The sequence below is a fragment of the Collinsella sp. AM40-7AC genome, from assembly GCF_003468125.1.
In the GTDB taxonomy this organism is placed as follows: domain Bacteria; phylum Actinomycetota; class Coriobacteriia; order Coriobacteriales; family Coriobacteriaceae; genus Collinsella; species Collinsella aerofaciens_O.
The window spans coordinates 173014-228447 of the sequence record NZ_QSGK01000001.1; the positions used below are offsets into that span (position 1 = coordinate 173014).

A 55434-nucleotide genomic window follows, 5' to 3' on the forward strand; every position below is an offset into this window, starting at 1 on the left:
GCAGCTCCGCAGCATCGACAGCTGCGGCAATACCAGAAGCCGTACCGGGCTGCGCCTTGATCATAACCAGATTATCGGTGCGCAGCACGCCGGTAACCAACTCGGAAACCATGCGCTGCAGATGCAGGTCCTCGGCAAGGACATAGATGCCCTCGGGGAGCTTACGCAGTCCCATGTCCGCGATATCGCGCGAAACGGTCGCCTGCGTGCAATCGAAACCCATGGCGCGAAGCTCGTCTACCAAAACGCGCTGCGTACGTACGTCCTTATTGCGAACAATATCTCTGATGGCATCCTGGCGCCCATTGCGTTTTTTGGCCATACAAAACCTCACTCCAAAAGATGGCGGAGACAATCACTTAGTGATTGAATAGTTTAGCGCTATTTGAGGGTTTTAGTGAATAAGAACGCATTTCGAAACAATTCTATGCAAGTTTGTTTCGTAATGAGCCGTTTAGGCGGTTTTTGCGCCCGTCCGGTTAAGAAAAGCTGCCAGATGCGTACACATCACGCAGCGCGCGGGCTTAGCGCTGGCGATCGGCCCAAACAACAGGCCCAGTCCCCGATGGTTGTCCTTGAGCGCGGCGACCATCTGACGGGTTCGAGGCGCCTCGAGCATATCACGCATGCGGGCGGAACGCTCGATTGACGACACTCCATGCGGGCTCAGACACAAATTCTCGATGCAGGCGACCAGTCCGGCAAAGTAGAACTTTTGGCTTGCCAGCTTGAGCCGACCACCGCTATCTGCTTCCGAGAGTGAGTCCGCAAGCTCGTCGAGCGCCCGGGTGTCATCGGATACCTTGGCATACATGGTGGGATCAAAGGCATCTGTAAGCTTAGGCGCCGCCGCGTGGAAACAAGCGTCGCCGCATCCGGAGACGCGCTGTGCCTGCGAGAGCGCGCACGCCATAAACCCAACCGTGCGAAACGTCTTATCGCACAAAAGACATGCCTCAAACAGTGGACGGCTGTACATCACGCCAGAGACTTGAGCAACCAAGCCGCCTAAAATCAACTGAGGCAGCCCGGCCACCATCGAAGACTTGTCTTCAATGACAATAGAGGCAGCATCCAAGACACGCGAATGGCGCTCTCGATGTGCATCATAGCGGTCGAGCGACACCGTGGGGAACACTATGTCTGCCGCAGTATCGCACGCGATATCGACCATCTTGGAAAGGGACTGCGGAGCAAACCACTCATCGGCGTTCATGGCGATGATTTGAGAGCCGCGCGAGGCATCAAAACCGGCACGAAGACAAGCGCCGCGCTTCGCGTCCTCGACGTCAATCAAATCAATATGGATGTCCCTGTCGGCAGCAACTTGAAGCGAATGGCGCACACCGGGCGCAGCATCGCGGCAGACAACGACAATCTGCAAATCATAGAGGTCTTGGTTCTGGATACTCTCGAGCGCACGCATCGCATAGCTGGGCGAACCTTCTACCACAAGGATCACCGAAAGTCGCGGATGCGAACAACGTCGAACCAAGTTTTCCATCCTCTCGATAGCACCAAATCAAACTGTCGTTCATGGTACACCCGAGCTATAAAAGCAACGAGCCGCCTAACATGTTGCACGCCAAGAACAGATGTTGCACACGCGCAGCTCACACATAGTATGTGCAAGGCACAGACGCGCCGAGCACTCCCCTAGTCGAGAACGACAAGCTCGTCGGGGCCGTAATCCACACCCATAAACGTAAGGCCGCAGGCAGGCGCCGTGGGACCCGCAGCGGTTCGGTCACGGGCGTCAATAACCTCGCGCATCCACTGGGGATCGCGACGATGCATGCCAATCTCCACGAGCGTTCCTACAATGGTACGCACCATCGAGTGCAAAAACGCATTGCCCTCGATAGTGAAGGTCAGGATATCCTCGCCAAAAGCGACCTCGTGGCCAAACTCCGCACGCATCACGCAGCGGTGCGTGGGCTTGCCCACAGCAGAGGCAACCTTGCAAAAGCTCTTAAAGTCCTGCTCGCCCAAAAGCGCAGGGCAGGCGGCCGCCATCGCATCGACGTCGAGGGGATAGCGATGCCACCACACCGCACCGCGCGAGAGCACGGGGCGCGCATCGCGATCGGCAATACGGTACGTATACGTACGGGACCGCGCGTCAAAGCGGGCAGAAAAGCCCCTACGGGCCTTGTAGACCTCGTTTATGGCGATATCTTTGGGCAGGAGGGCATCCATAGCCCTCAGCCACCTACGGCGCGTCAGAGCAAGCTCAGCGTCCGTTACGGGTACGCTAATGTACTGGGCCACCGCATGCACGCCGGCATCGGTACGACCCGCACACGTCAGATCGATCGGGCGGCGCAGCAGCGTCTCGATAGCGCGGCGCAACTCGCCCGCAACGGTCGTCTGGCCCGGCTGCTCGGCAAATCCGCTATAGGACGAGCCATCATAGGCAACACAGAATACAAGCGTGGCATCGAGCTCAGGAATCGAATTGAAATCAGACGGCGCGGTCATGGGCGCTCCCAACAAACAAGCAACGGTATCGCGACAAAAAAAGAGGGGTACGCGAACGTACCCCTCGAATATAGCCTATGCAGACGGATTGTCTACTCAGCGGTCTCCTCAGCAGGAGCCTCCTCGACGGCCTCGACCTTCTTGGGAGCAGCGGCCTTCTTGGGGGCCGGAGCAGCCTTCTTGGCCTTAGGCGTGCAAGGCTCGGTGACGAGCTCCATGATAACGATGGGAGCGTTGTCGCCCTTGCGGTTGCCGAGCTTCATGATGCGGGTGTAACCGCCGTTGCGGTCCTGCCACATGCCCTGGGCAGCCTTGTCGAAGATCTCAGCAACGAGCTGCTTATCGCCGAGCTTGGCGATAGCCAGACGACGAGAGTGCAGGTCGCCTTTCTTGGCCCAAGTGATGATCGGGTCGACGACCGAACGCAGCGCCTTAGCGCGGGTCTCGGTGGTCTTGATGCGGTCGTTCTCGAAGAGGGCCTTAGCAAGGCTCTTCTTCATGGCCTTGGTGTGGCTCGCATCGGTGCCGAGCTTCAGGCCCTTCTTAACGTTGTGACGCATGGTCTAGTTTCTCCTCAAATATGCGAAGCATTAAGCCTTCAGGCTCAGGCCCATGGACTCAAGCTTGTCCTTCACTTCCTCGATCGACTTAACACCGAAGTTACGGATGTTGAGCAGATCGTTCTCCGAGAACTCAACGAGCTGACGGACCGAGTGAATGCTGGCGCGCTTAAGGCAGTTGTAGGAACGGACAGAAAGGTCCAGATCCTCGATCTGCTTGTCCAGCTCGGCGTTGTCGTTGGTGACCTCGGGAGCGAAGATCGAAGCCTCCTCCTCGACCTCGGGGGTCTCGGCAAGGTTCATAAAGGCAGCCATATGCTGGTTGATGATATTGGCAGCCTGGACCACGGCGTCGCGCGGAGCGATGGAGCCGTTGGTCTCGATCTCGAGGACAAGGCGGTCGTAGTCGGTGTGCTGACCGACACGGCAAGCCTCAACGAGCTTGGCGCAACGGGACACCGGCGAGTACAGCGAGTCGACGTGGATCACACCGATGGGATCGTTGTCGCGCTTGTTAGCCTCGCCAGAGACATAGCCGCGGCCATAGCCGATGCGCATGCTCATGGTGAGATGGCCGCCCTCGGTGAGCGTAGCGATGTGCTGCTCGGGGTTGACCAGCTCAAACTCGGACGGAATAAAGAAGTCCGCACCGGTGACCTCGCAGGGGCCGTCAACCGAGATGGTGGCGGTCGCCTCGTCGGTCGTGCCGAGAGCCCTGAAGACAAGACCCTTGACATTCAGGACGATGTCGGTGACATCCTCGACCATGTTAGGGATGGTCATGAACTCGTGCTGTGCACCATCGATCTGAATAGCCTCGACGGCGGCACCCTCGAGCGAGGACAGAAGTACGCGACGAAGGGAGTTACCCAGCGTATCGCCGTAGCCACGCTCGAGCGGCTCGACGGAGACACGAGCAGACGTCTCGTTGATCTCTTCGACCTGAACCTGAGGCCTAATGAATTCTGACATGTATTACCTCCAGCCTCAGCAGCCCGGATGGACTACTTAGAGTAGAGCTCGACGATGAGCTGCTCGTTGATATCACCGCTGATCTGCTCACGCGTCGGCAGAGCGAGCACGTTACCAGACAGCTTCTCGATATCGACCTCGAGCCAGCCAGGGACCTCAAAGCGCTCGGAGGAAATCAGAGCCTCCTTGATGGGGAGGAGGTCACGGAACTTCTCGCCGACAGCGACGACGTCGCCGGCCTTGACGCGGTAGGACGGGATGTCCACGCGCTTGCCGTTCACGGTGAAGTGACCGTGACGGACGGACTGACGAGCCTCTTTGCGGGTGCGGGCGAAGCCAAGACGGAAGACGACGTTGTCGAGGCGAGACTCAAGGATGATCATGAGGTTCTCACCGGTGACGCCGTTCATCTTGCGGGCCTTGTTGAAGTAGCCGTGGAACTGCTTCTCCAGAACGCCATAGATGAACTTGACCTTCTGCTTCTCTCGCAGCTGCATGCCGTACTCAGATTCCTTGCGACGGCGCTTGGGCTGACGGATAGATTCCTTCTTGCTGCTGTAACCGAGCTCAGCGGGATCGATCCCGAGCTGACGGCAGCGCTTAAGAACAGGAGTCCTGTCGATTGCCATATTGATACGATCCTTTCAGTTACACGCGGCGACGCTTCTTGGGGCGGCAGCCGTTGTGCGGGATGGGGGTCTTGTCCTGGATGCTCGAGACCTCGAGGCCAGCAGCCTGGAGGGAGCGGATGGCGGTCTCACGACCGGAGCCGGGGCCCTTGACGAAGACGGAAACCTTCTTCATACCGTGCTCCATGGCCTGCTTGGCAGCAGCCTCGGCAGCCATCTGGGCAGCGAACGGCGTGGACTTACGGGAGCCCTTGAAGCCCACCTGGCCAGCCGACTTCCAGGAAATGACGTTGCCCTGGGGATCGGTGATCGAAACGATCGTGTTGTTGAACGTAGAACGAATGTGAGCCTGGCCCACGGAAATGTTCTTACGGTCCGCGCGCTTCAGACGGGCAGCGCGAACGTTCTTCTTAGCAGTAGCCATCTATCTAGCGCTCCTTATTTCTTCTTCTTAGCACCGATCTGACGCTTCGGGCCCTTGCGGGTACGAGCGTTAGTGTGGGTGCGCTGGCCGCGGACCGGGAGGCCCTTGCGGTGACGAAGGCCGCGGTTGCAGCCGATGTCCATAAGGCGCTTGACGTTCTGGTTGCGCTCACGGCGGAGGTCACCCTCAACCATGATCTGGTTCTTATCGATATAATCGCGGATGGCGTTAACCTCATCCTCGGTGAGGTCCTTAACGCGCGTATCCACGTTAACGTTGCACTCGACGCAGATCTTCGTCGCAGTGGTGCGGCCGATGCCGTAAATGTAGGTCAGACCGATCTCAACGCGCTTCTCACGCGGGAGGTCGACACCATTAATACGGGCCAACGTAGTCTCCTCTCTTAACCCTGACGCTGCTTATGACGGGGGTTCTCGCAAATGACGAGGACCTTGCCATGGCGCCTAATGATTTTGCACTTATCGCACATCTTCTTGACCGAAGGACGTACCTTCATCGTTCTTCCTTTCGGTAGCGCTCAAACTACTTCCCTACTATCTACTCGCCCAGCCGCAGGCGTTTAAAACTATGGCTGGTCTTCACACACAATCCGACCGTAGGTTGAGCTAAGCCTGCAGCCGGAAATGGAGTGCGTGTATGCGTGCCGCTATTTGTAGCGATAGGTGATGCGGCCGCGGGTCAGGTCGTACGGGGAAAGCTCCACGACAACCCTGTCACCGGGGAGAATACGGATGTAATTCATTCGGATCTTGCCAGAAATGTTGCACAGAACCGAATGACCGTTCTCGAGCTCGACCTTAAACATGGCGTTGGGCAGCGGTTCCTTTACCGTACCCTCGAGCTCAATTGCGTCTTCCTTCTTCACAAGCAATCATCTTTCTCTAGAAAACGACAGCGATTGAGTATTTTACAATACGCATGCACGTATCGTAGTATCTTCGTAATGGCTCCACAACTAAGCGGAACTTGTTACATTTGAGAAATGTAAAACAAAGCCGTTCCCTGATGCCCAAGATCGCCTTGAAATGAGAAGGCATAGACCTTGGGGTCATGCCTTCGAAATTGAAAGGCGAGGTTGGGCATCAGGGGGCGGCGACTTTTACATTTCACCGCCTTGCAAGGAACACCAAGCACCCTGGGCATCCGTGGTGAGAATCACCGGACCGTCATTGGTAATGGCGACGGTGTTCTCGTAGTGTGCGGCGGGCAGGTGGTCGTTGGTCGTAACAATCCAACCGTCGGAGCCCGTGCTCACATGGTTGGAACCCATCGTAACCATCGGCTCGATGGCAATGACCATGCCGGCCTGGAGGCGAACGCCCCTCCCCTTCTTTCCATAGTTAGGAACGTTGGGGTCCTCGTGCATCACGCGGCCAATGCCATGGCCCACATAGTCACGAAGCACGCCGTAACCGTGAGACTCGGCGAGGGACTGAACGGCGTAACCAACATCCCCGATATGGTTACCGGGAACAGCCTGCTCGATGGCAGCCTTAAGGCAATCGCGCGTGACCTCGCACAGGGCCTTGGCCTCGGGCGTGGGTGTGCCGACAAAAAACGTCCAAGCGTTATCGCCAACCCAACCGTCGACAACGGCTCCCGTATCGATGGAGATGATATCGCCATCGCGCAGGATCATGTCGGGGTTGGGAATACCGTGGACCACGGCATCGTTAATCGATGCGCAAATGGTACCGGGGAACCCGCCGTAACCCTTAAAGGCCGGGGTGCCGCCATGCATACGGATAATCTGCTCCGCGAGCTGATCGAGCTCAAAGGTCGAAACACCAGGGCGCACCATGGCTCCAACGTGGCGGAGCGCCATCTTAGATAGCGCTCCTGCCTTCTTCATCTGCTCGATTTGCGTTGCAGACTTAATCTTGATCATAGACCAAGAGCCTCTTTGACATCCCCGTACACGGTCTCGCGAGCCTGGTCACCGTTGACCGACTTGAGCAGACCCTGGCCACGATAGTAGTCGACGAGCGGGCTCGTGGACTTCTCGTAGACGTCGAGACGGTTCTTGATGGTCTCGGGCTTGTCGTCGTCGCGCTGATACATCTCGCCGGCGCACTTGGGGCAGGTAGCATCGGCAGCGGTGCCGGTGTAACCGCAGGCGCGGCAGGTGCGACGCGAAGACAGACGATCGATGATGACCTCGGGGGCCACGTCGACCAGAAGGGCGCAGTCGATCTCGCGACCCATGGCGGAGAGCTCGGAATCGAGCGTCACAGCCTGGGCGGTGTTGCGCGGGAAGCCGTCGAGGATGAAGCCCTGCTGGGCGTCATCGGCAGCAAGGCGCTCCTTGACAAGGTCGATCACGAGCTGGTCGGGAACGAGCTCGCCAGCGTCCATGTACTTCTTAGCCTGAATACCAAGCTCGGTGCCACCCTTGACGGCAGCACGCAGCAGGTCGCCCGTGGAAATGTGAGCGACGCCAAACTCGGCGACGAGCTCCTGTGCGACGGTGCCCTTACCGGCACCCGGAGCTCCGAGCAATACGAGGTTCATGAGCAATCCTCCTCTAGCCTATTTAAAGAATCCATCGTAATCATACATCTTGATCTGGCCTTCGAGCTTATCGACCGTGTCGAGCACGACGCCGACCATGATGAGGATGGACGTGCCGCCAAATGCCTGGATCAGATGGTTACCCGTGAAGGAGAAGATGATCGAAGGCACGATGGCGATGAGCGCCAAAAAGACAGCGCTGGGAAGCGTGATCTTGTTGAGCGCGTTCTTGATGTAGGCCGCGGTAGCCCTACCCGGACGGACGCCCGGAATAAAGCCGCCCTGCTTCTTAAGGTTGTCGGCCGTGTCATCGGGGTTGAACACCATGGAGGTGTAGAAGTACGCGAAGAACACGATGAGGACAACATTAAGCACCCAGTTGAGCCAACCGGTCGAAAGCGCAGAGGCAACTGCCTGAATCCAGCCGATGCCGGGGAAGAACACGGCAATCTGAGCCGGGAAGTACAGCAGCGCCGAAGCGAAGATGATCGGCACGACACCCGCGGTATTGACCTTGATGGGCAGGTAGGTGGTCTGGCCACCCATCATGCGACGGCCCACGACGCGCTTAGCGTAGGAGACCGGGATGCGGCGCTGGCCGCGCTCAAGAAAAACAATCAGCGGGATAACCAGCAGGATGATGGCGCAGATGATCACCATGGTGATGATGCCACCGGCATTACCCTCGGTGCTGGAGAAGATCGCCTGCGGCAGGCCGGCCATGATGTTCGCAAAGATGATCAGGGACATGCCATTGCCGATACCGCGCTGGGTGATGAGCTCACCAATCCACATGATCAGCATAGCGCCCGCAGTGAGCGTGCCGACGATCATGAGGTCGAAGATGATCTCGGGAGCGCCGGCGCCATTAAAGCTGATGCCGAAGCTCTTAAAGAGGAAGAGGTAACCCACGGAGTTGAGGATTGCCAGAGCCAGGGTGAGGTAACGCGAATACTGCGTAATCTTGGTCTGACCGACCTCGCCCTCGCGGGCAAGCTCATGCAGGGAAGGCACAACGGCCTGGAGCATCTGGAGGATGATTGAGCTGGTGATGTAAGGCATGATGCCCAGCGAAAACACCGACACATAGCTCAACGCGCCGCCAGAGAAAAGATTCAGGAGGGCCATAGCACCTGCGGCGACCGAATTGTTATCGGTCGAGAAAAGGCCCAGCATCCCCTGGAAGGGAATGCCGGGCACAGGAACGTGCGCACCAATGCGGTACACGACGAGCATAGCTATGGTAAAAAGAATCTTTTCGCGCAATTCTTTGATGCGGAAAGCATTCTTAAGACCATTTAGCACGGCAGCTCGACCTTTCCGCCGGCGGCCTCGATCTTGGCCTGCGCAGAAGCGCTTACCTTGTCGACCTTGACCGTGAACTTCTTGGTGAGCTCACCATTGCCGAGCACCTTGACGGGCTCGAACTCGCTCTTGGTGATGCGAGCGGCCTTAAGAGCGGCACCGTCGATCACAGCGCCATCCTCGAACTTACGCTCGAGACGCTCAACGTTAACAGCGGTGTACTCGATACGACGGGGGTTGCGGAAGCCCGGAAGCTTGGGCAGGCGCATAGCCAGCGGAGTCTGGCCACCCTCGAAGCCGGCACCCTTGGTGCCGCCAGAGCGGGAACCCTGGCCCTTCTGGCCGCGGCCAGAAGTGGTGCCGTGACCCGAAGAATTGCCACGGCCGACGCGCTTGCGGTTCTTGGTGGAACCGGGCGCGGGAGTAAGATCGTGAAGCTGCATTTGCTACTCCTCTACAATCTCGACAAGGTGCTTGACCTTGAAGATCATGCCGCGGACGGACTCGTTGTCAGCAATCTCGCGAACCTCGCGGATCCTGTGGAGACCGAGGGCACGGACAGTACGGACCTGGTCCTGCTTGCAACCGTTGGTGCTGCGGACCTGCTTGATCTTGATGGTGTCAGCCATGCTTAGTTCTCCTTACCGACGAACATCTCGGAGACCGTCAGGCCACGGCGAGCCGCGACGTCCTCAGGGCTGGAGAGCTCCTTGAGGCCCTCGACGGCAGCCTTGATGATGTTGAGGCCGTTGTCGGTACCGAGGGACTTGGACAGGACGTTCTTGATGCCAGCAAGCTCGAAGAGGGGACGCACAGCGCCGCCGGCGATAACGCCGGTACCCTCGACAGCGGGCTTGATGATGATGCGGCCGGCACCAAAGTGGCCGAGAACCTCGTGCGGGATGGTGCCCTGCTCGGTCACCGGCACGTGGAACATGTTCTTCTTGGCATCGAGAGACGCCTTGGAGATGGCCAGGGGCACCTCAGCGGACTTGCCCATGCCAACGCCGACGTTGCCCTTGCCGTCGCCAACGACGACGAGAGCGACGAGGCTCATGCGACGACCACCCTTGACGGTCTTCGACACGCGGTTGATGTAAACGACGCGCTCCTCGAACTCGGAGGCCTCGCGCTGCTGCTTCTGATTACGAGCCATGTGCTACATACCTCCTAGAACTCGAGACCGGCGGCACGAGCACCGTCGGCGAGGGCCTTGACGCGGCCATGGTAGATACGGCCACCGCGATCGAAGGCGACCTTGGTGATGCCGGCCTCGATGGCGCGCTTGCCAACGAGCTGACCGACCTTCTCCGCAGCCTCCTTGTTCGAGGTGTGGGTGCCCTTGAACTCGGCCTCGAGGGTCGAGGCAGAGACGAGCGTCAGGCTAGAGCCCTTGCTGTCGTCGATGATCTGGGCATAGATGTTGGCGTTAGTACGGGTCACGCGAAGACGCGGACGCTCGGAGGTACCCGAGACCTTGCCGCGAACACGACGCTGACGACGCTTGAGGCCTTCCAGCTTCGCCTTATGCTTGTTCATACGTAAACTCCTAAAAAGGTTGATCTTGCCAGCACCTGACGGGGTGCTGGTCTTATGCGAGTGAGTCGGTTACGACTACTTGGCGGCCTTACCCAGCTTGCGGCGGATGTGCTCGCCAACGTAGTGGATACCCTTGCCCTTGTAAGGCTCGGGAGGACGATGGCCGCGGATCTCAGCGGCGATCTGACCGACCTGCTGCTTGTTGATACCCTTGACGTTCACGTGGGTGTTGTCGGGAACCTCGAAGGTGATGCCCTCGGGAGCCTCGACGATCACGGGGTGCGAGAAGCCCAGGGAGAACTCGAGGTTCTTGCCCTTCTGCTGCACGCGGTAACCGACGCCGGCGAGCTCGAGCTTCTTCTCGAAGCCCTCGGAAACGCCGACAACCATGTTGTGGATGAGGGCGCGGGTGAGGCCGTGGCGGGCACGGGTCTCACGCTCGTCGTCGGGACGGGAAACGGTGAGGACGTTGTCCTCGACGTTGATAGCGAGCTTCTCAAAGACATCGAGCTCGAGCTGGCCCTTGGGGCCCTTGACGACAACGTTGTTGCCGTTGACTGCCACTTCGACTCCGGCGGGAATCTGGACAGGCTTATTACCGATACGAGACACGGTGATCTCCTTTCCTTCTACCTACCGAGCGAATTACCAGACGTAAGCGATGATCTCGCCGCCGACGTTGTGCTTGCGAGCATCGCGGTCGGTCATGACGCCATGGCTGGTGGAAATAATGGCGGTACCAAGGCCGCCGCGGACGCGGGGCATGTCGGCAACGCCGGTGTACTTACGCAGGCCCGGCTTGGAAATGCGGCGGATGCCGTTGATGACCTTAGCCTTCTTGGGACCATACTTAAGCGTGATGTGCAGAGTCTTCTGGGGAACGGTGTCCTCGACATCGTAGCCCTCGATGTAGCCCTCCTCGTGCAGAACACGAGCGATCTCGACGAGCTTCTTGCTGCTCGGCATGGAGACCGTGGCCTTGTTCACAGAGTTAGCGTTACGGATGCGCGTAAGCATATCTGCGATCGGGTCTGTAAGGTTCATACAGATTCTCCTTCGTTCTTGATGAACACGTGCTCTTGGTTCTTCGCCGCCCTTAACGGCAAAGCCTTTTTAGCGCGTTTTCCCTGTTCCAAACTGATGCTTGAAACGCTGGTAGTGACTTACCAGCTGGCCTTCTTAACGCCGGGAAGCTCGCCCTTGAGTGCAAGCTCGCGGAAGCAGACACGGCACAGGCCGAACTTGCGGTACACAGAGTGCGGACGGCCGCAGCGCTGGCAGCGCGTGTACTCACGAGTAGAGAACTTCTGCTTGCGATTGCACTTGACGATCATCGATGTCTTAGCCACTTATATCCTCCTCACATAGAGTATTGTTCGCCCCAAGCGCCGCCCCCTTGTGGGAACGGCGCTTATAGGGCAGGTGAACCTATTTCTTGAACGGGAAACCGAAGGCGTCCAGAAGGGCCTTGGCCTCCTCATCGGTGTTGGCGGTGGTCACGAAAGTGATGTCCATGCCACGCTGGTGATCGACGGAGTCGAAGTCGATCTCGGGGAAGATGAGCTGCTCGGTAACGCCCATGGAGAAGTTACCACGGCCGTCGAAGCTCTTGGCGGAGATGCCGCGGAAGTCGCGGATACGGGGGATCGCGACGGAGGTCAGACGATCGAAGAACTCCCACATACGGTCGCCACGCAGGGTAACCTTGCAGCCGATCGGCATACCAGCGCGCAGGCGAAAGGTAGCGATGGACTTGCGGGCACGGGTGATCATCGGCTGCTGGCCGGTGATGGCGCGCAGGTCGCGCACGGCACCGTCGATGGCCTTGGAATCGGTAGCGGCCTCGCCGACACCCATGTTCACGACGATCTTCTCAAACTTGGGGATCATCATGACGTTCTCGTACTGGAACTTGTCCTGAAGCTGCTGCTTGACCTCGTTGTTGTACTTGGTCTTCAGACGCGGCACATACTTCTCTTCTGCCATTGTTCACTCCTTCTTGGGGTTTTAAGCACGGGGCGTGGCCACGATGGGTTGTCCTCGTGCCTCCTGGCTGCATCCGCGCCGCTCGTGGCATTTCGCGGTTTGGACTCGACGCAGCAGGAGCCGACAAAACAATCGGTACTATACGCGCATCGGGAGCGTATTTCCAGAAAAACCTCGTCTGCCTGCACAACTCCACAACTCCCCCGCACATATTGATCCCTAGGGGATCAAAATGGCAGTTGCGGTGAAATAGGGACTGTTTGACGGCTTAACCGGCTTAAACAGTCCGTATTTCACCGCATCTTATTGATGGGGATGCGACTAGCGCTTGCGGGGGACGAGCTTGGTGCGGCGCAGGTGGATCATCTCGGCAGCGATGGAGATGGCAATCTCCTCGGGATCCTCGGCCTCGATGGCAACGCCGATCGGCAGGTGCAGCCCGTCGATCTGGTCCTGCGTAAAGCCCTCCTGCTCCAGGCGGGCGCGCACAAAGGCCGTCTTGCGGCGCGAACCCAGGCAGCCCAGATAGGCGGGCTTGGCGCGCATGGCCTGAATCACCACGTCGATATCGGACTTGTGACCCGCCGTAGCAACCACCACCAAGTCGCGCGGACCGATGGGACACAGCTCGCTCAGGTTCTTGTAATCGACCAGGCGACGATCGTAGACACCGGGCATCCATTCAGGCGTCAACGTGCCGGGACGATCGTCGCAAGCCACGACGGCAAAGCCCGCCGCCGTGAGCACGCGCGCCGTCGCGGCGCCCACGTGTCCGCAGCCAAAGATGTAGGTCAGGCCCTCGGGGCAGAGCGTCTCGATGTGCGCCGGGGGAATCTCGGAGGCGGCGTTGGTGTAGGTGACCTTACTTCCCTCCTCCACCAGCGAAAGCTCGGGGCAGCCGGCAATGGTATGGCGTGATGCCTCGCCATGGTACTCAGCCACATCGCCCTCGAGCGTCTGGGTGACAAACGGCTCAAAATCGATGGTGAAGTCGCCGATGCGGCGACACGCCAGTACATCGGCAATCTCCTGGAACAACGGCGCCTGGGTCGCGTCCAGGTACAGATAGCACAGGCAGATGGCTCCGCCGCAGATCATGCCGGTATCGGAGTTCTCGCCGCCCATGGTGTAGCGAACCAGACGCGATTGACCCCCGGCCAGCAGCTCGCGGGCCTCGTCCAGCGCAAAGAGTTCGATCTTGCCGCCGCCGACGGTGCCCGCTTGGCTACCGTCGGCAAAAACGGCCATCCAGGCGCCCACGCCGCGTGGCGATGACCCTGCCGTGCCGGCCACTACCACCAGCTCGCACGTCTTACCAGCCTTCAGAGCGCCAAGCGCAGCATTCACCACATCGAGCTTTTCCATCGTCGCTTCCTATCCCCTAAAAACGTCGGTGAGCATGGCGAGCGCCTCGAGCACGCCGCCGCCGACCGATGTCGCCTTGTCCGAAATATAGTTGATATAGCTGGTGTCGCCGCGCGGGTCGACATCAGCGCACTTAAAGCCCTCGGCGACTCGAACGCCGTCTGCCAAAAGGCCGCGCAGGCAGCCATCAATCTGCGTGACCATGGGCGTATCGCCCGCGTAGCCAATCACGTCTCCGGCGCTCACGATATCACCGATCGCATGGTCGGACCGAAACACGCCGGCGGCGGGGCTGTGGATAACGCGCTCCTTGCCATAGCCGGCGATGACACCCGGCACGCCCGTATTGGGCTGGGGCGAGCCCTGGGTGATGACGCGGCCGAGGAAATGACCGCGCATGGTCTCGACCACGGCGTCGCAATCGACCGGCGCGGTAAAGCCCGGCCCCACGGCGATAACGACAGGCGCCATATCGCGCGTGGTGCCCAAGTTGCGCTTGGCCAGAATCGCGTCGACCACGGCAGCGGGTTTCAGTTCGTCGAGCATCTTGGCCTGGGGGTCCACCACCACGGCGACATCCCCCGCCTCGGTAATCGCAAGCGCCTCAGCCGGCGTCTGTGCCAAGCGAGCGCGAATGCCTTCGACCTCGAGCTCGCCCAGGCGAATGGCCTCGCAAAAACAGATTGTGCGGCGGATGCACGTGGGAACCGCGATATCGGCCATGACGACCGACACGCCGGAGCGCACCAAGCGAGCGGCGACACCCGTGGCGATATCGCCAGCGCCGCGAACATAAACGAGCATTCCCGGGGCACCTCCCTGTGCTACGGTTTGAGCAGAGCAAAAGCGGTTCGACCGCTACTCTGATGATTATTTATTATCACAGTATTATACGGCGGTGAACAGATGAAAACGGTTAGCGGCAGCCTTGCCTCGGCGCTCAAGATCGAGCCGGGCATCACCGCGATCATCGGCAGCGGTGGCAAGTCGACCCTGCTAAAGACACTCGGCCTTGAGCTTATGCGTGCCGGCGGCCGCGTGCTCCTCTGCACCACCACGCACATGTTCCCCGTCGCCGGCGTGCCGTGGGACGGGTCGAGCCGTCGCCTGGATGCCGCGCCTTGGAAGCCGGGGACCCTGCATGTTCCCGGCTGCACCTGCGAGGCCTGCGCGGGGCTTGTGCGGGGAAGTATCTGCCAAGCTGGTGTCTTGGACCCCGAGACGGGCAAGCTCTCCTCCCCTGCCGAACCGCTCGACCAGCTGGCACAGCGCTTTGACTACATCCTGACCGAGGCAGATGGCAGCAAGCGGCTCCCGCTCAAGGCGCACGCCGCCTGGGAGCCGGTGATTCCATCTGGCACGACCAACGTCGTCTGGATCGTCGGCGCCTCGGGATTCGACAAGCCCATCAGCGAGGTTGTCCACCGCCCCGAGCTCTTCTGCAAGCGGTGCGGCTGCGAGCTCACCGACGTCGCCACGCCCGAACGCGTCGCCCAGGTGCTCAATGCCGAGATGCAGGCGCTGGAACTCAACAATGCCCGCATCATGCTCAACCAAGTCGACACGCTCAGCGACCCCACGATGGCCGACCGCTTTGAGGCTGCCCTTGACCGCCCCGTCATCGCCAACAGCCTCCGATAGCCGGCCCCAGCCTCCGCAGTTGCGGTGAAATACGGACTGCTTATGGCCGCCAGGCGGCCAAACAGTCCGTATTTCACCGCAACTGCGGAGGGCGCCCTTTCTGCTAGCGGGGGACGTAGCGGCCGGGCTGAGCTCCGGTTGGCTCGCCGTCGCGTGCCGCCAGCACGCCGTTGACGTAAACGGCCTTGGCGCGACCGTGTGCCTCAAAGCCCTCGAGCGGCGTGTAGTCCACGGCCTGATGCTGCGTCGCCGCGCTAATGGTCCAGCGCGCCTTGGGATCCCACACGCACACGTCGGCATCGGCACCCTCGGCAAGACGGCCCTTGCGCGGATACATGCCAAAGACACGGGCCGGATTCTCGCTCATCAGGCGGCAGAGGTCCTCGGGACCCAGCTGGCCCTCAAAGCTCGTGGCAATCGCGACGGGACGATGCTCCACACCGGGTGCGCCGTTGGGAATCGCGCGGAAATCGTCGCGCCCACGGTCCTTTTGCCCGTGCAGGTTAAAGCTGCAGTGGTCGGTCGCAATCGTATCGATCTCGCCGGCCACAAGCGCCTCGCGCAGTGCTGCACGGTCACCCGCATGGCGCAGCGGCGGGCTCATCACATACTTGGCGCCCGCAAAGCCGTCCTCACCCTGCTCCAAGTAGCAAGTATCGTCGAGCATCAGATACTGAGGGCAGGTCTCGACATAGATATTCTTCTGCCCGCGCGCCTTGGCGGCACGGATGGCCTCGAGCCCTAGCTTGGTCGAAAGGTGCACCACGTTGACCGGTGCGTCGCCGGCCAGATGCGCCAGATACAGCAGACGGCTCACGGCCTCGGCCTCGCACACATCCGGACGGCTGAGAGCATGTCCCTCGGGCCCATGAATCCCCTGCTCGTACACGCGCTTCTGCAGCTCGTTCACGAGCGTGCCGTTCTCGCAATGCACGCACAGGATACCGCCCACGCGCTTGAGCTCCTCCAGCACCTCGAGCGTCTCGGCATCGTCCAAGCGCAGGTGGTCATAGGCAAAGTAGGTCTTGAACGACGATACGCCCGCCTCGCGCATGACCGAAAGATCGGTGCGATTGCGCTCGTTCCACTCGGCGAGTGCCATATGAAAGGCGTAGTTGGCCGTGCAGGTGCCGTCGGCGCGGCGATGCCACTCGGCCAAGGCATCGGGCATGGTCACGCCGCGATCGGCCGTCGCGTAGTCGACGATGGTCGTCGTGCCGCCGCAGGCAGCCGCACGTGTGCCGGTCTCAAAGCTATCGGCCGTCCAGTCCATGCCAGTCCAGCACTGCATGTGCGTGTGCCCATCGATAAAGCCCGGGAACACCCAGCAGCCCGCGGCATCCTCGACGGTATCGCCCTCGCCCGGCTCAATCGCCGCGGCAATCCGCACAATCTTGTCGCCCTCCATGGCAAGATCGGCGCGGCGAAGCCCCTGGGGCGTCACGAGCGCGCCGTTTTTGATGATGATCATGTTGCTCCTTATTGATTAATACAGTTGGCCACGCGATCAAAATACGAGCAGGCCGCGATATGCTCCGTTATGCGCCGCTGCCCCTCGGCGGTATCGACATCCCACAGTTCATAGGCACGCGCTTCGACCAGTGCAACGTCGACGCGGCCTTTGAGAATCGAGCCCCCGCCGTCCTTGCCCTCAAGACACATAAGCGCATCGAACAGTTCCGCCGGAAAGAGCACCGGGCTCGAAGGCTCACCGTTGCACGCAAGACGCACCGGATGCTTGCGGCCACGCTCGTCAAATGTACGAACCATAGCCTCAAAAGAATCCGAACTCACGAGCGGCTGGTCGCCCGGCAAAAAGAGGCAACCTTTCCAGTTGCGTTCGACTCCCCATGAAAGGCCCGCACGGACGCTTTCGCTGCGCAGCTCGCCATCATGCAGCACGCACGGGCAATGCTTGTCCTCGCAAATCTGAGCGACCTCGGGCCAACGCGTCGAAACCACGACGTCAAAGCCCCGGGGAACCGAATCGATGGTCCGAGCAATCAGCGGCTCGCCATAGATATCGGCAAGCATCTTGTTGGAGCCAAACCGCTTGCCCTCGCCCGAAGCCATAATGACGCATCCAAGTTTCATGGTGATACCTCCCCTGAAACCATCGTACCCATAACTCGCGCCGCGGGCATCCACATCGAAAGCGCTTATCCCGCACGCCCGCGATGCAAAAAGGGGGCACCCCGCCGGTTGGCAGAGTGCCCCCTTTACATGGCTTACCTCAACCCGGCTTTAGGCCTGGAACCAACGGGCAGTGTTGCGCTCGTCGAGGGCCTTGAGGGTAGCGGCGGGATCGGCAACCTTCTGCAGGAACATCATGGCTGCGATGGCGTACGGCTTGTAGCTGGCCTCCTTGTACATGCCCACGCGGTGCATGTCGAAGACGTCGGCGTTAACCTCGCCGTGCTCGCAGGAGACACCGGAGATGTCGGCGGGCAGCGGGTGCATGAAGATGGTGTCCTGGCCGTTGGCAGTCTTCTCCATGAGTTCGGTCGTGGAGCACCAGTCCTGATGGGTGGCGTTCTGGGCGAGCAGCTCCTTCTCGAGCGCTGCGATGCCGGCGTCGTCGCCCTCGGCGTACAGGTTGGTGCGCTTCTCCATGGCGGCAAACGGAGCCCAGCTCTTGGGGATCACGATGTCGGCGCCCTCGAAGGCCTCGGCCATGGTGTTGACCTGCTTAAAGGTGGTGCCGGACTCGGCGGCATAGCCCTTGGCGCGCTCGACGACCTCGGGCATGAGGTCGTAGCCCTCGGGGTGAGCCAGGGTGACGTCCATGCCAAAGCGGGGCAGCAGGCTGATCAGCGACTGCGGGCAGGACAGCGGCTTGCCGTAAGAGGGCGAATAGGCCCAGGTGACGGCAACCTTCTTGCCCTTGAGGTTCTCAAGGCCGCCAAACTCGTTGATGAGGTAGAGCATGTCGGCAGAGGACTGCGTGGGGTGGTCGGAATCGGACTGCAGGGAAATGAGCGTGGGACGGTGATCCAGAACGCCGTCCTCGTAAGCCTGCTGCACGGACTCGGAGACCTCGGCCATGTAGGCGTCGCCCTTGCCGATGTACATGTCGTCGCGGATGCCGATGACGTCGGCCATGAAGGAGATCATGGTAGCGGTCTCGCGGACGGTCTCGCCGTGAGCGATCTGGGACTTCTTCTCGTCCAGGTCCTGCAGCTCAAGGCCGAGCAGGTTGGCGGCCTTAGAGAAGGAGAAGCGCGTACGGGTGGAGTTGTCGCGGAACAGGGAGACGGCCAGACCCGAGTCGAAGATCTTGGACGAAACGTTGTTCTCACGCAGCTCGCGCAGGGCGTCGGCAACGATGTAGAGAGCCTTGAGCTCATCGGTGGTCTTATCCCAGGTGTGCAGGAAGTCGCTGCCGTACATACCCTTAAAATCGAGGCCGTTCAGCTGCTCGACGAGCTCAGTAAACTTAGCGTCCATGTAAATATCCTTTCCAAAGATGAAACGATCGCAATGAGTAGATGCGCTCCGGCATGCGCGTGTGGCTAGAACATGCAGAGCGCTATGACGAGGACCCGCTACCGTTGAGGAAGCATGGGAGATAACGACCGCGGGGCCCAAGTCAACAGGGGGTGCCGGGGACACGAGCGGCCCCCGGCTCAACAAAATCGAGGAATGGGACTAATCGATCTTGTTGTTGGTCAGACCGGCGCGGAACACGGTGGCGTCGCCATCGGCCTGGCTCGGATCGTAGAGGTTCAGGGCAGCCACATACATGGCGGCAGCGGTGACCAGGTCGTCCTTGTAGGTGACCTCGTTGGGAGCGTGAGCCTGAGACTCGGCACCCGGGCCAAAGCCCACGCAGGGGATGCCGTAGCGGCCCTGGATGGAAACGCAGTTCGTGGAGAAGGTCCACTTGTCGCACAGCGGGCGACCGGTGCGCTTATCCATGCTGGGCTCGCAGCCGATGCGCTCGTCACCAAACATGGCCTTGTGGGCGTCGACAAGGGCCTTGACGTGCGGAGCGGTCTCCTTGTTGATCCACGTGGGGAAGTAAGCCTCGGTCTCGTAGACCTCGCCGGTCCAGGACGGACGGTCGTACATGTACATGGAGACCTTCACGTCGTCGCCGTACTTCTTGGCAGCCGGCAGGTTGCGGATCTCGTCCAGGCAGGACTCCCAGGTCTCACCGGCGGTCATGCGACGGTCGATGGAGATGGCGCAGGAATCAGCCACGGCGCAACGGCTGGGGCTGGTGTAGAAAATCTGGCTGACGGTGCAGGTGCCGCGGCCCAGGAAGCGGGCGTCCTCAAAGTGCTCGGGATTGTACTTGGGGTCGAGCATCTTGACGAGGCCCTTGATGTCGGTCGACTCGTCGCAGCCGTTGTTGTTGAGGGCGCGGACGTCGGCGATGATGTCGGCCATCTTGTAGATGGCGTTGTCGCCGCGGTCGGGAGCGGAGCCGTGGCAGGAGGTACCGTGAACGTCAACGCGGATCTCCATGCGGCCGCGGTGACCGCGATAGATGCCGCCGTCGGTGGGCTCGGTGGAAATGACGAACTCGGGCTTAATGCCGTCCTTGTTGTAGATGTACTGCCAGCACATACCGTCGCAGTCCTCTTCCTGGACGGTGCCGACGACCATGATCTTGTAGCCCTCGGGGATGAGGCCCATGTCCTTCATTATCTTGGCAGCGTAGGTAGCGGAAGCCATGCCGCCCTCCTGGTCGGAGCCGCCGCGGCCGTAGATGATCTCGTCGGTCTCGTAGCCCTCATAGGGATCGGCATCCCAGTTCTCGATGTTGCCGATGCCGACGGTGTCGATGTGGGAGTCGATGGCGATGATCTTGTCGCCCTCGCCCATAAAGCCCATGACGTTGCCCAGGCCGTCGACCTTGACCTCGTCATAGCCGAGGTTCTCCATCTCGGCCTTGATGCAAGCGACAACCTCGCCCTCCTCGCAAGACTCAGAGGGGTGGGAGATCATAGCGCGCAGAAAGCGAGTCATATCAGCACGATGAGACTCAGCCGCAGCCTTAATGGCATCAAAATCGAGTTCTTTAGTCATAACAGTCAACCTTTCTACAAGGGTTTACCTACAGGTAGATATTTCAGATAGATCACTTGTGCCAAGCAGCGTGAGGTCGAGCACCCCACAAGCAAGTAAACGTAGGGCGGCGGAGCATATGTTTGCTCCGTCGCGAGTTCCGCACGAGCCGGAGAGCACTTAATGTGCTCTCCGTGCGAGCAGGACTGTCCGAGCAGGGAGTAAACATATGCTCCGCCACCCGGACAGGTCATCCTGCTAGCAGGTCGGATACTCGCCCTCCCAGACGATGCGACGGTACTGATCCGGATCGGTGTCGCCCTCGGTGGAGAAGCAGAGCACGGAGCTCGTCTTGTCCAGGCCGATGAGTTCCTTGAGCTCGGCGTACTCGGGATCGAGCATGAGGGTCTCGACCAGGCCGGTGGTCACGGCGCCGGACTCGCCGGAGATGACGCGCGGGTCGCCCTTCTCGGGAGCGCCCAGGGTGCGCATGCCGCGAGCGGTGACCCAGTCGGGGCAGGACACGAAGGCGGTGGTGTGGTTGCGCAGGATATCCCAGCCCAGAATGTTGGGCTCGCCGCAGCACAGACCGGCCATGATGGAGGGCATGTCACCGTCCACGATGCGCGGATCGCCGTCGCCGGCGGCAGCGCCCTTGTACAGGCAGGCGGCAGGTGCGCACTCAACCACGACGAAGGTGGGAGGGTTATCGGGATACAGGTTGGTAAAGTAGCCCACCACGGCGCCGGCGAGCGAACCCACGCCAGCCTGGACAAACACGTGCGTCGGGCGGTTGATGGCCATCTCGCGCAGCTGCTCGGCAGCCTCGGAAGCCATGGTGCCGTAGCCCTCCATGATCCAAGACGGGATCTTCTCGTAGCCCTCCCAGGCGGTGTCCTGAACGATAACACCGCGCTCGCAAGCGTCGGCCTCGGCGGCGGCCATGCGCACGCACTCGTCGTAGTTGACCTCTTCGATGGTCACCGTGGCGCCCTCGGCGGCGATGTTATCGAAACGAGGCTTGGTGGAACCCTTAGGCATGTGCACGACGGCCTTCTGGCCCAGCTTGTTGGCAGCCCATGCCACGCCGCGGCCATGGTTGCCGTCGGTGGCGGTAAAGAAGGTAGCCTGGCCAAAGTCCTCAGCCAGCTGATCGGAGGTCAGGTAATCGAAGGTGCAGTCGGCAACGTCCTTGCCGGTCTCGTCGGCAATGTAGTTGGCCATGGCAAACGAGCCGCCCAGGACCTTAAAGGCGTTGAGGCCAAAGCGATAGCTCTCGTCCTTAACGCACAGGTTGGACAGGCCCAGGCGCGCGGCCTGGCCGTCCAGGCGGGCAAGCGGAGTGACGGTATATTGGGGGAACGACTGGTGGAAGGCGCGGGCCTTCTTCACGTGGTCGAGGCTCATGATTCCCAAGTGCTTGTCATCGCTCTTGGGCATCGTGTTGCCCGCCCACTGGATCTTATCGGCCATACGGTGAACTCCTTAAGTTCTCTCTTGCCGGCCCCCGCATACGCGTTCCAACCCGATCCCATTCACACGGCTGAACTTTTATGTGGATGCCAAACAAAAAGTTTGTTAGCACTGTTCTATCACACTTTTTGATTGGTAAACCTAACAAATTGTTTGTTGCCGTAATCGGTACCTTTTCGCCGCCGAACGGTCACCAATTAGCCTGTCTATGTATTTGTTTGCGAACAGGTGTGGTTTATGGCAAAGTGTGCCCAAACTAATTTTTAGGAAGGCACCCATGACCCCCGCACAGATTGAGTTTTACAAGCGTCTTGCACACGGCCTGGCGCTCCAATTTGGCCCCAACTGCGAAGTCGTCGTCCACGATCTGGAGACCGAGGACGTGGACCACTCCATCGTAGTGATCGAAAACGGCCACGTCAGCGGGCGCAAACTGGGCGACGGCCCCAGCCATATCGTGTTTGAATCCATGCACGAGGGCAGCACCGACGTACACGACCGCGAGCCGTACCTCACCAAAACCACCGATGGCAAGCTGCTCAAGTCCTCAACCATCTTTATCCGCAACGACGAGGGCAAGCCTGTCGGCATTTTGGGCATTAACTTTGACATTACGCTCATGAAGGCTTTTGAGCGCTCGCTCGATGCCTTTACCGGCACCGGCGGCACGGGCTACACCGAGCCCGAGCCCATTACCAAAAACATCGGCGACCTGCTCGAAGACCTGCTGCGCGAGTGTGAGCAATACGTAGGCAAGCCCGCAGCCCTTATGACCAAAGATGAGCGCATTCGCGCCATTGGCTACCTCGACCGTCGCGGCGCCTTCCTCATTTCCAAGTCGAGCGAGCGTGCCTGCGAGTTCTTTGGCATCTCCAAATACAGCTTCTATAGCTACCTCAATGAGGCCAAGGCGGCGGCCGGCGACAAGTAGGCACTCGCCTGGATTGCCCCTCCCCTTTTGGGCGCGAGTTCTGGAAAGCGCGAATCCAAGACCGAGCCGCTTGGGAAGTTCCATATAATCGATGTCATTAGTATTTCGAAAGGATGGAACAGAATGGCGTTGAGCAAGGCATCATGCACCGGTCGCGGATTGATTCCGGCAATTGGTGGACATGTGCACCGCATGTTCGATGAGGGTGAAGACGACCTGTTTTCGCTAAGCCTTGACGACGTGATGGATGATCGCCCGTGGATCGCCGACGAACTCATGGGCGGCGGGGCTCGCCCGTCAAGCCCCAATCCCGCACTTGCGCCCAATCCCGCATCTGCGCCGACTCCTGCGCAGTCGCCTGTTTCGACGCCCGCGCCTACGCCCGCACCCACTTCGGCGCCCACGCCCGCTCCCCGTCCCGCAAGCGACCCGTCCGAGACGGCGGCATTTCTCGCTGCAGCGACGCAGGGCAAATCGGCCGACAGCACCGTTATGTACAGCGCCCAGCAGTTGCCTGTTCCTGCGGCACGCAAGCCTCCGGTCACAAGGCTCGATGGGCCCGTTGCCCATCAGGTTGTCCACGATTCCTGGGCTGCAGCCGACCTAGATGAGACCTCTACCGGCATGCCGGCGCTCGATGTTCCAGTTAACCCGCTTTTTGCCGCCAACACGAGCGCCGCGGACTATGAGGGCGGTGCGGCATATTCCGATTATTCCGATGGCTATGTTGGCACCGGTCGCATCGAGACCGAGGATTATGGCACCGCATCGAGCGATTATCTCAACGATCCGTACGCTGCCACGCCTGCACCGGAATATGACCCGGAGGCCACGTCCGCACCGGCGTATACCAAAAGCACGGGCGAAGAGCGCTTCGCCGATTATTACGCCGAGGAAAAGGCGCTGCGTTTCTCGGAATTTCCGCAGGCAGTCAAGGTTGCCTTTATCGCCATTGTCATTGCCCTGCTCGGCGTCATTGCGTTTGAGGGATTCCGGCTGTTCTCCGGCCCCACCCAAGCGGAGTCGGAGACCCAGCAAAAAGAGAACGATGACGAGTACCTGGACATCAACACCCTCAAGGGCGACCCCAACGACGGAGACGACGAGTAGCGAGGGCTGAAGGCGGCCGCAGAATCCCGCATCCAGCACCGGCTTCTAAGTGCTGTTTTGTCATCCAGCTACACTTTTCCGGATAATTTGCCCATCGAATTAGACACTTTTTTTTCCGAAGTTTTAAGGTGCCCATTTCGACACTTTTCCGTACTTTTACACGGCTGATTTCGACACTTTTCCGAATGAAAGCCGAATAATCACTTGGGAAACCAACGCCGTTCACGCGTCATTTCGCGGATGGCGTTGGTTTCTGTCCGTACACGTTGATAGACTCCATCGTGCCTGCAAGGAGCGGGCGCATTTTATCCAGAGTCGGGATAGAGAGTTGGCTCCACGATCCCGACGCCAACCGGCCAAGAGGCACGGTGGCCCTGCCAACATCGATGAAAGGAGTCCGTATGGGCAATTTCTCTGTGCGCAACGAGCGCAACTTCCACAACCTGACAGCCAAGCCAAAACGAATGCATCTTCTGGACAAGCCGAACGGCTACACCTCGGCCATGGTCAAGCACGCATCGCCAGATCGCATCCCGCTATCTGGGCCGCGTTTTCCCAACGACCACGCCAACGGAAAGCGCGTCCTAGCCTGGACGCTCAAAACGGGATGCACTTTCCGGATGGCGGGCCTGGCGGAAAGCGTGTCCCGGAATCCAGTCTCAGAGCTGGACAGGCTTTCCGGCTAAGTCCTTCAGCGGAAACCGCATCCCGGAATAAACACTCAAACTGGGATGCGCTTTCCAAACGACCGGCCAGCGGAAAACGCATCCCATTCTGAGATATGATTCCGGGACACAGTTTCCACTCCAAACAAAAGGCCCCGACTCGCGATGGGGCCGGGGCCAAAGGCGCAGCATATGCAGTTGATGTTGAGCGCGAACAGCCCGTCAACAATGGCTGCCCGCACCCCGCCCTACCCGCGGTGACGGGCGCGGCTGTACGGCGTATCCACCATGGGCAGATCGGGGCGTAGCTTGCCGTCAAACGCGCGGTAGGCGTTCTGCACGGCGGGCGCCGTGGGGATCGTTGCGATCTCGCCGATGCCCTTGCCGCCGTATGCCACGGGCAGCAGTTCGTCCTTCTCCACGTAGATGGCGTGGATATCCGGAATCTCGGGCGCACGGAACAGCCCGAGCGTGCCGTATCTTGCCTGGGGCACGCAGTCCTTGAGCGGCCAGTCCTCGGTAAGCGCATAGCCCATACCCATGAGCACGCCGCCTTCGATCTGACCCTGGATGGAGATGGGGTTGACCACCTTGCCGGAATCGTGCGCGGCATAGACCTCGCTCACGCGGCCGTCATCGTCCAGAATGACCACATGTGTGGCAAAGCCGTAGCAGATGTGGCTCTTGGGGTTGGGAACATCCGCGCCCAGTTTGTCGGTCGGCTCCAGGTACACGTAGCCAAACTCGCATCCCTCGAGCGCCTTGATGGCGGTCGCAGGATCCTGAGGATGCATACCCTGACCGGCGACGAGCTCCTGCGTGCGCAACTGATAGGCGCGACCGTCGTCGTACTCGATCTTGACGCCGTCGCCATGCGCGCTCACGGGAGTATCGGGTGCGGGCTTACCGGCCTCGATGCCAACCATGGCATCGCGCAGCAGGAAGGCGGCGCCGCGCACGGCCTCGCCGGTCACGACCGTCTGGCGCGAGCCAGACGTGGTGCCGGAGTCGGGAGCGTTCTCGGTGGAGCACTCGCCGTTGGCAATGCAGCTCAGCGGCAGACCGCATGCCTCGGCAACGTCCTGCAAAAAGACCGTGTTGCAGCCCTGGCCGATGTCGGACGTAGCGGCGTAGACCACGGCCACGCCGTTCTCGATGCGGATCTTGCAGCGGCCGGCATCGGGCAGGCCCACGCCCACGCCGGCGTTCTTCATGGCGCAGGCGATACCGGCGTGTCCGGGATGCGCGTAATAGGCATCCTTGACCTCGAGCAGCGTCTCCTTAAGCGCCGTGGAGCAATCGGCGATCTGGCCGTTGGGCAAAACCTCGCCCGGCTCGATGGCGTTACGGTAGCGAATCTCCCACGGATCCAGGCCGACCTTCTCGGCCAGTAGGTCGATCAGACTCTCGAGTGCAAACTCGGACTGGCAAACGCCAAAGCCACGGTACGCGCCGGCAGGCGGGTTGTTAGTGTAGTAGCCAAAGCCGCGAATGTCGGTGTTCTGGTACTTGTAGGGGCCGACGGCATGCGTGCAGGCGCGCTCGAGCACCGGGCCGCACAGCGACGCGTAGGCACCGGTATCAAAGTTGATCTCGCAGTCCAGGCCGGTAAAGTTGCCCTCGGCATCGCAGCCCAGCGTAAAGGTACCGTCCATCGCATGACGCTTGGGATGGAAAGCGAGCGACTCGGCACGCGTGAGCTTGCACTTCACAGGACGCTGGAACTTATATGCGGCGAGCGCGGCCAGGTGCTGGACCGAAACGTCCTCCTTGCCGCCAAAGCCGCCACCCACGAGCATGGTCTCGACGACCACGCGCTCGGGCTCGTTGTCCCAGCCAAACATATGGGCGCACTCTTTGCGCGTATCGTAAGCGCCCTGGTCGGTCGACTGCACCTTGACGCCGTTCTTGTACGGGAAGGCCACGGCGCACTCGGGCTCCAAGAAGGCATGCTCGGTAAAGGGCGTGGTAAAGCGCTGCGTCACGGTAAACGTGCTCTCGGCCAGCGCCTTGGCGGCGTCGCCGCGCGTCACATGGCGGCTCTGGCACACGTTGTCCTTGAGCTCCACCGTGTTGCCAAAGGCAAAGAAGCTGTCGTGCAGGCGCGGGGCGTCGGCAGCCCTGGCCTCGACGATGTTGCGCACGGGCTCCAGCGGCTCGTAATCGATCCTGACGAGCTTCTTGGCCTTCTCGAGCGTCGCCTCGTCCTCGGCAACCACCAGCACAATGGCATCACCCACGCAGCGGGTGATATCGCCCTGGGCGATCATGACGTCCCAGTCCTGGATAAGGTGGCCGACCTGGTTGACCGGCACGTCCTCGGCGCGCAGGATGCCCACCACACCGGGCAGGGCCTCGGCCTTGGAAGTATCGATGGAGAGCACGCGGGCGCGCGGATACTTGGAGCGCACGGCGCTGGCGTAGGTCAGACCCGGCTGATCGAGCTCGTCGATGTCGTCGGGGTACTTGCCCTCGCCGAGAACCTTCTTGCGCACGTCGATACGGAAGGCACGCTTGCCCACACCGTAATCGTCGCCGCGCTCCAGGTCCTCGTCGATCTGCTTTTCGCCGCGGAGCACCGCAGCGGCCAGCGCAATGCCCTCGATGATCTTCTTGTAGCCGGTGCAGCGGCAGACGTTACCGCGAATGGCGTACTTGATCTGCTCCTCGGTGGGCTCGGGATCCTCGGCGATGAGCGCTGCACCCGCCATGACCATACCGGGGATGCAAAAACCGCACTGCACGGCGCCCACGGCGCCAAAGGCGTACACAAAGGCCTCGCGCACGTCCTGGGGCAGGCCCTCGACGGTCACGATGTTGCGGCCGGCGGCAAGAGCGGTGGTCAGTACGCATGCCTTGACGGCCGCGCCGTCTACATGGATGGTGCAGGTACCGCAGGCACCCTCGGAGCAGCCGTCCTTAGCGGAATGGATGTGCAGGTCGTCGCGCAAGTAGCGGAGCAGCGGCTTGTTCTGAGTCGTCGTGCGCTCGACGCCGTTAACGGTAAAAGTGAATTCCTGTGCCATGGTGATTCCCTTCTACACGCCGGCGGCGATGCCGGTGCGGTCGTGGATGGCGCCATGCGGGCAGACGACAGCGCACATGCCACACGACAGGCAGTCCGCGCCGTCGATATGGGCGCAGTTGTCCTCGATGCGGATAGCGCCGGCAGGGCACTTTTTGACGCACATGCCGCAACCGATGCAGCTCGTGTCGCAGATCTTGCGCGCAATGGCGCCCTTGTCGGTGTTGTTGCAGCGCACCAGGATGTTCTGGTAGCCGGGAACGAAGGCAATCACGCGCTGCGGGCACGCCATGCCGCACAGGCCACAGCCCGTGCACCTGGAGCGGTCCACGCGGGCGATGCCATCGACCAGCGCAATGGCACCGTGGGGGCAGGCCGCGACACAGGCGCCACAGCCAATGCAGCCTTCGCTGCAGCGGGCGTCGCCGCCTGCGGAGGCGCAACCGCTTCCGCAGGCAACGTAGGCCACGTTATGTTGAATGGATTTGGCCATAAAAGACTCGCCTATTTCTTAAGAAGGTACGAATAGTTGTCGCGCACGGCCCTGATGGTCAGGCGGACGGCCTCGGGAAGACCGGTGTTGACGGCATCGACCGAGACGGTGCGGACCGTGCCGGCGACGCGGACTTTAAAGTGGTCCTCGTCCACAGCCAGGAAGCCCTCGTTCTCGGAGTTCTCCATGTCCTGCTCGCTCCAGAACAGGGTGAGCTTGTCCTTATAGGGACGACCCTCCTGGTAGGGGCAGAACACGGCGCAGTTGCCGCACTCGTTGCACATGCCGTCGACATGTACCACCTGATGCTTGGCCAGGCCCGGCACCTTAATTGCCACGTTGGCGCGGTTGGGGCACACGTCGCAGCAGACCTCGCACACCGAGCCGCAGCCCAGGCAGCGGGTCTTGGTGCAGTTGTGCTTGTCGCGGCACAGCGACCCCTTGCGCTCGTAGCAGGTGTCCTCGCGACCGGCCTGCTCGTTGCAGTCGGCGTACTTGTTAAAGTCGACACCGGCAATGGCACGAGCGACCTCGGCGGCGTCGGCAATAGCCTCGACCACGGTGGCAGGACCGCGGCGGCAGTCACCAGCAGCCCAGACGCCCTCGACGCCGGTGGAGGTGGCGGCAAGACGGCCGCGACGGTCGTGCTCGACGCCCGCGGCATCGTACAGGCTGGCATCGATGCCCTCGCCCACGGCGCAGATCACCGTGGTGGCGGAAAGCTCGACGGTCTCGCCCGTGGCGACGGGGCTGCGACGGCCACTTGCATCCGGCTCGCCAAGTTCCATAACGTCGCAGGTCAGCACTGCGCCGTTGAGTGCCTTGGGCGCCAGCAGCTCGCAGAACTCAACGCCGTCGGCAAGAGCAAGATCGAGCTCTTCCTCGTCGGCGGGCATCTGCTTCTTGGTGCGGCGATACACCAGGCGCACGTTCTTCACGCCAGCCAGACGCTTGGCCACGCGGGCCGCGTCCATGGCGGTGTTGCCGGCGCCAATGACCACGACGTCCTCGCCCAGCTCGAGCTTCTCGCCCTTCTTGGCGGCCTCGAGGAACTCCAGCACGTCGAGCTCGGCACCCTCGCCCAGGCCCGCAGAACCGGGCATCCAGGCACCGGTGGCCACGACCACGTCGGTGAAGCCCTGGGCCTTGAGCTCGTCAATGGACTCCACGCGGGCGTTGAGCTGCACCTTGGCACCAAAGGCCAGGCAGAGCTCGGCGTCGTGGGAGATATCGTCGCTCGCGATACGGAACTCGGGGATTACGTGACGGACCACGCCGCCGAGAGAGTCGCGGGCCTCAAAGATGGTGACGGGCACGCCGGCACGCGTCAGGAAGAACGCCGTCGCCAGACCGGCCGGGCCGCCGCCGATAACGGCAACGTTGCGCTCGCCGTCGTTGGCGACGGCCTGGGCGCGCAGCTTGGGCAGCACGGCGGTCATGGCCTCGCGGGCGGCCTTGAGCTTGCTGGCGCGGATCTGGGCGCCTTCGGGCTCGTAGAACGCACGCTCGCAGGCACGGCCGCAGGGATGCGGGCAGATGGTGCCGGTAATGAACGGCAGGGCGTTGCGCTCGATGATGATGTTGAGTGCGTCCTCATAGCGGCCCTCGTCAACAGCCGCCAGGTAGGCGGGAATATCCTGCTGGATGGGGCAGCTCGTGCGGCACGGCGTGGTAAAGCAGTCGGAAAGCGGGCTCTTGCCGGCGACCTTGCGGTCGGGCAGCGGGCGCAGCGGCTTCTTGTAGAGCGGGTTGGTGAGCGAGTCGGTCTGGATCGCGGTCACTGCCTCGAGAGAGACGCCCGCGAACGGCTTGCCATCCAGGTCGGCAAACTCGCCGGCCATCTGGCTAAAGCGCTCGTAGCCACCGGGCTTGAGCACGTCGGTCGCCAGGGTGACGGGCCAAATGCCGGCGTCATACAGGGCACGGATGTTGTAGACCGTGGCGCCGCCGGAGTAGCTGATGCGCAGCTTGCCATCGAACTGCTCGGTAATGCGGCGGGCGGCCTCGATGGTCAGCGAGAACAGCGAACGGCCGGACATGTACATCTCGGTGGAAGGCAGCTCGTTCCTGGTCACGTCGACGGGGAACGTGTTGGTCAGCTTGACGCCAAACTCCAGGCCGCGCTCGGCGCACAGGGCAATCAGGCGCTCGAACATAGGCACGGCATCGGCCCACTGCAGGTCCTCGCGGAAGTGCGTGTCATCGAAGACGATGTAGTCAAAGCCCAGCTCGTTCAGGCGCTGGCGGGCAAACTCATAGCCCAGCAGCGTGGGGTTGCACTTGATGTAGGTGTTGAGGCCCTTCTCGGTGATCAGATAGGTCGCGATGCGCTCGATCTCCGCCGGCGGGCAGCCATGCAGCGTGGACTCGGTGATGGAGTTGGAGACACGTGCCGGAATGGACTCGACAAACGCGGCGTCGACATGCTCAAACTTGTCCAGGTTGGCGAGCGCCCATGCGCGGCACTCGTTCCAGACGTCGGAGCCGCTGGCGTCCTTCATGCCCTCGATGTAGGCGTCGACCTTGGGGCTCTTGATGCCCTCGAGGTCATAGCCCACGGACATGTTGAAGACAAAGCCGTCCGGGCTGCCCAGACCGTACTCGCGAGCGATCAGGTGGCAGGCGAACCATGCCTTCACGTACTCGGCAAAGGCCTGCGGAACCTCGAGCTCGGTCGACCACTCGCAGTTGTAACACTCGTCCTGCGCCACGATACAGGGCTTGTTAACGCACTTGGAGAGTTCCTCGCCGTCCATAACCTGGACGGTCTTGAGCTCAAAGAAGCGCGAGCCCGCCACGTAGGAGGCTACGATGTTCTGGGCAAGCTGCGTATTGGGACCGGCGGCCGGGCCAAACGGGGTCTCGATGCGCTCGTCAAAAATGGGAAGCGCGCCCTCCTGGTTGGTCGTGACCATCTTGCGCACGCCAAAGATGGCGTCCTGGGTCTTGTGCTCCTCGATGATCCAGTTCATCAGCTGCGAAAACGGGATCGGCCTCATGATGTCGCTCATAATGAGCTCCTCTCTGTAACGCCCGGCGAGACCGCGCGGCGGGCGCAAATACGGTGTAGCGCTAGCACAGCGCCGGCGACCCCGCGGAGGCCGCCTATACGCGCGTCGGATGTGGCGAAACATCCGGCGCGCGTGAATCTACTTGTAATTAGTAGGCGCGATCGTTGAGCGTGCTCCAGAGCTTCTTGGACTCAGCCATGGTCCACGCGTTGATCTTTTCCTCATCAATACCGACAAACTCGCGATCCTTGTACAGGACGCGGCCGTTGATGATGGTGGTGCGGCAGTTTTTGCCCATCATGCCAAAGAGCATGTGGCCGTCGATGTTCTCCTCGCTCAGCGGCGTAAAGGGCTTGTAGTCCATAACGATGACGTCGGCGGCAGCACCGGCCTCGAGCACACCGAGCTTGCGATCGAAGTACTTGCTCGCCATCTTGGCGTTGTTCTCGAACAGCATGGTCATGGCCTCGCACCAGCCCACGTTGGGCATGGCGGCGTTGTGGCGCTGAATGATCAGGAAGACCTTGAGGCTCTCGAGCATATCGTGGGTGTAGGCGTCGGTGCCCATGCACACGGGGATGCCGCGGCGGAAGAACTCGAGCACGGGAGCGCAGCCCACGGCGTTGCCCATATTGGATTCGGGATTGTTGACCAGCCAGGTGCCGGACTCCTTGACGATATCCATCTCGGCGGGCGTCACGTGGATGCAGTGGCCGAGCATGGTGTCGGGACCCAGCAGGTTGTGCTGCAGCAGGCGCTCGACGGGGCTGATGCCACCACGGTTGAGACGGGAGTCCCACACGTCATTCATGCCCTCGCACACATGGATGTGGAAGCCGGTCAGGCCGTTGTTGGCCTCGGCCATCTTGTCCATGGTCTCGTCCGACAGCGTAAAGGTGGCGTGACCGCCAAACATGGCGGCGATCATGTGGTTGTCGTTATCGCGACGCTCCTTGGCGGCCCACTGGGCAAATTCGGCGTTCTCGGCAATGGCCTGGTCGCATTTTTCCTGGCCGCGGCGGTCGGAGACCTCGTAGCACAGGCACGAACGCATGCCCAGCTCCTGAGCTGCATCCTTAATGGTAAAGAGGCTGCCTGGGATCTCGCAGAAGCTCGCGTGGTGATCGAAGATCGTTGTGACGCCATCGCGGATGGAGTCCAGAATCGTGGCATAGGCGCTGGCCTTGGTGCCGTCGAGCGTCAGGTTGTCATCGATCTTCCACCACTGCTGCTCAAGATTCTCCAGGAAGTTGGTGGGGTTGCAGCCCTTAATGGCAAGGCCGCGAGCCAGACCCGAGTAGATGTGGGTGTGGCAATTGATGAGTCCGGGCATGATGAGGTTGCCCTGGGCGTCGACGTACTCGGCATCCGGGTACTTGACCTTGAGCTCGCACTCGGGGCCCACTTCGACGATCGTATCTCCGTCAATGGCGACCGCACCGTTTGGAATAAACGGGGTCTGAGCGTTGCGGGTAAAAACGGAACCGTTAGCGACCAGAAGCATGGATGCTCCCTTCAACATCAGAGGCGGGGTTTGACACCTCTGACATGGCGGAGTGCGAAGCGCCGGCCTACACCGGAAACGGGCCCTCTCCCGTCAACGCTTCACCAAAGGGACAAACCCTTTGAAGTGCGGCTTGACGCCGCATGACGTCGGCGGACGAGGCGATGCGTCCGCCGACGAATAGCACCGAATTGGTTACTTCTTGCTCTCGGGCAAGACCAGATCCACGGCAGCGTCCTTGGCAGCATCGATGTGCTGAGCCACGACCGGCGTCTGCGGAAGAATCAGGTTAAGGACGATGGCCATGATGGCGGTGGGGGTTACGGCATTGGAGCCGATGACGGTGGACACCCAGGCGGGCATACCCTCGCCGGCAAGGCAACCGCTGGCCATCCAGATACCCAGGCCAAAGACGACGGAGGTACCGACGATGGTGGTAGTGCGCTGCGTGAGGCCCTCGCGGGTGAACATGCGCACGCCGTTCATGGTAATGGTGCCAAAGACGCCGACGGTCGCGCCGCCGATGACGGGCTGCGGGATAGCGGAAAGGACGGCAGAGAGCTGCGGGAACAGACCGGCGATGGCAAAGACGGCCGCGATGATCACAAAGACCCACTTGTTGACGACCTTGTTGGAGCAGATGATGCCCACGTTCTGGCCAAGGGCGCTGGTGGGAAGACCGCCCAGCAGGCCGCCGACCATAGAGGTGAGGCCCTGGGACACGATAGCGCCGGAGAGCTCGCGCTCGGTGGGCATACGGTCGATGGAGCCCAGGCAGGCGGCGGAGACGTCGCCGATAACCTGGATGGCAACCATGGGGAACACGACGGCGAGGGTAATGCAGACCTCGGGATCAAACTCGAGCGCATAGGGCATGAGCTTGGGAAGGGCGAAGACCTGAGCGGTGGCGACGCTTGAGAAGTCGATCATGCCAAAGGGGATGGAGACGATCATGCCAACGATCATGCCAAAGAACACGGATCCCAGCTTGAGCGTGCCCTTGCCAAAGTTGGCGAGCGCAAAGACCACGGCGAAGGTGATAAGAGCGACGCACCAGGCCTGCGGGGTGCCCCACAGTGGCGTACCCATACCGCCGGCCATATACTTGACGGCCGTGGGATACAGCGAAACGCCGATGGAGAAGATGACCGTACCGGTCACGACGGGTGGGAACAGCCACTTAATCTTGCTGTAGGCCAGACCAAAGAGGACCGCGACGGCACCGCCGACAATCTCGCCGCCCAACAGCGCGCCAAAGCTAAAGCCCGAGGCGCCCATGGCCTGCAGGGCCGGGAGGAACGCGAACGAAACGCCCATGACGATGGGCAGGCCGCCGCCGATGCGACGGAAGGGGGCAAAGGCCTGAAGGGCCGTGTCGATCGCCGAAAGAATGAGCGCGACCTGGATGATGTCGGTGCTCTGCTGGCTATTAAAGCCGTAGACGCCGGCCATGATGACAGCCGGGGTGATGATGCCGGCAAACGATGCCAGTACGTGCTGAAGGGCACACGGGATCATTTCCTTAACGGGAGGCATGCCTTCACGAGTGAACAGGGCTTCAGTGCCGTTCGTAACCGTCTCCTGGGTCATTTGACCACCAATCCTCGAAATAGTTGTTTTCGCATCTAACGCTCTATTGTGACGCAGTGCGGGGTTGAGGTTGTGCCTTCGTTGCATATCGTATTAAAGATGATTCTCATTCTCAATAATAATTTTTTGTTATCAGACTATTCTTCAGCTGAGATAATGCATTTCCGCAGGTCAGGAAAGTGTCTGGTCAAAATAGCATCTAACTTTTCTTTTGGTCAACCGTTTACCGCCAAAATCATACCGTTCGTCTGCATTACGTCATGTACCTGCGGATATACGAGATGATGAGCAGCGTGTTACCATGAGAAAAAATTGTTATGAAACTTCCGCTTTCACCCAAAGGAGTTGCCCGTGAACGAGACCGTACGTCGCTTTTTGCCGATGGTCGATTTCCTGGAGCAGATACTCGGCAAAAACAGCGAGATCGTGCTGCACGATTTCTCGGATCCCGACCACGCCATCGTCGATATTCGCAACGGCATCGTGAGTGGCCGTAAGATCGGCGGTCCCGCCACCGATCTGGCGCTCAAGATCATGCACGACCCCAAGTATCGCGACCTGCCGTTTATTACGGGCTACGAGGGGCGCGGTGCCGGCGGCAAGACGTTGGAGTCCGCGACGTTCTTTATCCGCGAGGATAACGAGATCGTCGGTATGCTCTGCGTCAACACCGACCTCTCGACCGTGCGCTCCATCAACGCCATGGCACAGCAGCTCATGGCCTGCTTCGACGCGGCGCCGACGCGCACGGAGCCCGCCCCTATCGAGGTCGAAAGCCTTTCGGAGTCCACACAGGAGCTCATCGACCGCAGCATTGCCGAGTTGCTGAGCGCGCGCGGGCTGGATGTAGCGTCGCTTGGCCAGAGCGACCGCGTGGACGTCATTCGCCACCTCAACGGCAACGGCGTGTTTATGCTCAAGGGCGCCGTGGCCTGCGCCGCCACCGCGCTGGGCATCTCGGAGCCCAGCGTCTACCGCTACCTGCAAAAAGTTCGCAAGGAGGGCTAACGAGCAAAATGGAGCGCGGCTCCACAAGCGATCCGTCACTTGACAAAAGACCCTGCAGCTCGCACGCGCTGCAGGGTCTTTTTGCATGTCATGTTTAGTTGTTACCAACACCTTAGAGAGCGGCGACAACCTCGATCTCGACCAGACCGCCAGCCGGAAGGGCGGCAACCTGGAAAGCGCTGCGCGCGGGGAACGGAGCCTCGAACTTGGAGGCGTAAATCTCGTTCACGGCGGCAAAGTCGGCGATGTCGGCCAGGTAGACCGTGGTCTTGACGACATCGGCAAACGTGGCGCCGGCAGCGGTCAGCAGAGCCTCGACGTTGGCGAGGGACTGCTTGGCCTGGGCCTCGACACCCTCGGGCAGCTTGCCGGTCGCGGGATCGATGCCCAGCTGGCCGGACAGGAACACCATGTTGCCAGTCTGGATACCGGGGGAATACGAGCCGATGGCTGCGGGTGCGTTATCGGAAGACACGACGGTCTTGCTCATGTTTTTCTCCTTACGATCAAATAGAGAGCGTGAGCGCGGCGTTCACACCGGGAGGCACAGTTCGGTCTGAACACCGCGCTTGATTGGGATAGTAGGGGATGAGTTTGCCCGATGCAAGATAATTATCAGCCTTCGAGAATATTTTATCGCCCAACGGTTTCCCCGGACCGCTGAACGGTTCTCATGTGGAGCAGCCAGTCCAAGCTGCTGAAGACTTTATCCCGCTTAGAGCACGGGCATCGCCTGCCGCGATGGCACCACTATACTTTTGATTATCTGAGCATTTTGAAAGGCAGGATATGACCGCAACCGCCAGTCGAACCACCAACCGTAGACCCGAGCTCTTGGCCCCCGCCGGAGGCCCGGAGCCCTTCGCCGCCGCACTCGCTGCCGGGGCAGACGCCATCTACTGTGGCATGGGCAGCTTCAACGCCCGCCGCAAGGCAACGAACTTTACCGACAAGGCCTTTGAGCAGGCCTGCCGCGCTGCACACCTGGCCGGCTCGCGCGTCTACGTCACGGTCAACATCGTCATCAAGGAATCCGAGATGAGCGATGCGCTGCAGCTCATCCATCGCTGCTCCACGCTGGGCGCCGACGCCTTCATCATCCAGGACTGGGGCCTGTTCTTTGAGGTCAAGCGCACGATGCCCAGCATCGAGACGCATATCTCGACCCAGGCGAACATCCACGACGACCGCGGAACCATCTGGTGCCGCGAGCAGGGTGCCGACCGCGTGACCCTCTCGCGCGAGCTCTCCATTGACGAGATCGCCACCATCCACGACGCCGCGCCCGATGTTGACCTTGAGGTCTTTAGCCACGGTGCCATCTGCTTTTGCTACTCGGGCCTGTGCCTGCTTTCGAGCTTTGCCATGGCGGGCCGCTCGGCCAACCGCGGCATGTGCGCTCAACCCTGTCGCCTGCCTTACGAGCTGATCGACGAGAACGGCCGCTCGCTCTCCCCTGCCGGTCGCGAGCGCGCGCTGTGCCCGCGCGACACCAACACTTCGCAGCTTGTTCGCCGTCTGTATGACGCCGGCGCCGCATCGCTCAAGCTCGAGGGCCGCATGAAGGCTCCCGATTACGTGTATTCCATCGTCGACGTGTATCGTCATCAGATTGATGACATGCTGGCCGGAACCACCGTTGCCAAGGACGAGAAAGCCGCCCGCCAGCGCCAGCTCAAGCGCTGCTTTAACCGCGACTTTACGCACGCCTATCAGGACGGCACCTCGGGCGACGAGATGATGAGCTATGAGCGTTCCAACAACCGCGGCCAGATCGTGGGCACGGTGCTGGGCAGCCGCCCGGCCAACCGCGATGTGCGCGGCCTTAAGCCCGACGACCGCCGTCGCCGCGCCGCCATCGCCCGCATTGAGCTGTTTGAGCCCGTGGGCAAGGGCGACCTGCTGGAGCTTCGCCACGATAACGAGTTTGACCAGTTCCTGACCACCATTGCCGCCGATGATGCCGCAGCCGGTGAAGTCATCGAATGTCGCGTACCCCGCAGCATGCCCGAGGGCTGCCGCGTCCGCGTGATTCGCAGTCAGCGTGCCATCGACGCCGCCGGCGCCGCGCTCAAGCGCGATGTGCTGCGCCGCCGAGCTGTTGATGTGTCCGTCGTGGCGCGTCTGGGCGAGCCGTTTACCGTTACGCTCACCTGCTGCGACGACCCTTCGCTTACGGCCACGGCCACGGGCTTTACCGTCGAAGCCGCCAAGACCCGTGCGGTCGAGGCGTCCGATCTGGTTGAACACGTCGGCCGCATGGGTTCCTCTCCCTTTGAGGCTGCAAGCTTTGAGGTGGCACTCGATGAGGGCTGTGGCATGGGTTTCTCCGCCGTACATAAGGTGCGCGCCGCCGCTTGCAAGGCGCTGGAAGAGGCCATTCTGGCGCCGTACGCGGAGCGCGCGAAAACGCTCGAGCTGCCGGCGATTGTCACCAGTGATTCCCGCCCCGCGCCCGAGCACTACCGCGACGAGCCACAGATCTGCGCCACCGTCACCTCGCTCGAGGCCGCCGAGGCAGCCCGCGCGGAGGGCGCAACGCGCATCTACATGACCACCGACGTACTCGACGCGTCCGGGCTCTCCCCCACCGACGCATTTGAGCAGGGTATCGTGCCCGTACTCGACGAGGTCTGCCGCGCCGTTGACCACGTCCGCGTCGATCCCTGGATCAATGCCGGAGCCACCGTCGCCGTCGGCAATATCTCCGAGCTCGCCGTAGCCGCGCGTGCCGGCGCCACGGCCGAGATTCGCTCTTGCCTGCCGGTGCACAACACGCCTTGCATGGAGGCACTTGCCGAGCGCGGAGCCGGCGCGTTTTGGCTCTCGCCCGAGATCACGCTCGACGAGATCGTCTCGCTCGGCGCCGCCGCGCCCGCGGCTCTGGGCATCACCGTCTTTGGCCGCCCGCGCGTCATGACAAGCGAGCATTGCATTCTGCAGGTTGCCAACGGCTGCATCCACGATTGTGCCAACTGCCGCCTGCGCGCCCGCAAGCTGTCGCTCAAGAATATCGACGGCAAGGTCATGCCGGTGCGCACCGACATCCACGGCCGCTCACGCCTGTACGACGCCTACCCCATCGACCTTACGCCCCAGGTACCACAGCTGCTCGACGCCGGCGTCCGTCGTCTCATGGTGGACGGAACGCTGCTCGAGGCCGATGAGATTGGCCGTGCCGTCGCTCGCGTCCGTCGCGCTGTCGAGGCGGCTCAAGCCGGCCGCAAGCCGGCCGCCCGCCTGCGCGGCGCCACCTCGGGCTGCATGTTTGTGGGAATTAGCTAACCGAAAGGTTTACACGTGAACGAAGAACCTCAAGTCCTCTATTGCGACGCCTGGCTCATGGCCATCGACAAGCCCGCCGGCATGATCGTCCACGGTGACGGCACCGGCGAGCGCACACTTACCGACTACGCCAGCGACCTTTTGCTGGCGATGGGCGACGGCTTTGCCGCGACCGACATGCAGCCGCTCAACCGCTTGGACCGCGACACCACCGGCGTGGTGCTGTTCTCGCTCGACAAGCAAACGCAGCCCGCCTTTGACCAGATGATCATCGACCACGCGTTCGAAAAGCACTACCTGGCGCTCGCCGAGGGCAAAATCGACTGGAACGAGAAGCTCATCGACAAGCCTATCGCCCGCGACCGCCACGATAGCCGCAAGATGCGCGTTGGCGCCAGCGGCAAGCCATCTCAGACGCGCGTCAAGGTACTCAAGCGCCTTAAGAGCCGCCGCGGCCTGCCCACGCGCTCGTATATTGATGTCGAGCTGCTCACCGGCCGCAAGCATCAGATTCGCGTGCACCTGGCAAGCGAGCATCATCCCCTGGTTGGCGACGACCTGTACGGAACGCCGCGCCCCTGCGGCCTCATGCTCCACGCCCACAGCGTGTCCTTTACGCATCCCGTAACCGGCGAGCACATCCACATCGAAGCCCCTTGCCCCTGGGAGCCCTAAACCACCACAATGGGGACAGGCACCTTTATGATGGTTTTGCCGCGATGGCTCAGCCGCGGTCCCAAAACGTCTCGATCTGTAACAGTTAGAACCCATTTTCTGGTCTACCTGTTACAGATCAAGACTTTCGAATCCCCCTTAAGGGAAAATCTCAATCTGTAACAGTAACTCGGCAAAATCAGTCCCAGATGTTACAGATTGAGACAAAGGGACGGCGCGGTTCGTAAGTATCTCGATCTGTAACATCTAGCCTGCTTTTAACGGTCTGGTTGTTACAGATTTAGATAAACCGGTAGACAACAAAAGTGGCAGCGCCCGGGATGGTCGTTGCCGCTTTTCCATTGACCCACCACAAAGGTGCCTGTCCCCTTTGTGGTGGTTTTGGCCTTCCCGTCGCTAGACCGTGACGACGTTGTCCATTGTCCGGTACTTGGCGGGGACCTCGCCTGCGGTAATAATCGTTGCGTCACGAAAGTCCGCGAACTTGACGGGCGCCACCATGCCAAATTTACTGGCGTCCGAGATTACGAAGCGCTTGGCCGTATGGCGCATCGAGATACGCTTTACTTGCGCCTCCTCGATATCGGGCGCCGTGAAGCCCTGCTCGGCGGCAATGCCGTTAGAGCCCCAAAAGCCACAGTTGAAGTTGTAGCGGTCTAAGGTTGCCAAGGCATCGGGGCCAACGAGCGCCTCGGTCTCGGGTTTGAGCTCGCCACCCAGCACCACGGTACGCATGCCGCGCAAAGCAAGGCGTTGAGCATGGAGCACGGAATCGGTCACATAGGTGACATCTTCAAGGTGTGGAAGATGCTCGATGAGCCTGAGCGTCGTCGAACCCGAGTCGATGTATACAAAGCTCTCGGGCTCCACAAGTGCCGCCGCACGGGCGCAGATACGCTCCTTGTCGTCGTTATGGAGGTCGCTGCGCTCATTAAGCGTTAGGTCGCGCGTCACGTGCGCGCGCTCCAGACTTGTCGCGCCTCCGTGCACCTTGGCGATACGGTGTGCTCGGTCGAGCGTCTGCAGGTCGCGCCGAATGGTAGACGCCGTCACGCCCAGGGCTTCGGCAAGCTCCGGCACGGTAACCGAGCCGGCCTGCTGAACCATCGACACGATCGCGTTGAGCCTATCTTCCGCTAGCATCGCTTACTCCTCCTCGGGGTACACGACTCCCCAATCGGCGCGAAGCTTGGTCATAAGCTCCATAACATCAGAAGCATAGCCCAGAAGCTCACGCTTCGAATCATCGCCGGCAACGGCCCTCTCCAGGTCGGCCATCTCGTAGCACAGAGCGTATGCCTCGGTGCCAGCGTGGACCTCCTCACGGTGACCGTCTGCAGTCCACACGATGGTCGCGTGATCGGCACGCGGATAATCGTTGACCTCGATATAGCACTTGTCGAAGCTAATGACCGAGCGCTTGGGCTGCTTGGAGTGAAGCGTAAGGCTCACGACGCCCAGCTGCTGCTCGGCATTGCGGCAGACGATGCCGCCCGCAACATCGACGCCAGTCTCGCAGGTGTTGCCTAGAGACACGACCTCGGCGGGCTGGCTCGCCATAAACAGGCGCATGACGGACAGGGCATACACACCAATATCGAGCATGGCACCGCCGGCAAGGTTGCGATTGTAGAAACGGTTGGTCAGGTCGCCGTACTCCTTGTAGCTACCAAAGTTGAGCTGAGCGAGGTTCATGCGGCCGAACTCGCCGGCATCCATGCGGCGACGCAGCTCTTGATACAAGGGCATGTGGAGCACCGTGGTAGCGTCCATAAGGACCACGTTGTGCTCGGCGGCAATGGCACGGGCCTCATCGAGTTCAGCGGAATTGAGGGTAATGGCCTTCTCGCAGAGCACGTGCTTGCCGGCTGCCAGGGCAGCGCGCAGATAGGTGATATGAGTGTTGTGCGGGGTAGTGATGTAGACGGCGTCGATGCCAGGATCGGCGTAGAGGTCCTCAACCGTGTCGTAGACCTTCTCGATGCCATACTGCTCGGCAAAAGCCTGAGCCTTGGACAGCGTACGGTTGGCGACGCCCGCAAGCTTGCGACCGGCAAGAGCAAGGGACTGAGCCATCTGGTTGGCGATAACGCCGCAACCGATGACGGCCCAATGGAGCTCGGGAGCCGTAAAAATATCGTCGGGGAACGGCTTGTCCTGGACCGAAGCGAACGCTGCTTTGGCGGCTGCCGCGGCGTCGAGCGGAGCCTGCTTGGAATCTGCCATTATGTGCCTCCTGTGTCATAGAACGCCTTGCTTTCTGACAGCTCTATATTCGCACAAACACGCGCTTCTGTGCGCGTTTTTGCGTATCTCACCGCTAAACGGTCATTGTTGTCCCGAAAACGGCGCATCTATACGCATATTCACGCAATCCCACGCACGCAAATACGCACAAATGCGAACCGGTCATTGCTCAGAGACAGGGGCTTATGCTTAGAACTCAAAAGACAGGATGATCCGCTTCGCCTCGTCGCTCATGGCGCGCTGCAGCTCTAAGGACCGTCCCAAACTGCCGACAGAAAAGGAACGTTCCAAACTGCAGACAGAAAAAGAACGTCCCCAGGCGCCGGCATTTCAAGAGTACTCATTTAAGTCTGTCCCCAATGAGTGGGAGTAATCAGAGACCCTTTGCGAGGGAGGCCGGACGTGGCCTTCCTCGTTTTTATTCATGGACTTTAGTCCGTGCCGCGCGGCACGCGCGGCATAGAAAGCCACCCGCTCAGCGAGTGGAGGCCAATTTCCGCTACGCGACAAAAACCTTCCCCCTAGCATGAGGATTGTTCAGGTCATCATACTAGGGGGAGGTGATTGCTGTGGCCCAGAAAGCCAACAGTCTCGCGTACACGAAATGGCTGTGCAAGTACCGCATCGCACCGAGGTCAAGCTCATCGCCGCCATCGTCGAGAAGCACCCCAAGGTGCGCTTTGCCGCGAGCCGCACCTCGGCCCACGCCGACCTCTACGACCGCATGGAGCAGGCCCTGTGCGAGCGCGTGGCCAACGCGGTGGAGGTCGTCCGCTCCGACATCAGCCCCGCGCTTCTTGTCCACACCGGTCCAAACCTCGTGGGTGTGGCGGTCCAGGGACTCTAGCGGAGGCAGGGCGTCCTGCCCCAAAAACAAATGCAAAAGACGAGCACTTCTTGCCGCTCAATTGGCAAGAAGCGCTCGTCTTTTCTTAACGCGTTGTATGGCGGAGAGAGCGCAAGTTACGCGAGCGCCCTTCTTGCCAGCTCGGCCGCGCCGAGGATTCCTTGGTCGCCGCCGCAGCCCGGGGCGCAGATGTAGCTCTCCATGTCCTTAAGCTCGGCGGTCTGGATGTAGCCACCCAGATATTCGAGGGTCTTCTTGCGGACGATGCCGTAGAGCTGCTCCTGGTGCATCACGCCGCCGCCGAGGACGATGCGGCGAGGCGAGTACATGAGCACGAGGTTCGCACACATCTGCCCCAGATAATCCCCCTCGAGCGCCCACACCTCATCGTTATCCGCGAGCTCGGCCGCGGGCTTTCCCCAGCGCGCGGCGATGGCGGGGCCGGAGGCGAGCCCCTCGAGACAGCTCGCGTGGCTCGGGCAGACGCAGCGTCCCTCCTCGATGGGACGGGTCCTTACCAGCATGTGACCGGCCTCGGGGTGCAGCATGCCGTGAAGGAGTCTGCCCGCGCACATGACGCCCGCGCCCACGCCGGTGCCGATGGTCACGTAGACGGCGTCCTCGAGCCCCTTGCAGCAGCCGAAGACCACTTCGCCGAGGCAGGCAACGTTCACGTCCGTGTCGTAGGCCACCGGAATCCCGAGGGCGTCGGCGAACGCGGCGCGAAGACCATGGCCTCGCCACGCGAGCTTGGGCGTCTGGAGGATGGAGCCGTAGCGCTCGTCGTTGGGGTTGACGCAGGTCGGGCCGAAGGCGCCGATGCCCAACGCGTCCACATCGCGGGCGGTGAACCACTCGATCATCTGCGGGACGGTCTCGGCGGGCGTAAGCGTCGGGGTCTCCATACGGTCGAGGACCTCGCCGTCGCCGGACACCACGGCACAGACCATCTTGGTCCCGCCGGCTTCGAGGGCGCCGAGCCTCATTTGCTTTTCGCTCATGTGATCCTCCTTACAAAGGGACGCCCGCAGTCATGGTCAACCGCGGGCGCCCATAACGTTGGCTTGTTTCGAGGCGACCCTACCTGGGCACGCGGTCCTGCCTTGCGGCAAACGGGGCGAGCACGGCGTGCGGCTCGCTTTGGTACCAGTAGGCGACGGTGGAGATGTCGTCCTCGCGCTCGTAGAGCTTGATGTCGTCGTTGCCGAGGTCCTGGAACGTCACGCGCAGGTCCTCCTTGAACGAGATCGGGTCGGGAAGGTGCCACCTGTAGAGGCCGTGCCTGGGCAGCGCGTCGTCGTTAGTCGCGAGCATCGGATTCGGGTTCGGCTTGCCCGCGCTGAAGCGGTCGCGCGTGGCGTCGCGCGTCGAGCGGTACGGGTAGCCGGCGAACAGCGTGTTGAAGCACTGCGCCTCGGGCAGCGCGTGGGGCGGCCTGTCGAGGAAGGCCCAGGCACCGCCGAAGTAGTCCTCGGCTCCCGTCGAGGTGACCGTGGGGAACTCCTCGTCGCCGTCGAGGAAGAACTTCATCTCGCCCTCGCCCCACCAATAGCGCTCCAGGGCGCACAGGGCCATGTAGGTGCCGACGTAGTAGCCCTTGCCGCGCACGCCGTCGAGCACGGTGTAGTCGACGCCCCTGCGGGTGCTGCGCTCGCGGTTAAAGCGGGCGTGGAAGTACATGGCGTCGTCCGGCACGTCGGTGAGCGCGTAGTTGAACGTGTAGAAGATGTACTTAATGAACCCGGGGTGCTCGCTCGTAAGCGTGACCTTGGCGTGCTTCCTGAAGGGCATCTCGAAGTAGCAGTTCATGCCGCCCGTCGGGTTCACGCAGATGGGCATCGAGTTGACGATGGCGCGCTCACCGAAGCCGTTGCAGAAGAAGTCGCCGACAGGGCACTCGACCGAGGGGGTCTCCTCGTCGTCCCAGTAGAAGCGCAGCACGAGGTCACGCATGACGAAGCTGCCGGCGGCGGTCTTGTCGGGGACGGTCATCCAGATGTGGCGGATGATGCCGGGTCCCTCGATGTCCGCGAGCGTGATGGTCTCGCCGGACTCAAGGGGCACGCAGCACGAGCCCTTGCGGCCGACGCCGAGGTGGCTGGCCGACATGGCGGCGCGGCCCTTCTCGCCCGTGATGTTCTCGGGGGTGATGGCGCGGCTTTCCTCACCGCCGTGCATCCACACGTCCTTAAGGAACTCTCTCATCGTCGACCTCCTCTATTCGTCGTCGTCGCACTCGGCGGAACTGGCACCGTTCACGTAGATGATCTGCTGGCGCGCCTCGTTGACGAGGGCGTCGAAGTCGAGTTTCTCGTCGGGGCGCGCGAGCGCGACCGTCATGGCGAGCGGGAGGTTGACACCCGCGATCACGTGGATCCGGTCGGAGGCGAAGCGGGAAAAGCGCTGGTTCACGCTGCCGCCGTACGCGTCGGTGAGGACGACGACCTCGTCAGTGCCCGAAAGAGCCGCCTCGACCGCCGCGTCGAGCCCCTCGCCGTTGTCGTTCACGTAGGCGCACACGGCGTTGACGGCGTCGCCCTTACCCGTAAGGAACTCGAGGGTGTCCTTGAAGCCCTGGGCGAGAAGGGAATGGCTCGCCACAACTATCTTTCTCATTGATTCACCAATCTCTTGGGTCGAAGCTAGGCGAGGATGCCGGCGGCGGAGGCGACCATCGCGAGGACGATCACCACGAGGATGAGGGCCGTCATGCTCGCGTTCTTCTTGGTAAGAAGGTAATACGCGCTTCCCGTGATGGCGGCGGGGATCATGGCAGGCAGGATCTTGTCGAGCAGCGGCTGAATCTCCATCGCGACGTCGCCGAAGCTGAAGCTAATCGGGCAGGTGACGCCGATGACCGAGGCGATGAGGCAGCCGACCACGGTGAGGCCGAGCACGGAGGCGGCGGCAGTGAGGTTGGGAAGCTTCTCGCTGAAGTCGGTGACGAGCTTCACGCCCTGCTTGTAGCCGAACTCGAGGGCGTGCATGCGGACCCAGAAGATGGCCAGGATGAGCGCGAACCAGATGCCGGCTCCCACGGGGTTGCCCTCGATGTCCATGTAGGCGGCGATGGAGCCCATGATGGTCGGGATCATGGTCATGAGCAGGGAGTCGCCAACGCCGGCGAGCGGTCCCATGGTGCCGATCTTCAGGTCTTGGACGGCGTCCGCCGCCGCTAGGCCGTCGCGCTCCTCCATGGCCACGCAGGCGCCAAGGATGATGGCGGCGAGCCAAGGCTGGGTGTTGTAGTAGCGGAAGTGGTTGTTGAGCGCTTGCTTATAGTCCTCGTCGTTCGTGTAGATCTTCCTCAGGACCGGCGAGAGGGCGTAGGCGACTGAGGCGCCCTGCTGGGTCTGGTAGTTGAAGGTGCACACGCTCATGAGCCAGCGCCAGTTCGCGTTGCGCAGGTCCTTCTTGGTGACCTTGTAGCCGGAGGGCTTGCCCTCGGCGACGGCGGTGATGTTCTCGTTTTCCATGGTTACTCATCCTCTCCGATGAAGGCGTCTGCGGAAGCGTGGGCGGCGAGCTCGGTGTCCCTCTCGGCACGCTGGTAGAACGCAATCGCGAGGGCAACGCCGACGATGGCGGCGCCGATGATGGGCACGTTCAGGAAGGCCGAGAGGAAGAAGCCGGCGAGCAGGTACTGGAAGTACTTGGCGGTTGGCATGTAGCGGAGCAGCATGGCGATACCGACGGCCGGGAGCATCTTGCCGGCGAGGGTGAGGCCGGAGAGGAACCACTGGGGCATGACCTCGAGGAGCCAGTTGACGGCGGGCTGGCCGAGCGTCACGGAGACAAAGACGGGCAGGGCGGCGCACAGGCCGAAGAGCGCGGGGCAGACCCACAGGATGGCGTTCATCTGATTGAACTTACCCTCGTTGCAGAACTTCTGGGACTTCTCGACGACAAAGCCGTTGAGGATCTTGGCGACGACGTCGAGCTGGATGCCGAGCATGCCGACCGGCAGGCCGATGGCGAGGCCCGTGTCGGAGCCCAGGGTCACGCCGTAGGCGGTGGCGATGATGGCCATCGTGCCGTAGTCGGGAATGGAGGAGCCGCCGAAGCCCGCGACGCCGAGCTGCATGAGCTGAATGGTGCCGCCGATGACAAGGCCGGTCTTCCAGTCGCCCATGACGACTCCGGTGATGAGGCCCCAGAAAACGGCGTAATTGACGAAGATCATCGGGATGCCGTAGTAGTCCACGTGCTTGATGAAGGCCAGCAGGGTCAAAAGGACGACCTGCAGGATAGTGAAGTTGACCATATTTCCCCCTTAGATGAGGTCTGCGACGGAGACGGGCTTGTCGGCGGGCACGAACTGGGCCGTCACCTTGACGCCACGGGCGATGAGCGCCTTGTAGCTCTGGACGTTCTCGGCGGAGGCGTAGGCGCGCTGGGTGAGCTGGATGCCGTCCTCCTTGACGAGCGAGCCGCCGACGACCAGCGACGGGAGCTCGACGCCCGACTCGACCAGGCGAAGCATCGTCTCGGGCTCCTTGGCGATGACGAAGACCTTCTCGCGGTCGTACTTGCCCGCGGCGAAGTTCTTGAGCGCGGTCTGCTCGGAGATGATCGAAACGGCCATGCCCGCGGGGCGCGCCATCCTCATGGTGGACTTCAGGACCTCGTCGCCGGCGACCTTGTCGTCGATGACCATGACTCGGGTCGCGCCCGACACCGGGGCCCACTGCGTCACGATGATGCCGTGAAGCAGGCGATTGTCGATTCGTGCCATAACAACACTCATGTTTGCTCCTATCAAATGAAGTTTTGCGTTCGGTACTGCCTCGGCGCTATCCGGATTCGCGCCGGGCAAGGGGTTATCGGATTATTGAGGACGCGCGGTCAGCTTGCGGCGGCGTGGGGAAGGTCACTCGTCGAGCAGGAGGTCCGAGGAGCCGAGGCGCTCTTCTCGCGCCGGGGCGGCGCTCACGCTTATGTAGTCGAAGACATATGCGATCTCGCTTACGGGAACCTCTACGCGATAGCGCGTCGAGATGCTCGAGAAGCTCTGCCTGAAGGACTCGATGAAATCGGCGCGTTCCTCCTCGAAGCGGTCCTGGCCAACGTAGGTCTCAATGGGGTTTCTGGTAACAAGGCGCTCGACGAGACAGCAGAGGTGAACGTAGAGCCCAATGATGGCGTTGCTGCCGATCTTCTCGCCTGTCCTGCGCTGAAGCTCGTGCACGGCGCTCTCGATCTCATGGAATAGCCGCTCCGGGTCGAGGATGGTGATGGAGCGGATGACGTTCTGCAGCGTCATGTTCGAGAGCAGCTTCTCGTGGAAAGAAGAGAGCTCGGAAGCGTCAAGCCACCTGCCGAACACGGCATCAACCTTAGAGGCGGACGCCGTCGACATGATGTCCTCGAGGGCGACGAAGGGGACGGAGGCGACCCCGGGGTCTCCCGTGCCGATGACGGCGCAGACGCGGTGCTCGGAGAAAACGGCGTCGTTCGACCCGTTCGCGACGAGCTGCTTGAAGGGCCTCGTGAGCAGGCGCGCGCCTATGGTGCGCGGGAGGCTCTGCGAGACGAGCTGGCGTATCCTCTCCGCGGCGTCGACCCCGGACTCGGAGCAGAAGACGATGGCGTCCTCACGGTTGACGCGCTCGATCACCTTGCAGTGCGTCACGCACGCGGCGGTCGCATCGCCAAGAACCTCGGCGATGGACTTGCCGCCGAGCAGCCCGACCCCGATCTCGAGCGCAAGACCGGTAGAGACGTTGTTCACCACGCCGATAGTGGAGTCGGTAACGTTCTCGAGGGCCTTATAGGCCTCCTCCAAGGAGCCCATGTCGACGAGGAACACGACCCCGGTGCAGTAGGAATGGCGGTCGACGAGGCGCTGGAGCGGACCGACGATGTCCTTCAGCTGCTGGTCGTAGGGCATGTCGACAGCCTCGTACACATGCATGCCGAGCATACGGTTCGCCGCGTCGGCGATGCTCGTCGCCGTTGAGTAGCCGTGGGACAAGATGACGCAGAACGTCCGAAGGGCCTTCGCATCGCGAGACTCCGATGCGACGCACAGCGTCAGAAGCGTCTTCGTGAAGTGATCGAGCGAGATTCCCAGCGCCCCTTCCACGTCTGCGGCGACCTGATCGGAGACACTCGAGGCAAACGGCAATTCGGAGGTCACGGCACCGAGGAGATGGGAGATTTGCTCCGCACAGGCAGACTTTCGCTTAGCCAGGCCGATACCCGGCCACAACTGCAGGCAAATCTCCTGGGCCAGTAGAAAAGCGACCTTCCTCGAAAGCTCGATGCCATAAGAAGAGCCTGCGTCGGCAAGGACCGCGCCCACGACGCGCTCGAAGGCGCGCGACCTCGAGGAGGCGACGCCGTGGTCGAAGATCAAGTGATCCTCAACGCCGCGCACAGCGGAGACAGCTTGCGAGACAAGCTCGGAGACAGAGAGCTCCCCGGCGCAGAATCGCTCATCGAGGGAGCACAGGGCATCGAGCGCCTGCTCGACCGGCCCTGTGCTCTCGGCGGCATCCAGAGACGCGTCGATCAGAACGCCATCGTCGGGCTGTTGATCGATCTGCGCGGAGGAGAGGAGCCCGCTGGGAAGAAGATACGGGCGAACGACGACGTAGTCGCCCTCGCGATTGAGGAACGCTTTGGCACAGCAGTTCGTCACGCAGGCGCGCAAGCCGGCGATGTTATCGGAAAAGTCCGCGTTCACGAGGCAACGGTATGCGCCGCGGCTGATCTTCACATCAGAACCGATTCGGCACCCCTCGCTGCGCAGGAAGCTCAAGATGAGATCCTCGCGCTCCTCGGGGGTCCGCTCCTTGAGTGAGGGGACGCGGGCACAGATGGGCATTTTGCTGTAGGCCGAGGAAACCTTCAGGTCATCGGCGGAAAGCGTCGTCGAAAGAACGAGGCGAGCGCGCGGCGCATCCTGGGAGGCATCGAGCCCGAGGGCCGTCGCAAGGCAGTGCTCCATCGCAGAGGGAGAGAGTGCCTCGATGCCGTTGACAAAGACCACACCCCCGCGCGCTTTCGCGATCGACTCGTCAAGAAGCCCGTTGAACGAGGCGGCGTCCGGGACCCCGGCGCAGTCGATGCGCACATAGGAGGAGTCGCGGGACAGCAAGCCCTGGTTCTTGCCGTACACGTACACAAGGCGAGAAAGGAAAGACTTACCGACACCCACGCCGCCGCTCAAGAGGATGGGCAGGCCAAACGGAGGGTACTGAACCGCAGCCTTGCACTGCTCGACAACGGAGCTGAGGCTCATGTCGAAGCCCACGGCACGCGCGAAGTCGCGGTGATCGGCGATTCCCGTCGCCTGGATGAGGTCGGCGAGCGAGGCATACTCGCTTGCAGAGAGCTTTACCTGAAAACGCTTCTGGAACGCGCGGCGATGAAAATAACGGACAGGCCTGCCCGCCACCTTAACCACAAGACCGGCGCGAACAAGGTCGTTGAGGTACTGGCTCGCCAGGCTCCTGGAGATGATGAGCGTCTCGGCGATGTCGGAGGTGGACAGACGGGCAAGGTCGTCGAGCGAGACGGCAGAGGTGAGGGCCTCGAGATGCTCGAGAATCCTGTCCCTCATGTCGACGGGTTTCTTTGCCAAGCTGTCCTGTGTGGTCTTGTCCATGACTTCTTACCTCCTCGTACAAGGAGTATAAGGGGAGAACAGAGAACGGAAGGGGGCGCGTGGGGGAATCAACAGCTCCGAGGAAAAGTCCACCACTTGAGGGGCAGAAAACAACGGCCATTGAACATTCAGGGCCGACGCTCAACACTTCGGCTCGACACTTCGCTTTGGAAAGGGCCCCGGCGCGCCGGGCCTAAAGCTTAACCATGCGCGCGGCGATGCGGGCGCAGTCGCAGGCGGCCTTCTTCTCGAAGGTGTTGTAGTCGACGACCCGGCCCTCGGCGCAGGGCTTGTCGCTGATGGCGCGCACGACGACGAGGGGCACGCCGTTGAGATAGGAGGCCTGCGCGATGGTGCAGCCCTCCATCTCGCAGCACAGGTCGCCGAAGGCCGCGAGGATTCGCTCCTTCTGTTCCGCGGGCGAGACGAACTGGTCGCCGGAGACGACGCGGCCCTTGAGGACCTTAATGTCGGGGGCGACGGCGGCCGCGGCGGCGCACGCCGCCAGCAAGGGCCGGAACGGATCGCGCAAGATCAAGGCGTCGCCCGGGAGGTCGGGCGTTACCGTCAGCCGGCGCCGCGTCTGCCGCATCATGAGGGAGAACGGCCTGGCCGGCGCATACGGCAGGAAGAGGTTCAAGGTGCACCCCGGGGCGGTCAACGAGGCCGACGTGTCGAACGTCGTCGCGCGCGGCTTCGGCGGCAGGGCGCCGTGCACCCATATATGCAGCGACTTGGCCTGCGTGCGCGTCGGGGCGTCGTGGAACTACGTCTGCCTGCTCGTCGACCTCTGCAACGGGGAGATCGTCGGCCACTCCGAAGGACCGAGGAGGGACGCGCGAGCTCCGAGCCAAGCTCTTGGATTACGTGCACTGGTACAACAACTTCAGGATCCACTCGACGCTGGGCTACATGTCGCCGGTCGAGTTCAGGGAGGCGGGGCCGTCCCTCCCGGAATCGTCCAAATAAGTGTTGCCAATCCATAGCCAATCCAGCCATCATCTTCGCGAAGGCGGACGTCAGGAAAAGCTCGGCTTGAGCTCGGTCGGACGCGGTCTGTGGGGCATCATTCAGGCTCAGGGGGTCTCCTTGTCTTCTTCGGTCGCAACCTGAATGATAGGGACGGCCCCTTCTCTCTTTCCCCTTCGTTTTCGACGCGTCACCCTCTCGGCGGGCTTAAGGCCCGCGCTCGCGGGTGCAGGGGCTACGCCCAAACCCCAAAAACGTAACGCCGTGCTCGAAGCGTTTCCGGACGTCAGCGTAATCTCAAATCCCGTTCGTCAACTCATGGGCAAGCCACCTGAGACTACTCATTTCTCCTACTGGCAATGAAGACCTGCGACCTGCAGTTTTGCAAACTGCTTGAAAGCCACCTGCGTTGATTCACTTCCTATTGCAGCTGGCGGCTTGCACGCGAAAAGGCATTTAAGTTTCAAAACGGGCGTTTTCGGCGCTATCGAGCCTCCAAAGGCATCCCGCCGCGCCCTTTGGGACAAAAACAAAAACTCAAAGCCCTGAGTTCGAAAATAGTTTTTGGAGTTGTCCCGACTTTTGTCCCCGAAGCCGACGAAACGCGACAGGGTATCACCTGGCGGCACTCGATTCGAGACGGCACCGAAAACTGGATACAACCGGAATGACGGGACGGCAGAACCGAAGCCATCGAGTGGGGATAGAAAAAGGCCCGGGTGCCGTGGCATCCGGGCCTTTGCTAGCAACTTGATGTTGCGGGCAGCTTAGAACTTGTGGCCGCACTTCTTGCAGACGCGCAGCTTGTTCTTGCCGTCCTTCTCGTGACCGACGCGGGTAACCTTACCGCACTCGGGGCAGACGAGATTGACGTTGGAGGCGTCGATGGGAGCCTCCTGCGAAACGATGCCGCCCTGCTGGTTGGCAGCGTTGGGCTTGACGGCCTTCTTGACGACCGAAACGCCCTCGACAACGACCTTGTTCTCGGCGGGGAGAGCACGCAGGACAACGCCCTGCTTGCCGCGATCCTTACCAGAGAGAACCTGGACCTTATCGCCCTTCTTGATATACATATATCTCCCCTAACTACAGGGTCTCGGGAGCGAGCGAGACGATCTTCATGTACTTCTTGTCACGAAGCTCGCGAGCGACGGGCCCGAAGATACGGGTGCCGACGGGCGAACCATCGTTGTTGATGACAACGCAGGCGTTCTCATCAAAGCGAATGTAGGAGCCATCCTTGCGGCGGATCTCCTTAACGGTGCGAACGACGACGCAACGGACAACGTCCTTCTTCTTGACGTTGGCGCCAGGGGTAGCCTCCTGGACAGCACCGATGAACACATCGCCGATGCCTGCATAACGACGCTTGGAACCGCCAAGCACCTTGATGCAGCGAATCTTGCGAGCGCCGGAGTTGTCGGCGACGTTCAGCATGGTTTGCATCTGAATCATGGTAGATGTTCCTCCGAACTAAGAACCGAAGAGAGGTGCGCAGCCTTTATACGGCCCGTGGTATGCAAGCCAGGCATACGCACATCTTCGGAAACGTACAAGTCGTAAGAGCGACTGCTTATTTAGCGCGCTCGACGACCTCGATGAGGCGCCAACGCTTCATCTTGGACATAGGACGGGTCTCCATAACGCGGACGGTATCGCCCACGCCAGCCGTGCACTCCTCGTCGTGAGCGTGCAGCTTCTTGGAGCTGGTCATCATCTTGCCGTACTTGGGGTGACGCTTGCGCTCGGTGATGGTGACAACAATGGTCTTGGCACCGGAGACGGAGGTAACGACACCCGTACGGACCTTACGCGAGTTACGCGAATCAGTCATGTTCTCTCCTTAGGTCCTACTCGGCGACAGCGGACTTCTCCGCTGCGATCTCGCGGGCGCGCTGCTCCGTGAGGACGCGAGCGATGTCCTTCTTCACGGTGTTGACGCGAGCGGTGTTGTCCAGCTGGCTGGTGGCCATCTGGAAACGAAGGTTAAAGAGCTCGGCGCGCATTTCCTTCAGCTTCTCAACGAGCTGAGCGTCCGAGAGCTCACGAATCTCTGCGGGCTTCATTAGTTCTCCTCCTTGGCGGCGGCGGCGTCCTCAGCAGCCCACTTGGCCTCGAGAGCGGCCTCCTCAGCCATCTCCTTCTCGATGCGCTGCTCAGCGTTCTTGGCAGCAACAATCTTGGTCTTGATGGGAAGCTTGTGCTGTGCAAGACGCAGAGCCTCGCGAGCGACCTCCTCGGGCACGCCCTTGACCTCGAACATGATGCGGCCGGGCTTGACGACGGCCACCCACTCCTCGGGGTTACCCTTACCAGAACCCATGCGAGTCTCGGCAGGCTTCTTGGTGATGGGCTTATCGGGGAAGATCGTGATGTAGACACGACCGCCACGCTTCATGTAGCGGGTCATGGCAATACGAGCGGCCTCGATCTGACGGTTGGTGATCCAATGGGCCTCGAGAGCCTGGATACCAAACTCGCCGAAATGCAGCTCGGTATTACCCTTGGCCTGGCCCTTCATGGAGCCACGCTGCACCTTGCGGTGAAGAATACGCTTAGGGGCAAGCACTACTGACCCCTCCTCTCGGAGTTACGACGACGAGGACGGGAAGAGCCCTCGAGTGCAGGGTTGGGAACAGGCTGGCCCGGGAGCTTCTCGCCCAGGTAGATCCAGACCTTCACGCCGCAAGCGCCCATGGTGGTGCTGGCGACAGCCGTGCCGTAGTCGATCTTGGCACGGAGGGTGTGCAGAGGCACGCGACCCTCGCGGTACCACTCACGACGGCCCATCTCGGCACCGCCGAGACGACCGGAGCACTGGATACGGATGCCCTTAGCGCCGGCCTTGCGGGCGGACTGGACAGCCTTGCGCATAGCGCGACGGAAGGCAACGCGGCCCTCGAGCTGCTCGGCGATAGACTGAGCAACGAGGTTGGCGTCGAGCTCGGGGCGCTTGATCTCGACAACGTCGACGGAGAGCTGGCCCTTGGAGACGCCAGCGACCTTCTCGAGCTCGGTGCGGAGGGTATCGATTTCGGCACCCTTCTTACCGATGACAACGCCGGGGCGAGCGGTGAGGATGATGACCTTCACCTTGTCGCCAGCGCGCTCGATCTCGACGCGGGAAACAGCTGCGCGGGAAAGACGCTTCTCGAGGTACTTGCGGATCTCGAGATCGTTACCGAGGGTCTTAGCGTAATCCTTCTCTGCGAACCAGCGGGAGCGCCAGTTCTCGGTGATGCCAAGACGGAAGCCGGTGGGGTAGACTTTCTGACCCATACAGCTTTACGCCTCCTTTCGAGGAGCAACGACGACGGTGATGTGGGAAGTACGCTTCAGAATGCGAGAAGCGGAACCCTTGGCGCGGGGACGGATGCGCTTAAGCGTCGGACCCTCGTCAACATAGGCAGCGGCGACAACCAGGTTGTCGGCACGCAGACCGTTGTTGTTCTCGGCGTTCGCAACGGCGGAACGGAGAACCTTCTCGACATCCACGGCGACGGCGCGGTCGCAGAAGTGGAGGATGTCGAAGGCCTGAGCGACAGGCTTGCGGCGGATCAGATCGACCACCAGGCGGGCCTTGCTGGGGGAAACACGCACGTACTTAGCGACGGCGCGAACCTCGGTGGCCTCAGTTTCAATAGACTTAGTTGCCATTTACGGTTAACCCCCTATTTGGCCTTGTGGCCACGGAACGTACGAGTCGGCGCGAACTCGCCGAGCTTGTGACCAACCATGGACTCGGTAACATACACGGGCACATGCTTGCGGCCGTCGTGGACGGCGATGGTGTGACCAACCATCTCGGGGAAGATGGTGGACGCGCGGGACCAGGTCTTCACGACGTCCTTCTTGCCAGCCTCGTTCATCGCGGTGATACGCGAGAGAAGGCGAGTCTCCACGAACGGGCCCTTTTTGAGACTTCTGCTCATAAGTGCTTTCTCCTAAAACTCGGTATCCGAAATTACTTCTTACGGCGACGAATGATGTGCTGGTTCGAGACCTTCTTCTTCTTGCGCGTACGAAGGCCCTTCGTCGGCTTACCCCAGGGGGTAACAGAGGGACGACCAGAGGTGTGGTTCTTGCCCTCGCCACCGCCGTGCGGGTGGTCGACAGGGTTCATGACGGTACCGCGGACGGTCGGGCGCACGTTCATGTGACGCTTACGGCCGGCCTTGCCGATGACGATGTTGGCGTGATCGGCGTTGCCGACCTCACCGACGGTGGCGCGGCAGGTAACGAGGATGCGGCGCATCTCGGAGGAAGGCATACGGACGATAGCGTACTTGCCCTCCTTACCCATCAGCTGGCAGGAATTACCGGCGGAACGGGCGATAGCAGCGCCCTTGCCCGGCTGGAACTCGACGGCGTGGATGAGCGTACCGACGGGGATGTCGGCGAGGGGCAGAGCGTTGCCCGGCTTGATGTCGGCGTCAGAACCGGACATGATGGTCTGACCGACCTCGAGGCCCTTGGGGGCCAGGATGTAGCGCTTCTCACCGTCAGCGTAGTGCAGCAGAGCGATGCGAGCGGAACGGTTCG

Annotated in this window: 61 protein-coding genes and 2 pseudogenes (2 of these 63 cut by a window edge); 10 read left to right on the forward strand and 53 right to left on the reverse strand. The window is 61.3% G+C overall.

Annotation, left to right across the window (positions count from 1 at the left end):
• The 23 genes from DW892_RS00685 to yqeB all read right to left on the reverse strand — a co-directional run.
• Window positions 1-322: the 5' portion of an arginine repressor gene (locus tag DW892_RS00685; protein WP_022094272.1), read on the reverse strand. The gene continues 116 nt to the left of window position 1, outside the view; 322 of the gene's 438 nt are visible here — the first part of the coding sequence; its start codon is at window positions 320-322; the stop codon falls past the left edge of the window.
• A 132-nt stretch (window positions 323-454) separates the two neighbouring features.
• On the reverse strand, window positions 455-1495 hold the full coding sequence (locus DW892_RS00690) for a glycosyltransferase (RefSeq protein ID WP_187364955.1): 1041 nt from the start codon (window positions 1493-1495) through the stop codon (window positions 455-457).
• A 161-nt stretch (window positions 1496-1656) separates the two neighbouring features.
• A complete protein-coding gene (gene truA, locus DW892_RS00695; RefSeq protein WP_117629206.1) occupies window positions 1657-2481 on the reverse strand; it encodes a tRNA pseudouridine(38-40) synthase TruA in 825 nt (274 codons plus the stop codon).
• Window positions 2482-2573: 92 nt separating this feature from the next.
• The gene (rplQ, locus tag DW892_RS00700; protein WP_006235277.1) at window positions 2574-3041 is read right to left on the reverse strand and encodes a 50S ribosomal protein L17; all 468 of its coding nucleotides are present in this window, start codon (window positions 3039-3041) and stop codon (window positions 2574-2576) included.
• Window positions 3042-3071: 30 nt separating this feature from the next.
• Window positions 3072-4013, reverse strand: coding sequence for a DNA-directed RNA polymerase subunit alpha (locus tag DW892_RS00705; RefSeq protein ID WP_006235276.1), 942 nt, complete (start codon window positions 4011-4013; stop codon window positions 3072-3074).
• Between the two features lie 32 nt (window positions 4014-4045).
• Window positions 4046-4642, reverse strand: a complete 597-nt coding sequence (rpsD, locus tag DW892_RS00710; protein ID WP_006235275.1) for a 30S ribosomal protein S4 — start codon at window positions 4640-4642, stop codon at window positions 4046-4048.
• 19 nt (window positions 4643-4661) lie between these two features.
• Window positions 4662-5066: a 30S ribosomal protein S11 gene (gene rpsK, locus DW892_RS00715; RefSeq protein WP_006235274.1), complete on the reverse strand. Its 405-nt coding sequence runs from the start codon at window positions 5064-5066 to the stop codon at window positions 4662-4664.
• A 14-nt stretch (window positions 5067-5080) separates the two neighbouring features.
• Entirely contained in the window at window positions 5081-5455 is a 375-nt protein-coding gene (gene rpsM / locus DW892_RS00720) for a 30S ribosomal protein S13 (protein ID WP_022094275.1), read from the reverse strand.
• A 14-nt stretch (window positions 5456-5469) separates the two neighbouring features.
• The gene (gene rpmJ, locus DW892_RS00725) at window positions 5470-5583 is read right to left on the reverse strand and encodes a 50S ribosomal protein L36 (RefSeq protein WP_006363204.1); all 114 of its coding nucleotides are present in this window, start codon (window positions 5581-5583) and stop codon (window positions 5470-5472) included.
• 150 nt (window positions 5584-5733) lie between these two features.
• Entirely contained in the window at window positions 5734-5952 is a 219-nt protein-coding gene (infA, locus tag DW892_RS00730; RefSeq protein WP_035137443.1) for a translation initiation factor IF-1, read from the reverse strand.
• A gap of 234 nt (window positions 5953-6186) precedes the next feature.
• A complete protein-coding gene (gene map / locus DW892_RS00735; protein WP_006235270.1) occupies window positions 6187-6975 on the reverse strand; it encodes a type I methionyl aminopeptidase in 789 nt (262 codons plus the stop codon).
• Window positions 6972-7598: an adenylate kinase gene (locus tag DW892_RS00740; RefSeq protein ID WP_055252238.1), complete on the reverse strand. Its 627-nt coding sequence runs from the start codon at window positions 7596-7598 to the stop codon at window positions 6972-6974. The genes map and DW892_RS00740 overlap by 4 nt, the downstream gene beginning before the upstream one ends.
• 18 nt (window positions 7599-7616) lie before the next feature.
• On the reverse strand, window positions 7617-8903 hold the full coding sequence (gene secY / locus DW892_RS00745; RefSeq protein WP_035137447.1) for a preprotein translocase subunit SecY: 1287 nt from the start codon (window positions 8901-8903) through the stop codon (window positions 7617-7619).
• Entirely contained in the window at window positions 8897-9346 is a 450-nt protein-coding gene (gene rplO, locus DW892_RS00750; RefSeq protein ID WP_006235267.1) for a 50S ribosomal protein L15, read from the reverse strand. The genes secY and rplO overlap by 7 nt, the downstream gene beginning before the upstream one ends.
• Before the next feature lie 3 nt (window positions 9347-9349).
• Window positions 9350-9532: a 50S ribosomal protein L30 gene (rpmD, locus tag DW892_RS00755; protein WP_006235266.1), complete on the reverse strand. Its 183-nt coding sequence runs from the start codon at window positions 9530-9532 to the stop codon at window positions 9350-9352.
• Window positions 9533-9534: 2 nt separating this feature from the next.
• Window positions 9535-10059 carry a 30S ribosomal protein S5 gene (rpsE, locus tag DW892_RS00760; RefSeq protein WP_055252236.1) on the reverse strand — a complete coding sequence of 175 codons (525 nt, stop codon included), beginning with the start codon at window positions 10057-10059 and terminating at the stop codon, window positions 9535-9537.
• Between the two features lie 14 nt (window positions 10060-10073).
• On the reverse strand, window positions 10074-10442 hold the full coding sequence (gene rplR / locus DW892_RS00765; protein WP_006235264.1) for a 50S ribosomal protein L18: 369 nt from the start codon (window positions 10440-10442) through the stop codon (window positions 10074-10076).
• A 75-nt stretch (window positions 10443-10517) separates the two neighbouring features.
• On the reverse strand, window positions 10518-11054 hold the full coding sequence (gene rplF / locus DW892_RS00770) for a 50S ribosomal protein L6 (protein WP_006235263.1): 537 nt from the start codon (window positions 11052-11054) through the stop codon (window positions 10518-10520).
• A 33-nt stretch (window positions 11055-11087) separates the two neighbouring features.
• The gene (gene rpsH / locus DW892_RS00775) at window positions 11088-11486 is read right to left on the reverse strand and encodes a 30S ribosomal protein S8 (RefSeq protein WP_006235262.1); all 399 of its coding nucleotides are present in this window, start codon (window positions 11484-11486) and stop codon (window positions 11088-11090) included.
• A gap of 119 nt (window positions 11487-11605) precedes the next feature.
• On the reverse strand, window positions 11606-11791 hold the full coding sequence (locus tag DW892_RS00780; RefSeq protein WP_022094280.1) for a type Z 30S ribosomal protein S14: 186 nt from the start codon (window positions 11789-11791) through the stop codon (window positions 11606-11608).
• Window positions 11792-11870: 79 nt separating this feature from the next.
• Window positions 11871-12428 (reverse strand): 50S ribosomal protein L5, encoded by a 558-nt coding sequence (gene rplE / locus DW892_RS00785; RefSeq protein ID WP_006235260.1) that lies wholly within the window; start codon window positions 12426-12428, stop codon window positions 11871-11873.
• 321 nt (window positions 12429-12749) lie between these two features.
• Entirely contained in the window at window positions 12750-13793 is a 1044-nt protein-coding gene (locus DW892_RS00790) for an XdhC family protein (protein ID WP_117765010.1), read from the reverse strand.
• Window positions 13794-13802: 9 nt separating this feature from the next.
• Window positions 13803-14597: a selenium-dependent molybdenum cofactor biosynthesis protein YqeB gene (gene yqeB, locus DW892_RS00795; RefSeq protein WP_117765012.1), complete on the reverse strand. Its 795-nt coding sequence runs from the start codon at window positions 14595-14597 to the stop codon at window positions 13803-13805.
• A 102-nt stretch (window positions 14598-14699) separates the two neighbouring features.
• On the opposite strand from yqeB, the gene yqeC reads away from it, so the two are divergent.
• Window positions 14700-15434 carry a selenium cofactor biosynthesis protein YqeC gene (yqeC, locus tag DW892_RS00800; protein ID WP_117765014.1) on the forward strand — a complete coding sequence of 245 codons (735 nt, stop codon included), beginning with the start codon at window positions 14700-14702 and terminating at the stop codon, window positions 15432-15434.
• A 103-nt stretch (window positions 15435-15537) separates the two neighbouring features.
• Here the strand turns inward: yqeC and hydA are convergent, their stop codons facing one another.
• From hydA to dpaL, 5 genes are all read right to left on the reverse strand, one after another.
• The gene (hydA, locus tag DW892_RS00805) at window positions 15538-16905 is read right to left on the reverse strand and encodes a dihydropyrimidinase (protein ID WP_117765016.1); all 1368 of its coding nucleotides are present in this window, start codon (window positions 16903-16905) and stop codon (window positions 15538-15540) included.
• Between the two features lie 8 nt (window positions 16906-16913).
• Complete coding sequence (locus DW892_RS00810) at window positions 16914-17528, reverse strand: nucleotidyltransferase family protein (RefSeq protein ID WP_117765018.1); 615 nt, start codon at window positions 17526-17528, stop codon at window positions 16914-16916.
• Between the two features lie 150 nt (window positions 17529-17678).
• Window positions 17679-18881, reverse strand: a complete 1203-nt coding sequence (gene ygeW / locus DW892_RS00815) for a knotted carbamoyltransferase YgeW (RefSeq protein ID WP_055252229.1) — start codon at window positions 18879-18881, stop codon at window positions 17679-17681.
• A 201-nt stretch (window positions 18882-19082) separates the two neighbouring features.
• On the reverse strand, window positions 19083-20468 hold the full coding sequence (locus tag DW892_RS00820; RefSeq protein WP_117765020.1) for a YgeY family selenium metabolism-linked hydrolase: 1386 nt from the start codon (window positions 20466-20468) through the stop codon (window positions 19083-19085).
• A gap of 237 nt (window positions 20469-20705) precedes the next feature.
• Window positions 20706-21920, reverse strand: coding sequence for a diaminopropionate ammonia-lyase (gene dpaL, locus DW892_RS00825; RefSeq protein ID WP_117583046.1), 1215 nt, complete (start codon window positions 21918-21920; stop codon window positions 20706-20708).
• Between the two features lie 277 nt (window positions 21921-22197).
• On the opposite strand from dpaL, the gene DW892_RS00830 reads away from it, so the two are divergent.
• The 3 genes from DW892_RS00830 to DW892_RS00845 all read left to right on the forward strand — a co-directional run bounded on the left by DW892_RS00830 (window position 22198) and on the right by DW892_RS00845 (window position 24647).
• Complete coding sequence (locus tag DW892_RS00830; protein WP_187364956.1) at window positions 22198-22851, forward strand: transcriptional regulator; 654 nt, start codon at window positions 22198-22200, stop codon at window positions 22849-22851.
• Window positions 22852-22974: 123 nt separating this feature from the next.
• On the forward strand, window positions 22975-23961 hold the full coding sequence (locus DW892_RS10355) for a hypothetical protein (protein WP_158566987.1): 987 nt from the start codon (window positions 22975-22977) through the stop codon (window positions 23959-23961).
• Between the two features lie 401 nt (window positions 23962-24362).
• Window positions 24363-24647, forward strand: coding sequence for a hypothetical protein (locus tag DW892_RS00845; RefSeq protein ID WP_117765028.1), 285 nt, complete (start codon window positions 24363-24365; stop codon window positions 24645-24647).
• A 227-nt stretch (window positions 24648-24874) separates the two neighbouring features.
• On the opposite strand, the gene xdh is transcribed toward DW892_RS00845, so the two are convergent.
• The 5 genes from xdh to DW892_RS00870 all read right to left on the reverse strand — a co-directional run bounded on the left by xdh (window position 24875) and on the right by DW892_RS00870 (window position 34249).
• The gene (gene xdh, locus DW892_RS00850; protein ID WP_117765030.1) at window positions 24875-27652 is read right to left on the reverse strand and encodes a selenium-dependent xanthine dehydrogenase; all 2778 of its coding nucleotides are present in this window, start codon (window positions 27650-27652) and stop codon (window positions 24875-24877) included.
• A 12-nt stretch (window positions 27653-27664) separates the two neighbouring features.
• Window positions 27665-28144: a 4Fe-4S binding protein gene (locus DW892_RS00855; RefSeq protein ID WP_117629213.1), complete on the reverse strand. Its 480-nt coding sequence runs from the start codon at window positions 28142-28144 to the stop codon at window positions 27665-27667.
• Window positions 28145-28155: 11 nt separating this feature from the next.
• The gene (ygfK, locus tag DW892_RS00860) at window positions 28156-31155 is read right to left on the reverse strand and encodes a putative selenate reductase subunit YgfK (RefSeq protein WP_117765032.1); all 3000 of its coding nucleotides are present in this window, start codon (window positions 31153-31155) and stop codon (window positions 28156-28158) included.
• A 148-nt stretch (window positions 31156-31303) separates the two neighbouring features.
• Window positions 31304-32659: a putative aminohydrolase SsnA gene (gene ssnA / locus DW892_RS00865; RefSeq protein WP_117765034.1), complete on the reverse strand. Its 1356-nt coding sequence runs from the start codon at window positions 32657-32659 to the stop codon at window positions 31304-31306.
• 195 nt (window positions 32660-32854) lie between these two features.
• The gene (locus DW892_RS00870; RefSeq protein WP_055285183.1) at window positions 32855-34249 is read right to left on the reverse strand and encodes a uracil-xanthine permease family protein; all 1395 of its coding nucleotides are present in this window, start codon (window positions 34247-34249) and stop codon (window positions 32855-32857) included.
• 351 nt (window positions 34250-34600) lie between these two features.
• Between DW892_RS00870 and DW892_RS00875 the strand changes: the two genes are divergently transcribed.
• Window positions 34601-35257: a transcriptional regulator gene (locus DW892_RS00875; protein ID WP_233546739.1), complete on the forward strand. Its 657-nt coding sequence runs from the start codon at window positions 34601-34603 to the stop codon at window positions 35255-35257.
• 112 nt (window positions 35258-35369) lie between these two features.
• Here the strand turns inward: DW892_RS00875 and DW892_RS00880 are convergent, their stop codons facing one another.
• A complete protein-coding gene (locus DW892_RS00880) occupies window positions 35370-35747 on the reverse strand; it encodes a Rid family detoxifying hydrolase (RefSeq protein ID WP_117765036.1) in 378 nt (125 codons plus the stop codon).
• 299 nt (window positions 35748-36046) lie between these two features.
• Here DW892_RS00880 and DW892_RS00885 point away from each other — a divergent pair, with 299 nt between their 5' ends.
• Both DW892_RS00885 and DW892_RS00890 read left to right on the forward strand, forming a co-directional pair.
• On the forward strand, window positions 36047-38542 hold the full coding sequence (locus DW892_RS00885) for a U32 family peptidase (protein WP_117765038.1): 2496 nt from the start codon (window positions 36047-36049) through the stop codon (window positions 38540-38542).
• A gap of 15 nt (window positions 38543-38557) precedes the next feature.
• Entirely contained in the window at window positions 38558-39217 is a 660-nt protein-coding gene (locus DW892_RS00890) for an RluA family pseudouridine synthase (RefSeq protein WP_233503005.1), read from the forward strand.
• 396 nt (window positions 39218-39613) lie between these two features.
• Here DW892_RS00890 and DW892_RS00895 read toward each other — a convergent pair whose 3' ends face one another.
• Both DW892_RS00895 and DW892_RS00900 read right to left on the reverse strand, forming a co-directional pair.
• Window positions 39614-40360 (reverse strand): DeoR/GlpR family DNA-binding transcription regulator, encoded by a 747-nt coding sequence (locus tag DW892_RS00895; RefSeq protein ID WP_117765040.1) that lies wholly within the window; start codon window positions 40358-40360, stop codon window positions 39614-39616.
• Window positions 40361-40363: 3 nt separating this feature from the next.
• Entirely contained in the window at window positions 40364-41443 is a 1080-nt protein-coding gene (locus DW892_RS00900; protein WP_117765042.1) for a Gfo/Idh/MocA family protein, read from the reverse strand.
• A gap of 625 nt (window positions 41444-42068) precedes the next feature.
• Between DW892_RS00900 and DW892_RS00905 the strand changes: the two genes are divergently transcribed.
• Window positions 42069-42311 (forward strand): hypothetical protein, encoded by a 243-nt coding sequence (locus DW892_RS00905; protein WP_117843679.1) that lies wholly within the window; start codon window positions 42069-42071, stop codon window positions 42309-42311.
• A 116-nt stretch (window positions 42312-42427) separates the two neighbouring features.
• Here the strand turns inward: DW892_RS00905 and DW892_RS00910 are convergent, their stop codons facing one another.
• The 8 genes from DW892_RS00910 to DW892_RS00945 all read right to left on the reverse strand — a co-directional run bounded on the left by DW892_RS00910 (window position 42428) and on the right by DW892_RS00945 (window position 50434).
• The gene (locus DW892_RS00910; protein WP_197032144.1) at window positions 42428-43312 is read right to left on the reverse strand and encodes an ROK family protein; all 885 of its coding nucleotides are present in this window, start codon (window positions 43310-43312) and stop codon (window positions 42428-42430) included.
• Between the two features lie 79 nt (window positions 43313-43391).
• Window positions 43392-44516 carry a glycoside hydrolase family 172 protein gene (locus DW892_RS00915; RefSeq protein ID WP_172676343.1) on the reverse strand — a complete coding sequence of 375 codons (1125 nt, stop codon included), beginning with the start codon at window positions 44514-44516 and terminating at the stop codon, window positions 43392-43394.
• A 12-nt stretch (window positions 44517-44528) separates the two neighbouring features.
• On the reverse strand, window positions 44529-44927 hold the full coding sequence (locus DW892_RS00920) for a PTS sugar transporter subunit IIA (protein ID WP_089572475.1): 399 nt from the start codon (window positions 44925-44927) through the stop codon (window positions 44529-44531).
• Between the two features lie 26 nt (window positions 44928-44953).
• On the reverse strand, window positions 44954-45787 hold the full coding sequence (locus DW892_RS00925) for a PTS system mannose/fructose/sorbose family transporter subunit IID (RefSeq protein ID WP_117765046.1): 834 nt from the start codon (window positions 45785-45787) through the stop codon (window positions 44954-44956).
• 2 nt (window positions 45788-45789) lie between these two features.
• Window positions 45790-46575: a PTS sugar transporter subunit IIC gene (locus DW892_RS00930; RefSeq protein WP_089572477.1), complete on the reverse strand. Its 786-nt coding sequence runs from the start codon at window positions 46573-46575 to the stop codon at window positions 45790-45792.
• A gap of 9 nt (window positions 46576-46584) precedes the next feature.
• Window positions 46585-47058, reverse strand: coding sequence for a PTS sugar transporter subunit IIB (locus DW892_RS00935; RefSeq protein ID WP_089572478.1), 474 nt, complete (start codon window positions 47056-47058; stop codon window positions 46585-46587).
• Between the two features lie 123 nt (window positions 47059-47181).
• The gene (locus tag DW892_RS00940) at window positions 47182-49923 is read right to left on the reverse strand and encodes a PRD domain-containing protein (RefSeq protein ID WP_117765048.1); all 2742 of its coding nucleotides are present in this window, start codon (window positions 49921-49923) and stop codon (window positions 47182-47184) included.
• Between the two features lie 193 nt (window positions 49924-50116).
• Window positions 50117-50434 (reverse strand): hypothetical protein, encoded by a 318-nt coding sequence (locus DW892_RS00945; RefSeq protein WP_158548906.1) that lies wholly within the window; start codon window positions 50432-50434, stop codon window positions 50117-50119.
• Here DW892_RS00945 and DW892_RS10535 point away from each other — a divergent pair.
• Window positions 50391-50498 (forward strand): annotated as a pseudogene (locus DW892_RS10535) (hypothetical protein); the annotation flags it as partial. The gene DW892_RS00945 and the pseudogene DW892_RS10535 overlap by 44 nt on opposite strands.
• 292 nt (window positions 50499-50790) lie before the next feature.
• Window positions 50791-50892, forward strand: coding sequence for an IS3 family transposase (locus DW892_RS10540; protein WP_231501554.1), 102 nt, complete (start codon window positions 50791-50793; stop codon window positions 50890-50892).
• Window positions 50893-51659: 767 nt separating this feature from the next.
• On the opposite strand, the gene rplX is transcribed toward DW892_RS10540, so the two are convergent.
• The 9 genes and pseudogenes from rplX to rplB form a co-directional block, all read right to left on the reverse strand.
• Window positions 51660-51965: a 50S ribosomal protein L24 gene (gene rplX, locus DW892_RS00955; RefSeq protein ID WP_006235043.1), complete on the reverse strand. Its 306-nt coding sequence runs from the start codon at window positions 51963-51965 to the stop codon at window positions 51660-51662.
• 13 nt (window positions 51966-51978) lie between these two features.
• The gene (rplN, locus tag DW892_RS00960) at window positions 51979-52347 is read right to left on the reverse strand and encodes a 50S ribosomal protein L14 (RefSeq protein ID WP_006235041.1); all 369 of its coding nucleotides are present in this window, start codon (window positions 52345-52347) and stop codon (window positions 51979-51981) included.
• 118 nt (window positions 52348-52465) lie between these two features.
• Window positions 52466-52726 (reverse strand): 30S ribosomal protein S17, encoded by a 261-nt coding sequence (gene rpsQ, locus DW892_RS00965; RefSeq protein ID WP_006235040.1) that lies wholly within the window; start codon window positions 52724-52726, stop codon window positions 52466-52468.
• A gap of 16 nt (window positions 52727-52742) precedes the next feature.
• Window positions 52743-52958, reverse strand: a complete 216-nt coding sequence (gene rpmC / locus DW892_RS00970; protein ID WP_006235039.1) for a 50S ribosomal protein L29 — start codon at window positions 52956-52958, stop codon at window positions 52743-52745.
• Window positions 52959-53065: 107 nt separating this feature from the next.
• Window positions 53066-53461, reverse strand: a pseudogene (gene rplP / locus DW892_RS00975) (50S ribosomal protein L16); the annotation flags it as partial.
• Window positions 53461-54171, reverse strand: coding sequence for a 30S ribosomal protein S3 (rpsC, locus tag DW892_RS00980; RefSeq protein WP_006235037.1), 711 nt, complete (start codon window positions 54169-54171; stop codon window positions 53461-53463). The gene rpsC and the pseudogene rplP, both read right to left, overlap by 1 nt.
• A gap of 6 nt (window positions 54172-54177) precedes the next feature.
• Window positions 54178-54549 carry a 50S ribosomal protein L22 gene (gene rplV / locus DW892_RS00985; protein ID WP_006235036.1) on the reverse strand — a complete coding sequence of 124 codons (372 nt, stop codon included), beginning with the start codon at window positions 54547-54549 and terminating at the stop codon, window positions 54178-54180.
• Between the two features lie 14 nt (window positions 54550-54563).
• The gene (gene rpsS, locus DW892_RS00990) at window positions 54564-54824 is read right to left on the reverse strand and encodes a 30S ribosomal protein S19 (protein WP_006235035.1); all 261 of its coding nucleotides are present in this window, start codon (window positions 54822-54824) and stop codon (window positions 54564-54566) included.
• A 32-nt stretch (window positions 54825-54856) separates the two neighbouring features.
• Window positions 54857-55434, reverse strand: partial view of a 50S ribosomal protein L2 gene (gene rplB / locus DW892_RS00995; protein ID WP_055250219.1) — the 3' portion only. It continues 253 nt past the right edge of the window; only the last 578 of its 831 coding nucleotides appear in the window; its start codon lies off the right edge, out of view; its stop codon occupies window positions 54857-54859.

What these genes read in the sequence shown, in the direction of transcription:
- truA (WP_117629206.1), bottom strand. Translation starts at nt 2,481, where the DNA reads ATGACCGCGCCGTCTGATTTCAATTCGATTCCTGAGCTCGATGCCACG.
- rplQ (WP_006235277.1), bottom strand. Translation starts at nt 3,041, where the DNA reads ATGCGTCACAACGTTAAGAAGGGCCTGAAGCTCGGCACCGATGCGAGC.
- DW892_RS00705 (WP_006235276.1), bottom strand. Translation starts at nt 4,013, where the DNA reads ATGTCAGAATTCATTAGGCCTCAGGTTCAGGTCGAAGAGATCAACGAG.
- rpsD (WP_006235275.1), bottom strand. Translation starts at nt 4,642, where the DNA reads ATGGCAATCGACAGGACTCCTGTTCTTAAGCGCTGCCGTCAGCTCGGG.
- rpsK (WP_006235274.1), bottom strand. Translation starts at nt 5,066, where the DNA reads ATGGCTACTGCTAAGAAGAACGTTCGCGCTGCCCGTCTGAAGCGCGCG.
- rpmJ (WP_006363204.1), bottom strand. Translation starts at nt 5,583, where the DNA reads ATGAAGGTACGTCCTTCGGTCAAGAAGATGTGCGATAAGTGCAAAATC.
- map (WP_006235270.1), bottom strand. Translation starts at nt 6,975, where the DNA reads ATGATCAAGATTAAGTCTGCAACGCAAATCGAGCAGATGAAGAAGGCA.
- DW892_RS00740 (WP_055252238.1), bottom strand. Translation starts at nt 7,598, where the DNA reads ATGAACCTCGTATTGCTCGGAGCTCCGGGTGCCGGTAAGGGCACCGTC.
- rplO (WP_006235267.1), bottom strand. Translation starts at nt 9,346, where the DNA reads ATGCAGCTTCACGATCTTACTCCCGCGCCCGGTTCCACCAAGAACCGC.
- rpmD (WP_006235266.1), bottom strand. Translation starts at nt 9,532, where the DNA reads ATGGCTGACACCATCAAGATCAAGCAGGTCCGCAGCACCAACGGTTGC.
- rpsE (WP_055252236.1), bottom strand. Translation starts at nt 10,059, where the DNA reads ATGGCTCGTAATCAGAAGCAGCAGCGCGAGGCCTCCGAGTTCGAGGAG.
- rplR (WP_006235264.1), bottom strand. Translation starts at nt 10,442, where the DNA reads ATGAACAAGCATAAGGCGAAGCTGGAAGGCCTCAAGCGTCGTCAGCGT.
- rpsH (WP_006235262.1), bottom strand. Translation starts at nt 11,486, where the DNA reads ATGAACCTTACAGACCCGATCGCAGATATGCTTACGCGCATCCGTAAC.
- rplE (WP_006235260.1), bottom strand. Translation starts at nt 12,428, where the DNA reads ATGGCAGAAGAGAAGTATGTGCCGCGTCTGAAGACCAAGTACAACAAC.
- DW892_RS00790 (WP_117765010.1), bottom strand. Translation starts at nt 13,793, where the DNA reads ATGGAAAAGCTCGATGTGGTGAATGCTGCGCTTGGCGCTCTGAAGGCT.
- yqeB (WP_117765012.1), bottom strand. Translation starts at nt 14,597, where the DNA reads ATGCTCGTTTATGTTCGCGGCGCTGGCGATATCGCCACGGGTGTCGCC.
- yqeC (WP_117765014.1), top strand. Translation starts at nt 14,700, where the DNA reads ATGAAAACGGTTAGCGGCAGCCTTGCCTCGGCGCTCAAGATCGAGCCG.
- hydA (WP_117765016.1), bottom strand. Translation starts at nt 16,905, where the DNA reads ATGATCATCATCAAAAACGGCGCGCTCGTGACGCCCCAGGGGCTTCGC.
- DW892_RS00810 (WP_117765018.1), bottom strand. Translation starts at nt 17,528, where the DNA reads ATGAAACTTGGATGCGTCATTATGGCTTCGGGCGAGGGCAAGCGGTTT.
- ygeW (WP_055252229.1), bottom strand. Translation starts at nt 18,881, where the DNA reads ATGGACGCTAAGTTTACTGAGCTCGTCGAGCAGCTGAACGGCCTCGAT.
- DW892_RS00820 (WP_117765020.1), bottom strand. Translation starts at nt 20,468, where the DNA reads ATGACTAAAGAACTCGATTTTGATGCCATTAAGGCTGCGGCTGAGTCT.
- dpaL (WP_117583046.1), bottom strand. Translation starts at nt 21,920, where the DNA reads ATGGCCGATAAGATCCAGTGGGCGGGCAACACGATGCCCAAGAGCGAT.
- DW892_RS00830 (WP_187364956.1), top strand. Translation starts at nt 22,198, where the DNA reads ATGACCCCCGCACAGATTGAGTTTTACAAGCGTCTTGCACACGGCCTG.
- DW892_RS10355 (WP_158566987.1), top strand. Translation starts at nt 22,975, where the DNA reads ATGGCGTTGAGCAAGGCATCATGCACCGGTCGCGGATTGATTCCGGCA.
- DW892_RS00845 (WP_117765028.1), top strand. Translation starts at nt 24,363, where the DNA reads ATGGGCAATTTCTCTGTGCGCAACGAGCGCAACTTCCACAACCTGACA.
- xdh (WP_117765030.1), bottom strand. Translation starts at nt 27,652, where the DNA reads ATGGCACAGGAATTCACTTTTACCGTTAACGGCGTCGAGCGCACGACG.
- DW892_RS00855 (WP_117629213.1), bottom strand. Translation starts at nt 28,144, where the DNA reads ATGGCCAAATCCATTCAACATAACGTGGCCTACGTTGCCTGCGGAAGC.
- ygfK (WP_117765032.1), bottom strand. Translation starts at nt 31,155, where the DNA reads ATGAGCGACATCATGAGGCCGATCCCGTTTTCGCAGCTGATGAACTGG.
- ssnA (WP_117765034.1), bottom strand. Translation starts at nt 32,659, where the DNA reads ATGCTTCTGGTCGCTAACGGTTCCGTTTTTACCCGCAACGCTCAGACC.
- DW892_RS00870 (WP_055285183.1), bottom strand. Translation starts at nt 34,249, where the DNA reads ATGACCCAGGAGACGGTTACGAACGGCACTGAAGCCCTGTTCACTCGT.
- DW892_RS00880 (WP_117765036.1), bottom strand. Translation starts at nt 35,747, where the DNA reads ATGAGCAAGACCGTCGTGTCTTCCGATAACGCACCCGCAGCCATCGGC.
- DW892_RS00885 (WP_117765038.1), top strand. Translation starts at nt 36,047, where the DNA reads ATGACCGCAACCGCCAGTCGAACCACCAACCGTAGACCCGAGCTCTTG.
- DW892_RS00895 (WP_117765040.1), bottom strand. Translation starts at nt 40,360, where the DNA reads ATGCTAGCGGAAGATAGGCTCAACGCGATCGTGTCGATGGTTCAGCAG.
- DW892_RS00900 (WP_117765042.1), bottom strand. Translation starts at nt 41,443, where the DNA reads ATGGCAGATTCCAAGCAGGCTCCGCTCGACGCCGCGGCAGCCGCCAAA.
- DW892_RS00905 (WP_117843679.1), top strand. Translation starts at nt 42,069, where the DNA reads ATGGCTGTGCAAGTACCGCATCGCACCGAGGTCAAGCTCATCGCCGCC.
- DW892_RS00910 (WP_197032144.1), bottom strand. Translation starts at nt 43,312, where the DNA reads ATGAGCGAAAAGCAAATGAGGCTCGGCGCCCTCGAAGCCGGCGGGACC.
- DW892_RS00915 (WP_172676343.1), bottom strand. Translation starts at nt 44,516, where the DNA reads ATGAGAGAGTTCCTTAAGGACGTGTGGATGCACGGCGGTGAGGAAAGC.
- DW892_RS00920 (WP_089572475.1), bottom strand. Translation starts at nt 44,927, where the DNA reads ATGAGAAAGATAGTTGTGGCGAGCCATTCCCTTCTCGCCCAGGGCTTC.
- DW892_RS00925 (WP_117765046.1), bottom strand. Translation starts at nt 45,787, where the DNA reads ATGGAAAACGAGAACATCACCGCCGTCGCCGAGGGCAAGCCCTCCGGC.
- DW892_RS00930 (WP_089572477.1), bottom strand. Translation starts at nt 46,575, where the DNA reads ATGGTCAACTTCACTATCCTGCAGGTCGTCCTTTTGACCCTGCTGGCC.
- DW892_RS00935 (WP_089572478.1), bottom strand. Translation starts at nt 47,058, where the DNA reads ATGAGTGTTGTTATGGCACGAATCGACAATCGCCTGCTTCACGGCATC.
- DW892_RS00940 (WP_117765048.1), bottom strand. Translation starts at nt 49,923, where the DNA reads ATGGACAAGACCACACAGGACAGCTTGGCAAAGAAACCCGTCGACATG.
- rplX (WP_006235043.1), bottom strand. Translation starts at nt 51,965, where the DNA reads ATGTATATCAAGAAGGGCGATAAGGTCCAGGTTCTCTCTGGTAAGGAT.
- rplN (WP_006235041.1), bottom strand. Translation starts at nt 52,347, where the DNA reads ATGATTCAGATGCAAACCATGCTGAACGTCGCCGACAACTCCGGCGCT.
- rpsQ (WP_006235040.1), bottom strand. Translation starts at nt 52,726, where the DNA reads ATGACTGATTCGCGTAACTCGCGTAAGGTCCGTACGGGTGTCGTTACC.
- rpmC (WP_006235039.1), bottom strand. Translation starts at nt 52,958, where the DNA reads ATGAAGCCCGCAGAGATTCGTGAGCTCTCGGACGCTCAGCTCGTTGAG.
- rpsC (WP_006235037.1), bottom strand. Translation starts at nt 54,171, where the DNA reads ATGGGTCAGAAAGTCTACCCCACCGGCTTCCGTCTTGGCATCACCGAG.
- rplV (WP_006235036.1), bottom strand. Translation starts at nt 54,549, where the DNA reads ATGGCAACTAAGTCTATTGAAACTGAGGCCACCGAGGTTCGCGCCGTC.
- rpsS (WP_006235035.1), bottom strand. Translation starts at nt 54,824, where the DNA reads ATGAGCAGAAGTCTCAAAAAGGGCCCGTTCGTGGAGACTCGCCTTCTC.